This window comes from Pseudomonas sp. NMI542_15, from assembly GCF_021283425.1.
In the GTDB taxonomy this organism is placed as follows: Bacteria; Pseudomonadota; Gammaproteobacteria; order Pseudomonadales; family Pseudomonadaceae; genus Aquipseudomonas; species Aquipseudomonas fortuita.
The window spans coordinates 224,766-282,436 of record NZ_JAJSRO010000002.1; the positions used below are offsets into that span (position 1 = coordinate 224,766).

Sequence of the window (57,671 nt, forward strand, 5' to 3'; positions counted from 1 at the left end):
CTGCTGTTGGTCGGCCGCGTGCTGTTGGGTGTCAGTATCGGTGGCTTCTGGGCGACCGCCATCGCCCTCAGCGGCCGCCTGGCCCCCGACGGCATGGGCGTAGCCAAGGCCAACTCCATCATCATGGCCGGCGTAACCCTGGCGACCGTAGTGGGCGTGCCCGTGGGCACCTGGCTGAGCGGCCTGATGGGCTGGCGCATGACGTTCCTGGTCACCGCACTGGTGGGCATACCTGTGCTGCTGGCGCAGGTATTCCTGCTGCCGCGGCTGCTGCCGGAAAAGGCCATTCGCATCAGCGACCTGCCGGCCTTGTTCATCAACCCACAAGCGCGGGTCGGGCTGATTGCCGTGCTGCTGATCGGCCTGGCGCACTTTGCCGCGTACACCTATGTTGCCCCGTTCTTCAAACAGAATGCCGGCTTTGACGGGCCTACGATTGGATCGCTGTTGCTGCTGTATGGCGTCGCCGGGTTCATGGGTAACATTTTCGCGGGCTACGCTGCCAACCGCAGCGTGCGGCATACCCTGATGCTGGTTGCGCTGATGATTGCTGTCAGCACCGCCCTGTTCCCGCACTTCGCCACCGGCATGACGGGCGCTGCCATGCTGATCGCGCTGTGGGGCTTCGCTTTCGGTGCGTTCCCGGCCTGCGCCAACATCTGGATGTTCGTGGTGGCACCTAAGGATGTTGAACGTGGCATGCCGCTGTTCGTAGCCATGTTCCAGGTGATCATTGCGCTGGGCTCTTTCTTCGGCGGGCAGGTGGTCGACCATATGGGCACGGCGGTGCTGTTGAGCCTGGCTACCGCGTTGGTGGGCTGTGGTTTTGTCACCGTGCTGGTGCTGGGGCGCAACGTGAGCAATAACCTTGCTGCGCAGCCGGGCTGAGCAGCTCGGCACCGAGGCGCCGCAAGTACAGCGCCGGCTTCGGCCCACGCTGTACTTGTACCAGCGACTGTCTCGCAAAAAACGTGAAACCTAGCGCGGTCATTGTGGGCGCAACTGTCTTGCTCAACTTCTAAAAGCTGGCGCGATCCCTGTGGGAGCGGGCTTGCCCCGCGAACACGGGCGAAGCCCGTGCCATCCACGGCGGTGTCTTCTTCGCGGGTGAACCCGCTCCCACAGGACTGGTGGCAGGCAGGCTTATCCCACGCCAGGTTCATCCCGCTCGGGCCGCCGTGGTTGCCTGCCGCAAATCACCGGAACCTCCGCGCCGCGAGCCCTGGCCAGCAGTTCCTCTGTGTCATCGCCCCCGGGCAGGGCAAGCAACAGATCAGGGCGACTGTCGTTAAGCATGAACAGGTTGCGCAGGCGTTCGGCCTGCTTGCCGTGCAACTGCCAGTTCGGCGGGTAGCGCACCAGATCGGCACCGTGCTCACGTGCCCAGCTTTCGATCTCGCCGCCCAGGAACTGGCTGCCACCGTGGATCAACACCCGGATCGGCCGCTGGCGCTGAACGTCATCCAGGGCCTGGCGGCAGCGCCGGGTGTCGGCATAGTTGCGTCCCGCACAGATCAGTACTCGCATGCTCTGCTCTCCTCGCCTGGCTCAGAACCACTGCCCGAAGCGGCGGATGTAAAGGGTCTTCATCCCTTGCGCGACCACGCAGTAGCCCAGCAGGGTAGCAACCAGCCAAGGGAAGTATGCCCATGGCAGCGGCACCAGGCCCACCATCGCGCCCACCGGCGAGAACGGGATGTAGATACCCAATGCCATCACCAGCCCCGTTGCCAGCACCACCGGCAGCGCAGCGGTGCTTTGGAAGAACGGCACCTTGCGGGTGCGCAGCATGTGCACCACCAAGGTCTGTGACAGCAACCCTTCGATGAACCAGCCAGACTGGAACAGCGCCTGCATCTCGACGCTATTGGCGGCGAACACAAACCACATCAGGGCAAAGGTGGTGATGTCGAAGATCGACGAAGTAGGGCCGATCCACAGCATGAAGCGGCCGATGTTGCGGGCGTCCCATTTGCGGGGCTTGCTGAGAAACTCCTTGTCCATGCGGTCCCACGGCAGCGACAGCTGGGAGAAGTCATACATCAGGTTCTGCAGCAGCAGGTGGATCGCCAGCATCGGCAGGAACGGAATGAACGCACTGGCCACCAGGACCGAGAACACGTTGCCAAAGTTGGAACTGGCAGTCATGCACAGGTACTTCATGATGTTGCCGAAGGTTTCGCGGCCTTTGAGCACCCCCTCCTCCAGTACCATCAGGCTTTTTTCCAGCAAGATGATATCGGCCGACTCCTTGGCGATGTCGGTGCCGCTGTCCACCGAGATACCGACGTCGGCATCGCGCAGGGCGGCGGCGTCGTTGATACCGTCGCCGAGGAAGCCGACCGTGTGACCATTGGCCTGCAGGGCCTTGAGCACACGTGATTTCTGCAGCGGGGTGAGCTTGGCGAAGACAGTGCGTTCCTCGACCTGAAGCTTCAGGGTGGTGTCGTCCATGCGCTCGATGTCCTGGCCGAGCAGTGGCAGGCCTGGCTCCAGGCCCACCTCTCGGCAGACCTTACAGGTAACCACCGGGTTGTCGCCGGTCAGCACCTTCACCCGCACCCCCATGTCACGCAGGGCGGCAATGGCCGGGCCGGCAGTTTCCTTGGGTGGATCGAGGAAGGTCAGGAAGCCCTGGATCACCAAGTCGCGCTCATCGTTGGTGTGGTACTGCGCCTTGCCTTCGGCCGACGGGATCTCGCGGGTGGCGACCACCAGCACGCGGAAGCCGTCCTGGTTGTAGGCATCGGCGCTGGCCAGAAGCTGCTGGCGGCGGAGCGGGTCCAGGGTAACGACACGGTCGCCCTCCTGCACATGGGTGGCGATGGCGAGCATTTCCTCGACCGCCCCCTTGCTTACCAGCAGGTGATCGCCAAGTGCATTTTTCACTACCACGGACAGGCGACGGCGGATGAAGTCGAACGGTAGTTCGTCTACCTTTGCGTAAGCGTAAGGCACCTGGAACTGGCGGTCCTGGCCAGCAAAATGCAGCACGGCCTGGTCCATCAGGTTGCGGATGCCGCTTTGGTGGTGGCTGTTGAGCCAGGCGAGTTCAAGGATATGCCGATCGCGCTGGCCATCGAAGCGCACGTGGTGTTCGAGGATGATCCGGTCCTGGGTGAGCGTGCCGGTCTTGTCTGTGCACAGTACGTCCATGGAGCCCAGGTTCTGGATGGCGTTCAGGCGCTTGACCACCACTTTGCGCCGGGCCATGGCCACGGCGCCCTTGGCCAGGTTGGCGCTGACGATCATTGGCAGCATTTCAGGGGTCAGGCCCACTGCCACGGCAAGCGCGAAGAGGAAGGCATCCCCCCAGTCGCCCTTGACCACACCGTTGATCATGAACACCACCGGTACCATCACCAGCATGAAGCGGATCAGCAGGCTGCTGACGCTGTTCACGCCGCGAACGAAGGCGGTCTGGCTGCGGGAACCGGCGATGGCCTTGGCCAGCGAGCCGAAATAGGTACGTCGGCCGGTGGCGACCACCACAGCGCGCGCGCGGCCGCTGACGACGTTGGTGCCCATGAAGCAGATGTTTGGCAGCTCGAGCAGGTTGTCCGGGTTGGCGCCATGCCCGGTGGCGGACTTCTGGGCGACATTGCCCAAGGTGTCGTACTTCTCGACCGGCAGCGCTTCGCCAGTGAGCACCGCCTGGCTGATGAACAGGTCGCGCGATTCAAGCAGGCGGATATCGGCCGGGATCATGTCGCCTGCAGATAGCTGCACGATGTCGCCGGCCACCAGTTTGTCCATGGGCACTTCGCGCAGGCGCGGGGCCTGCCCGACCTGCTCGCGGCGTAGCACGGTTGCGGTAGTGCGCACCATTGCCTTGAGCGCGTCGGCGGCCTTGTTCGAGCGGTATTCCTGCCAGAAGCGCAGCAGGCTGCTAAGGCTGACCATGGTCATGATGATGATGACCTTGGTCAGGTCGGCGTCGTCCGTTTCGCCTGCGCTGACCGGCAGCCAGTAGTCGGTGACGAAGCTGATCCCGGCCAGAATCAGCAGTACATAGATGAACGGGTTATGCAGGGCCTTGAGCAATTGCACCAGAGCGTGGGGTTGCGGGTCGTGGGCAACCTGGTTGGCCCCATCGCGCTCCAGGCGCTTGGCAGCTTCGTGCTCGGTCAGGCCCTGCTCGCTGGCATCGAGGTTGGCGAGGGTAACGGCCAGGCCATTGCGCGCTTCACGGGCGGCGCGGGTAGACAGGCGAGTTTCGCGTTCGGCCTTGGCCGATGAGGTGTTGCGGTGTTTGACAGTCATGTTGCTGTGCTCCTGCCGCTGCGGCGGCACGACACACAGACGTTTCACTCAGCCAGTGAACGAAGGCATGTCGGGTCGCAGAAAAATGCTGGGTTTTTCCGACAGTTGTCTGTCCGCTGCCGAGGGTCGGAAGTTGTGTCGGCAGCGAACTTTCTACTCGCGCAGTCCATGGATTGATTCCTTTTCATAAACACGGGGCAATAGTTACCCGGCAAACTTTCAACTTAGTAAGTTCGGGAGGGAAGATACCGCTGAATATCTTTTATTCAGTGAGAAGTCTGGGGGCTCAAGCGGGCATGAAGAAGCGCCAGCGGCCCGCATCTACTTGGGGGCTCCTGGCTGTCGTCAGGGTACCCGTGCAGGCGGCACGGCCGGGCACGGGCCAGCTGCGGCGCAAGGCCGGCGAACAGGCGGTGTGAAGCGAATGAAGTGAGGTTCATGAGCTTGCCTCCAACCGGCAGACACCGGTGGCGGCAAGTCACGACGGAGCATCAGGCTCTGGCGCGGCTTGCCCGACCAGGGTGTCGGGACCGGTGTTCCGGTTCAAGTGCCTGACCAGGCCATACGGCAGGGGTCAGGCAGCGACTAGATACTGTGTCCATTGAATTCTTCAGTGAATGGAAAAAAGGCCCTTTCTCGGGGCGATCGAACTTTATTCAAGGGTAGTATCGAAGTCAACCCGCAAGGGGAACTTTAAATAAGTTTCACCCACTTTTAATGTAACAACGATCAGGTGCGAGTTTTACGCCCGTCGCCCGGCTACCCTTACACCCTGAACCGCCCCACCAATGCCGTCATCTCCCCCACCAGCCCCGACAGCGCCTTGCTCGCCTCGCTGGTCTGCTGCGCTCCTGTCGCCGAGTTGATCGACAGCTCGCGAATGTTCAGCAGGTTGCGGTCCACTTCCCGCGCCACCTGAGCTTGCTCTTCGGCCGCACTGGCGATGACCAGGTTGCGCTCGTTGATTTCGCCAATCGCACTGTAGATACCTTCCAGCACCTGCCCCGAGGCCAAGGTCACGTCCAGTGTCGACTGGGCGCGGTTGGTGCTGGCCTGCATCGACGCCACCGCCGCCTCGGTGCCCGCCTGCACGCGGCCGATCATCTGTTCGATTTCCTGGGTCGATTGTTGGGTGCGGTAGGCCAGCGTGCGTACCTCATCTGCCACCACCGCAAAGCCGCGCCCGGCCTCACCGGCGCGGGCCGCCTCGATGGCAGCATTGAGTGCCAGCAGGTTGGTTTGCTCGGACACCGAGCGGATCACTTCCAGTACTTTGCCGATATCCCGGACCTGCCCCACCAATTGCTCCAGGTGCGCACTGCTGGTCTGGATCTCGCGGGTCATAGCCTCGGTGCCATCGATGTTGTCGCTGACTTGCTGGCGGCTTTGTGCGGCCAGCTGGTTGGACTCGCTGGTGGTTTGCGATGTAGTGATAGCGTTGCGCGCAACTTCCTCCACGGCCGTGGTCATTTCGGTCACAGCAGTAGCTGCCTGCTCCAGCTCCTGCCCCTGCTGACGCAGGTTGCTGGCGCTTTCCTCGGTAACCGCGTTCAACGCAGTGGCGGCTGCGTCCAGCTGCCGGGCACAGTGGTTGATCTGCCCCAGGGTGTCGCGCTGGCTCTGCTGCATGCGCTGCAGTTCATGGAACAGCTGGCCGATCTCGTTGTTGCCCTGCCCTTGCACCGGCACGCTCAGGTCACCACCGGCAATGCGCTGGAAGTGCCGACCGGCTTCACGCAGCGGATGCAGCACTCGCTGGGCAATGAAGGCCCAGCACAGTGCAGCCAGCAGCAAGGTCACCCCTAGCAGCCCCAGGCTCAGCATTTGTGCACGCGCCAGACGACGGTCTGACTCCAGCATGATCTGCTGGCCACGTTCGCTCAGTACGCCAACCAGCTGCTGGCGTAGCGCTTGCAGTCGGCCCATGGCATTGCCGGCATCGATGTTGACCTTGAAGTACTGCTCCAGCGAACGCTGGCGGGTCGCTTCGCGCTGCCCGGCTACCGCCTTGGCGTATTCGGCAAAGGTAGCCTGCAGCTCGGTTGCCAGCGTGCGAAGGGCTGGCTCGCGGACATTTTCAACGAACTCGTCGACCAGCTTCTGGCTCTTGTCGTTCAGCTCGACTGACAGCGCCATGCGCTTGCCTGCACTCTCGTCATGGCCGCCCAACTGCTCGATGAAGCCCGAGGACACATTGGCACTGGAACGGATTGCCATCAACAACGCATTGTTCAACCGGTCCGACTGGTGTGCGGTCTGGTCCAGTTCAGTGATCTGCTGACCGCTGCCCACTGCTGCCCGCCAGGCACTGACGGTGGAAAACAGCAGGGTCAGGCTGAACAACGACAGCACCCAGAACATTCCGGTACGTATCTTGAGGTTGGCAAGCATGCGGGCAGTACTCCTTATTGGCACCACTTCTGGTCGAAATTCGACGGTGGGTGTGCTGCTATCGGAGGTACCGGCGCAGGCTTGAGGCGCAGGAAGCAGGTTATGGGCGATAACCGAACAGATGTTGCCGGGCGCAGGCTGCGCCGCGGCCAACCTCAGCGATCGAGGAAATTGACTACCGTCTGCGCGAAGGCCTGCGGTTGGTCCAGCATGACGAAGTGGAAGCTGCCATCGATACGTTTGAAGCTGATGTTTCGCGTCCCGGCATAGGCGTTTGCGAAGGTTGCATCGACGCTGGTAGCGGGTATGCCATACAAGGGGTCATAGGCATAGACGACCTGCACCGGCGCCTGGATATCGCCAAGCTCCGGGCGCAGGTCGGTGGTCATCAGTTCATAGGTAGCGTCGGCTACCGCCTTGCGGTCCGAGCGCAGCGCGGCCTCTACCAATGCGGGCCTGGCCGCAGCGGTCTTGGCCAGCCGGTCAATGGCCGCACGCTGCATGGCTTCGGCCTGCGCTGCCGAGGCCAGCAGCATCCCATCACGGAATGTGGCAGCCTGGGGTGCAGCCGTTTCGGCAGTGGCCGTGGGGTCCATCAATAACGTGTAAAACGGCAGCGCATCGACAACCATCAGCCGCCCGACCTGCTCCGGGTGGCGTGCGCCAAGCATCAGCGCCACCTCACCGCCCAGCGAATGGCCAATGATGGCCGGCGCCTCAAGGCGCTGGCTACGGATATAGTCAGCAACCGCCTCGGCCACAGGAGCGGCCACGCGCCCGTCCACAGCGGGCACGGCAGGCGAACCGGCAAAGCCTGCAACCTGCACAAGGTGCAGGCGATGCTGCTGGCGCAGTGTGCTGGCGAGCCCCGCCCAAACCTCACGGGAAGAGGCCAGCCCGGGGATCAGGATGACGTCCGGCCCGGTGCCCTCGATCTTTACCGAAATACGTTCGCCCGCTACAGGCACTGGCTGGCTTGGCGCAGCCAATGCCGAGCCCAGCGACAAGCTGGTCCCGATTGCTGCAAGCAGGGTGCGTATGCGCATGGTCGCCATTCCTTTGACTTCAACGGAGAAAAGCCCGCCACTATAAAGCGCACGGCAACCCATGGGAAAACTATCATTTGCAACCCGCTGCGCTGCACCGTTAAAGTCGGGGCCTGGGCGCCGGCTGCGCCTGCGGTCCGCGCAAAGGGGTTGCCCGAGCCATGCTTCACTCCATTTCCATACCAGCTCCCGGCTTGTCGGCGGACCGAGCCCCAAAGGAGTTGGCATGCCCGCCATCAATGCTTCCCGCCACCACGGCTTGCTCGACCTGCCCGCCTTGCGCAAACGCGCCAAGCGCTTGCTGACCGAACTGAAAACCCACCAAGCCGACGACACCCGCGAGCAATTGCGCACGCTTGGCCTGCCCGGCCCCGACTACCGGCTTGCCGATACCCAATGGCTGGTGGCCCGCGAGGCCGGTTTTGCCAGCTGGCCCAAGCTCAAGGCCCATGCCGATGCCGTGGCTTTTGCAGCACGCCACCCCGGTTTTTCTGCCGATGACGAGGCTAACGTGCAGCACTGGCGCTGCGGCAACGACATCGTCCACAGCTTGCGCACCGCCGGGTTTGCCGGCGCTTTCCAGATGTTCGACGACCCCATGGTGATGGGGCCTGTACCGGCACTGCCTGATGAGCAGTACTGGCAGGTTCGCAGCGCCTACGTTCAACAAGCGTTCCGGCTGAGCCCCCAAGACCTTGAACAGCGCCAGGCAGCACAACGTAGCGCATTGGCAGGGCTTAACCGCGACAGCGAAATTGTGCTGTGGTGCGAGGCCGACGCTTACGACCAGCTGTTCCTGATTCGCGTACTCGCCAGCCTGCCTGGCCTGCCGCGTCGGCTGGAGCTGATCGAAATTGACCAGGTGCCCGGCATCGAGCGCTTTATCGGCATTGGGCAACTGGCCCCCGACCTGCTGGCTTGGTTGTGGCCGCAACGTCGCGCGCTGGGTGAGGATGCACTCGCCCTGGCCCGCGAGGCATGGGCGGCCTACACCGCACCCAATCCAAAAGGCTGGGCGAGCCTCGCTGGCCACGCACACCCGGCCTTGCCGTTGCTGGGCGGGGCATTGGCGCGCCAGCTGCAGGAGCTACCGGGGGCACATGACGGTTTGAGCCTTACCGAACGCCTGCTGCTGCGCGTGCTGGCTTCACGCGGCGCGCTACCGGCCGGCCGCGTGTTTGGCCAGTTGATGATGCAGGATGACCCGCTGCCTTACCTCGGTGACCAGATGTTCCATGTGCTGCTGCAGCCGTTGATCCACGCGCCACACCCGCTGCTGGTTGAAGGCCCGGGAGAAGCTTGGGCGCAGCGACTGCTGCGGCTGACGCCGCTTGCCGAGCAAGTGCTTGCAGGCAAGGCCCACTGGCTGGATCACAACCCTGCGCAGCGCTGGGTTGGCGGGGTGCTGGTGGATGCGGCTGACAGGCCTTGGGTAGTGACCGAACAAGGCGAGGTGTGGCAACGCCGATAACCTGCTCAACCGCAGGGCCGCTGTGCGGCCCATCGCCGGCAAGCCAGCTCCCACCTGGACCGCATTGACCTCAAGTCTTGCAGGAATGCTGTGGGGGCTGGCTTGCCGGCGATGAGGCCAGTCCAGGCGGCACCAGACAATTGAATCCCCGTGGTCGTGACATCACCTTTCTGCTGCCTGCGCCAGGCGCTGGGTGGCCTGCCGGAGCTCATCGACATCCAGCGAAGCAAAACCCAGGCGCAAGGCATTCTCGGCATGACCAAACGGCGAGAACTGGCGACCGCTGCGCACCACCAGGTCCAGCTCCAGTGCCTTGTCGACCAACTGATCCACATTGATCGTGTCGGCAAACCGCACCCACAGCGCCAGCCCACCTTCCGGCTCCTGCACGGTAATCTGCTCGCCAAACGCATCGTGCAGGCAAGCCAACAGGGTCTGCCGACGCCGACGGTACTCGCGGTTGACCCGGCGCAAGTGCTTCTTCAGCTCGCCATCATTGATCAAGTCCGCCAGCATCCGCTGCATCACCGCATCGCCCTGCCCCAGGGTCAGCGTTGCCCTGCGCTCCAGCACTGCCGTTACCTCCACCGGTGCGACGATATAACTGCAACGGAACGTGCTGCCCAAGGGCTTGGACAGTGTGCCGATGTAAATCACATGCCGCTGCTGCCGGTCGCTGGCCAAAGGCAGATAGGGCCGCCCGGAAAAGTGGTACTCGTAATCGTAGTCTTCCTCGACCACGCAGAAATCGTGCAGCCGCGCCAGCTCCAGCAACTGCTGCCGGCGCCCGGCTGGCAAGCTGACCGTGGTCGGAAACTGGTGATGGGGCGTCAAATACATCATCCGCACCTTGTGCTGCCGGCACAGGGCATCGATCTGGTCCACCCGGCAACCCTCATGGTCCAGGTCCACGGTCACCAGTCGGGCCCCCAGCTGGCGGAAAATCTCCCACGCCGGCGGATAACTCAGGCGCTCGACCAGCACCGCATCCCCCGGCTTGAGCAACACGCTGGCCAACAGTGATAGTGACATCTGCACACCCTGGGTCAGGCAGATATGCTCGGCGCCAACGTTCAGGCTGCGGTTGTGCCTGAGCATGTCGGCCAAGGCGGCGCGCAGGTAGAGGCTGCTGCAATCACTGCCGTGGCGCACGCTGTTGCTGGCAAAGCTGTTGCGCAGGGCATTGCGGTAATAGCGATGCAGAACAGCCTGGGGCAGCAGGCGATGGTCACAGGCACCGTTGTCGAAGAACAAGGCCTCTGGCCGCCCCTGCTGCGCTGCCGCCCGTTCGTTTGCCTCGAAATAGGCAACGGCGGGCTCCTCTGGCAGCGCCAAGGCGAAGGAGCGCGAGGCGGCGGGCGCCGTGATTGTGCCAGTCGCCAGCTGCTGGCTGACGAAGGTACCCCGGCGCTGCACGCTCTGCAGCCAGCCTTTGGTTTCGGCTTCCTCATAGGCAAGGATCACCGTTTTGCGGTTGACGTTCAGCAGTTGCGCCATCTCCCGCGTGCCCGGCAACGGCGTGCCAGGGCGCAGGCGGCCCTCGCTGATCGCGGCCACCAGGCCTTCGACGATCTGCCGGTATGAAGCCTGCGCGCCATCGAGCCTGAGCAGTGGCTGCCATTTGCGAAGCTGGACCATGTGAATTATCCAAAACTGGAGGTTCTGCTGGTCCTGGACTATAGCAACAATCGAACCTTCAATTGCCCCGAGGTGTTCATGCAAAACCGCCACGTCATCGAATTGTCGCCCTCGGGCAAAACCTTCGAAACCCGCCAGGAACTGCTGCTCGACGCCATGCTCGCCAGCGGCCTGCCGGTACCGTTCTCCTGCCGCCGCGGCGCCTGCGGGTCCTGCAAGGTCAAAGTCGTGTCGGGGCGGTATCAGGCCAAGCAGCGAGATGCGGACACCCCCGCGCCCTCCTACCCCCTGGCCGCCGATGAGATGCTGCTGTGCCAGAGCCACGCCTGCAGCGACATGCGCCTGGAGATCCCCGGCTGGTCGCTGGACGCCCCGTCGCTGGCGTTTCACGCACAGGTTCACAGCAAGCGCAAACTCAGTGCAGATATCGTCGAACTGGTGCTGCAACCGGCTCAACCACTGGAAGTGCGGGCCGGCCAATACGTGAGATTTCGGCTCGACAACGGTGACAGCCGCTGCTTCTCCATCGCCAACCTGCCCGCTCAGGATCAGGGGCAACTGGTGTTTCACATCCGTAAGGTCAGCGGCGGCGTGTTCACCGAAGGCCTGCTGCCCACCCTGCAAGCAGGCGCTGTACTGAAGCTTGAGGGGCCGGTGGGCGCCTGTACCTGGCAGCATGAAGACCAACGCCCGCTGGTGCTGTTCGCCACCGGCACAGGTTACGCCGGCATCAAGCCATTACTGCTGACGGCCATGGCCCACGCTGCCGAGGTCACGCTGTACTGGGGTGGTTCATCGACGGCGGACTTCTATGACCGCGCGTTTCTCGAACAGGCCAGCCTTGAATACCCCCACTTTCGCTGGCACCCGGTGCTCTCGGCTGAGGCACGCGTGCAGCAGGTGGCGCTGGGCCAGGCGCATCGGTGGGCCGACACCCAGGTCTACGCGTGCGGTAATGCCACGATGATCAGCCAGGCCCGCGAGCAATGCCTCGCCGCAGGCGTGCCACCCCACCGTTTTGTCGCGGAGGCCTTTGTCGCCAGCGGCGCACTGGCGCCCCAGCTTTCAACCGCCAACACACTGCACCCAGAGCTGGAAAAGGTCGGCCCGCGTTACTCACTGGATGGCATGCTCGCTGCCCGCGAGCAGTCAGTACGGGCCGTGGCCGCGATCGCCAGCCAATTGCACGTCGGCATGACCACCGCCCAGGCACTGGAGATGGCGGCGCAAACACTGCAGGCAATGGGCGCGTCCCACACCTGGCACCCCACCTACATCCGCTTTGGCGACGACACCGTACGTACACCGCGCCAAGGCATCGACCCGGATCGTGTATTACGTACTACGGACATTGTCGTGGTCGATGTCGGCCCGGTTTGGGATGGCTACGAAGGCGACTATGGCGACACCTTCGTGTTTGGCCAGCACGAGCTGCACCACGCCTGCGTCAAGGCACTGCACGCGGTGTTCGACGAAACCCGCCTGGCGTGGGGCCGTGGGTTGACCGGACGCGAGCTCTATGACTTCGCCGAACGCAGTGCCCAGGCCAAGGGCTGGCAGCTGGAACGCAACCTGGCCGGGCATCGCGTCGCCGACTTCCCGCACGTGCTGTATGGCCAGGACAAGCTGGCCGAGGTGGAAATCGTCCCGAGCGAAGTGGTGTGGGTACTGGAAATACAGTTGTGCCACCCCACCGAACCGATCGGGGCGTTTTTCGAAGACATCCTGATTACGTTTACAGACATGGACGAGCAATATGCAAATACGCAACCTCACCCCCGATGACCTCCCCCACGTCAGCGCCTTGTGCCTGGACGCCTTCACGCAGGCGGTCGCACCCTCGCTGTCTGCGCAGGGTGTCGAAACCTTCACCAGGGTGGCAGCGCCACAAGCCTTTGCCGAGCGCATGCAAGGTGACAACCTGATGCTCGCCTGTGTCGCGCAGGGCGCTATCGCGGGGCTGATCGAGCTCAAGGAAGGCCGCCACGTTGCGATGCTGTTCATTGCTCCGGGCTGGCAACGCCAGGGCATCGGCACGCGCCTGATGAATGCAGCGCTGGAACATGCCCGGGTTGACGTGGTGACGGTCAAGGCGTCGTTGTCTTCGGTGCCGGCCTACCAACGCTACGGTTTCACCCTGGCAGGCGAAGTGGGCGAATTTGCGGGACTGGTCTACCAGCCAATGGAAAAGCGCCTGCCGACAGTGTAGGCGCGCCCGTGTGGCGCAGGGATGCCTGGCTTTCAGCTGATGCGGGCATTGCTGCCCCTGCCGGATGGGCAGGCATGAAAGCACCGCGCGCCATGGCAAAAGGGTGCAGGGATTGCGGGGATTCAGCATAGGCGCAGCGCCGTGGCGGGTCTGTTCGCTAACGTACAGACGCTGCCAGGGCAACCGCCGCAGACTGAGTGCTGAAAGGCCAGATCGGCAACCCGGCACACCATGGACAATCCTTGGCTACGCGCACGCAGCTACCTTCGACGCCTGTACGCCCACGCGGGGCGCTGGCGTTCACCCCGGCATACCTTCACCTATGAAAGCCTGCTGCGCTCGGAGCTGTACAACGCCGACCAGATGGCCGAGCACGGCCTGCGGCTGGCCCAGCAGCACCACTTGAGCCTGCGGCCGGCCAAAGACGCCCTGCTGGACCGCCTGGCCGACAACGAACGCATGCTCTCTGCCAGTTGCACTGCCCTCGCAGGCGCCCTGCCCAGCTCCCGGCCAGCGTTACCGGCCGCGCAGTGGTTGCTCGACAACTTTTACCTGGTCGAAACCCATATCCGCATTGCCAAGCACGACCTGCCGGCCAACTACAGCCTGCAGCTGCCGCAACTGGACAACGGCCCTTCGACCGGCCTGCCGCGTGTCTACGACATTGCCCTGGAAACCATTTCCCACGGTGACGGGCGCATCGACGCGGAAAGCTTCAGTCGTTTCGTCGAGGCTTATCAGCAGGCCTGCACCCTGACCCTGGGTGAGCTCTGGGCCATCCCGATCATGCTGCGCCTGGCCCTGATAGAAAACCTGCGCCGTGTAGCAGCCCGGGTCATGGCCAACTGGGCTGACCGCGACCTGGCCAATGTCTGGGCCGACCGGCTTGGCGAAACCGCCGAGCGCGACGCCAAGAGCGTGGTACTGGTGGTTGCCGACATGGCCCGCTCGCAACCGCCGATGACCGCTGCCTTCGTCGCCGAACTGGCCAGGCGGCTACAGGGCCACAGTGCCTCTCTGACCCAGCCGCTGCTGTGGGTGGAACAGATGCTCAGTGAGTCGGCGCGCAGCATCGAAGGCCATGTGCAGCTCGATGCCCAGCAGCAGGCCATCGACCAGGTGTCCATCAGCAACAGCATCGGCAGCCTGCGCCTGCTGTCGACCATCGACTGGAAGCTGTTCGTCGAGCAACTGAGCCATGTCGAACAAGCGCTGAACCGCGACCCTACGGGCATTTACCCCGCCATGGACTTCACCAGCCGTGACCACTACCGGCACAGCGTCGAGCGCCTGGCGCGCCATAGCGCATTCAGCGAGGTCGCGGTGGCGCGCACGGCTATCGAACTGGCCCAGGCAGCAGGCACCGCGCCGGGCGAACCGGCTGAGCATGTGGGTTTCTACCTGGTGGGGGGCGGCCTGCCGTTGCTGGAACAGCGCCTGGCCGTACGGGTGCCGCTGGCCGAGCGCTGGCAACGCCTGCTGCACCGGGCGCCGCTGGCGTTCTACCTTGTGCCTGTAACACTGCTGTCCTGCCTGCTGGCGTGGGGCTTCATGCGCGCCATTGACCAGGAGGGCTGGCCTTTGGCAGTGCTGGCCGCCATGGCCCTGCCGGTTCTGCTGAGCACCAGCCGTCTGGCCATCGGCCTGGTGAACTGGCTGGTGACACTGACCGTCAAACCCTCCTTCCTGCCAAGGCTGGACTACACCACCGGTATTCCCGCAGACGCCCTCACGCTGGTGGTGGTGCCCACCCTGCTGGCCAATGCCGGCGATGTCGAAGAGCTGGTCGAAGGGCTGGAAGTACGCTTTCTGGCCAACCGTGACGAGCACCTGCACTTTGCCCTGCTCAGCGATTTCATGGATGCCCGTGAACAAAGCCGGCCCGAGGATGAGGCGCTGCTCGAGCAGGCCAGTGAAGGTATCCGGGCCCTCAACCGCAAGTACCCAAGCCCGGGCGGCGCGCGCTTTTATCTGTTTCACCGGCCACGCGTATGGAACGCCGCCGAGCGCTGCTGGATGGGCCGCGAGCGCAAGCGCGGCAAGCTCGCCGAGTTGAACGCGGTGCTGCGCGGGCACGGCCACGCGTGCTTCATGCGTATTGTCGGCGACCTGCAAGCACTCGGCCATGTGCGCTATGTGATCACCCTGGACACCGACACCCAATTGCCTCGCGGTGCCGCACAGCAATTCGTTGGTGCCATGCAGCACCCTCTGAACCGCCCACGGTTCGACGCGCACACGGGGCGGGTCCAGGCAGGCTACGCCATCCTGCAACCGCGGGTAGGCATCAGCCTGCCCAGCGTGTCGCGCTCGCGCTATGCGCGCCTGTTTGGCAGTGACGCCGGTGTCGACCCCTACACACGGGCCGTTTCGGATGTTTATCAGGACCTGTTTCTCAGCGGCTCCTTCATTGGCAAAGGCATCTATGCGGTGGACGCCTTCGAGCAGTCGCTGGAGGGCCGTTTTCCCGACAACCGTGTACTTAGCCACGACCTGATCGAAGGGTGTTACGCGCATTCGGGCCTGCTCAGCGATGTGCAACTGTTCGAAACCTATCCGGCCCGATACAGTGCCGACAGCAAGCGCCGACACCGCTGGATACGCGGCGACTGGCAACTGCTGCCGTGGCTGGTGCCGTGGCTGCACACGGGCAGCCACAGCGTGGCGCAAAGCCCGCTCAGCGCCTTGTCGCGCTGGAAGATTTTCGACAACCTGCGCCGCAGCCTTGAGCCGGCGGCGCTGCTGGCCCTGCTGCTGTGGGGTTGGCTGGCCAGTGCTACGCCGCTCGCCTGGACGCTGGCCCTGCTGGCCTTGTTGCTGACGCGGCCAGTGCTGGATTCGCTGCTCGAAGTGCTGGGCAAGGCCACCGATGTACCTCTGTCAGAGCACCTGCTGGCCGCTTTGCGCACCTCGGGTACCTACTTCGTGCGCGCCGGCCTGTCGCTGGCCTGGTTACCCTTCGAGACCTGGTACAGCCTGGATGCCATCCTTCGCACCTTGTGGCGGCTGGCGGTCAGCAAACGAAGCCTGCTGCAATGGAACCCCTCGCGCGAGGACGAACGCAGCAGTGCAGATACCTTGCAGGCAGTGTATCGCGAGCAATGGGGGCAACCGGCCCTGGTGGCGGTGCTGACCGGTGCCTTGGCGATGCAGCCGATGGTACTGCTGATGGCCTCGCCGATCCTTGCGCTGTGGTTGCTCGGCCCGGCGCTGGCCTGGTGGCTCAGCCGCCCGAGTGCCCTGACCGCCCTCATGCCCGGCGCCGAAGACATGGTCTTCCTGCATCGCCTCGCCCGCGCCAACTGGGCCTTCTTCGACCGCTACGTCTGCCCTGCCGACAACTGGCTGCCCCCCGACAACATCCAGGCACCGCCCTTCGCCAGCATCGCTCACCGCACCTCCCCAACCAACATGGGCATGGCCCTGCTCTCGCACCTGGCGGCACATGACTTCGGCTACCTCAGTACGGGCCGCCTGTTCGAGCGCCTGGCCTGCATGCTTGACAGCATGGCCCGCCTGGAACGCTTCAAAGGGCACTTCTACAACTGGTACGACACCCAGACCCTCAAACCATTGCCACCGCTGTATGTCTCCAGCGTGGACAGCGGCAACCTGGCCGCCCTGCTGCTGACGCTCAGGCCCGGCCTGCTGGAAATGGCCGACACATCCCTGCTCGACCGGCGACTGACCCAGGGGTTGCTCGACACCTTCGACACTCTGCTGGCCGCCTATGCCCGCACAAGCGCGGACACCCAACCGATCACGGCCCTGCGCGAGCAGGTGCGGCTCGCTCATGGACAAGTGGGCGACGTATACGCCACGCTGTTGCCGATGCTGGTCGAACAGTTGCAGCCGCTGATCACGCAACGGGCTGCCTTGGCGCCTGGCACAGAAGCGGCCGACGATTGTACGTTCTGGCTGAATGCCCTGAATGAGCAATGCCTGGACCTGAACCGCGAACTGCAGCAGCTGCAATTGCCCCCCGGTAACGATCAGGCCCCCCACGCTCCGCTGACCTGGCGCCAGCTGGCACAGCTTGACGCAGACCAGTGGCCGCCCCCCGAGCGCCTGGCGGTGGCCAACGTCCGGGCAGTTGCCCGCCAGCGCATCGCCCAGGCACACGCCTTGGCCAACCGCATTGACGCGTTGGCCAGCATGGACTTCACCTTCCTGTACGACAGCCACCGCGACCTGTTCGCCATCGGCTACAACGCCGACGAACACCGCCTGGACACCGCGTTCTATGACCTGCTGGCATCGGAGATGCGCCTGACCAACTTCGTCGTCATCGCCCAGGGCCAGGTGCCCCAGGACAGCTGGTTCGCCCTCGGCAGGCTGCTCACCAGCAATGCCGGCGTGCCTGTGTTGTTGTCCTGGTCCGGCTCGATGTTCGAGTACCTGATGCCGCTGCTGGTGATGCCGAACTATGAGGGCACACTCCTCGACCAAACCTGTCATGCCGCCGTCAAACGGCAGATCGAACACGGCAAACTGTCGGGCCTGCCCTGGGGTGTCTCGGAATCGGCCTACAACGCGCTGGACGCGCAGTTCAACTACCAGTACCGGGCATTCGGCGTACCAGGGCTTGGCCTCAAGCGTGGACTGGGAGAAGAGCGCGTGGTGGCGCCCTATGCCAGCGCACTGGCCTTGATGGTGACGCCCGCTGCCGCCTGCCATAACCTGCAGCGGCTGGCCACACTTGGTTTGGCTGGCCGGTTCGGGCTCTACGAGGCCGTGGACTACAGCGAGGCACGCCTGCCCCCCGGGCAAGACGCCGTCGTGATCCGCTCCTTCATGGCCCACCATCAGGGCATGGGTTTTTTGGCCCTGACCGCGTTGCTGCTGAACAAGCCCATGCAACGGCGCTTCGCCTCCGACCCGCGGTTCCAGGCCAGTATGCTGCTGTTGCAGGAGCGCGTGCCGAAAACCGCTGCGCCGTACCTGCATACCCTCCAGGCCCCGGCCGAGGACGCCGCCGAACGCGACCCCGAGGCACGGCTGCGGGTGTTCAAAGAGCCAAACCGGGCCCAACCGGCTGTGCAACTGCTGTCCAACGGCCGTTATCACGTCATGGTCAACCACGTGGGCAGTGGCTACAGCCAGCGCAACACACTGGCGGTGACCCGCTGGCGCGAAGACGCCAGCCGCGACGACCTGGGCAGCTTCTGCTACCTGCGCGATGTCGCCAGCGGCGCCTACTGGTCCACCTCCTACCAGCCAACACGGCACCGCACCAAACTCCAGGAAGCGATCTTCAGCGACGGCCGCGCGGAGTTTCGCGTGCGCGAACACGACTTCGACTGCCATACCGAAATTGCCGTGTCGCCCGAAGACGACATCGAACTGCGACGCCTGCACCTGACCAACCATGGCGACCAGCCCCGCACCCTGGAGCTGACCAGCTACGCCGAAGTGGTATTGGCACCGGCCTTGAGCGATGCCCTGCACCCGGCGTTCAGCAAGCTGTTCATCCAGACCGAACTGATCCGCCCGCTGCAAGCCATTCTGTGCACGCGGCGGCCGCGCTCGCAGCTGGACGCCGTGCCGTGGATGTGCCACGTGCTGGCGGTGCACGGGGCCGACATCGAGGCGTTGTCCTACGAAACCGATCGGGCCCGCTTCATCGGCCGCGGGCGCACCCTGGCGCGGCCGGCGGCCATGGATCAAGACAGCGAGACGCTGTCCGATAGCGCGGGGGCGGTGCTGGACCCGATCGTGGCCATCCGCTGCCGCATTACCCTGATGCCCGGCCATGCGACCACGGTCGACCTGGTCACAGGCATCGCCGACAGCCGCGACGCCTGCCTGCAGCAAGTGGCCAAGTACCGCGACCGGCACTTGGCCGACCGGGTGTTCGACCTCGCCTGGCCGCACAGCCAGGTTTTGTTGCACCAGCTCAACGGCTCGCTGGCCGACGCCAGGCTGTTCGAACAGATGGCCGCCTCGGTGCTGTACCCCAACGCCAGCCTGCGGCCCAACGCAGCGCTGCTGGCCAGCAACCGGCGCAACCAGTCCGGCCTGTGGGGCCAGGGGGTATCGGGCGACTTGCCGATCGTGCTGGTGCAGATCGGCGACCCGGCCAACATTCATCTGGTCAAGCAAATGGTGCTGGCCCATGCCTACTGGCGCCAGAAAGGGCTCGCACTCGACCTGCTGATCTGGAACGAAGACCAGGCCGGTTACCGCCAGCAACTGCAAGACCTGATCATGGGGATCGTCACCTCCGGCAGTGAAGCGGCCCTGCTCGACCGCCCCGGCGGCATTTATGTAAGGCCTGCGCAGCAACTGTCTGCCGAGGACCGGCTGCTGACCTTGTCCGTCGCCCGGCTGGTGCTTGACGACACGCTCGGCACGCTGGAAGAGCAACTGCAGCTGCGCCGTCAGCCAAAGGTCCCGGCGGCTGTTCAAGCCAACCCTGCCAGCCGCCGACCGGCACCTGCCAACCCCTCACCGACCGAACAAACCACGGTGATGCTGGGCAATCGCTATGGCGGGTTCAGCGCCGACGGCCGCGAGTACGTCATTGCGCTGCTACCCGGCTCACCGCCACCCGCGCCATGGGTCAACATCCTGGCCAACCCGCAGTTCGGCAGCGTGCTCTCCGAGGCCGGCAGCGCTTACACCTGGTACGAAAACGCCCACGAGTACCGCTTGACGCCCTGGCACAACGACCCCGTTACCGACGCCAGTGGCGAAACCTTCTACCTGCGCGACGAGGATACCGGCGAGTATTGGTCACCGACGCCGCAGCCCTGCCCAGGCCCTGGCCGTTACTGCACCCGCCACGGCTTTGGCTACAGCGTGTTCGAATATGTCGAACAAGACCTGCGCAGCGAGCTCTGGGTGCATGTGGCGCAGGATGCGCCGGTCAAGTTCAGCCGGCTCAACGTGCACAACACGTCAGCACGGGTACGCCGCTTGTCGGTGACCTGCTTCGTCGAGTGGGTGCTGGGCGACCTGCCTGGCAAAACCGCCATGCACGTGGTCAGTGAGACCGACCCTTTCAGCGGCGCGCTGTTCGCCCGCAACAGCTACTCGGTGGAATTCTCCACGCACGTGGCGTTTCTCGATTGCGACCTGCCGATACAGGGCCTGACCTGTGATCGCGGCGAATTCCTGGGGCGCAACGGCGATTGCCAGGCGCCTTTGGGCATGCGCCAGTCACGGCTGTCGGGGCGGACCGGCGGCGGTCTGGACCCCTGCGCGGCATTGCAAGTGGCGCTGCAGCTGGAGCCTGGCGAAAGCCGGGAGGTGGTGTTCCGCCTGGGCGCTGCCCGGGACACCCGCGCCGCCACCCGCTGCGTCCAGCAATACCGGGGGTTGCAGGCCGCCATGGACGAGTTCGACAAGGTCAGCGCCTACTGGCGACGCACACTGGACACCGTGCAGATCGAGACCCCGGAACCTGCACTGGATGTGCTGGCCAACGGCTGGTTGATGTACCAGGTGATCGCCTGCCGGTTCTGGGCGCGCAGTGGCTTCTACCAGTCCGGCGGTGCCATCGGTTTTCGCGACCAGCTGCAGGACAGCATGGCCATGGTCCATGCCGCGCCGGCGGCGGCGCGCCAGCACCTGCTGGCCTGCGCTGCGCGTCAGTATGTCGAAGGCGACGTGCAGCACTGGTGGCACCCACCGTTGCAGCGCGGGGTGCGTACCCGCTGCTCCGATGACCTGCTGTGGCTGCCGCTTGCCGCCAGCCGCTACGTAGAGGCCACCGGGGACTATGCTGTGCTTGACGAGCCGGTCGGTTATCTGGAAGGTCGCGCACTAAACGCCGGGGAAGAATCCTACTATGACCTGCCTGGCCACTCGGCCCTGGTCGAGGGCCTGTACCAGCATTGTCAGCGTGCCCTCGGCCACGCCTTGCAGTGCGGGGCACACGGCCTGCCGTTGATGGGCAGTGGCGACTGGAACGACGGCATGAACAGGGTCGGCGAACAAGGGCAAGGCGAAAGCGTGTGGCTTGGCTTCTTTGGCCACGAGGTGCTGCGGGCATTCGGCTGCGTCGCCTTGCGCCAGGGCGACAGCGCCTTTGCGCTGCGCTGCACCACCCAGGCCGCCGCACTCGCCGAAAAACTGGAAGCGCACGCCTGGGACGGCGGCTGGTATCGCCGCGCCTGGTTCGACGATGGCCAGGTACTGGGCTCGGCGAGCAACCAGGAATGCCGCATCGACTCGCTGTCGCAGAGCTGGGCAGTGCTGTCGGGTGTTGCTTCGCCCGAACGAGCCCGCCTGGCCATGGCGGCGCTGGACAGCCACCTGGTACGCCGTGACATCGGCATCGTCAAACTGCTCGACCCACCCTTCGACCAGGGCCACCTGGACCCTGGCTACATCAAGGGCTACCTGCCAGGGGTGCGTGAAAACGGCGGGCAGTACACCCATGCGGCCATCTGGGCGAGCATGGCCTACGCGCAGCTGGGCGACGCTGACAAGGCCTGGGAACTGCTGCGCCTGATCAACCCGGTGCGCCAGGGCAGCGACGCGTTGATCGATACCTACAAGGTCGAGCCCTATGTGATGGCCGCCGACGTCTATGCGGTTGCGCCCCACGCCGGGCGGGGTGGCTGGAGCTGGTACACCGGCTCTGCCGGCTGGATGTACCGCTTGATCGTCGAAAGCCTGCTGGGCCTGCAACGCAGTGGCGACACCCTGCGCCTGCAACCGCTGCTGCCGGCAGGCTGGCCGGGTTATGTCCTGCATTACCGGTTTGGTAGCACCCGCTACCGCATCGAGGTACGCAACGGCAACGGTAGCGAACTGAGCCTGAGCCTGGACGGCGAACGGCTTGTCGAACCCAAGCTGCGGCTGAAGGATGACGGATGCGAGCACCACGTCATTGCCGAGTGCCGGGGCTGCTCCTTGCCTGCCATCTGAACCGTTGGGCGCGTCACGGCCGCACTTGCGCAAGCCTTGGCCCAGCTAGGCTAATCTTGTTGCCACAGCCGCTGCCATCGATGGTCCCACGCATGCAACACACGGTAAAACCCCAACACAACCACTTGCTGGCTGCCCTGTCGCCAGAGGCGTTAAGCCGTTTGGCGCCGGACCTGGAGCACGTCAACCTGCCCCTGGGCAAGGCACTGTACGAGTCCGGCGATAGCCTGCGCCATGTCCACTTCCCGGTCGATGCCATCGTTTCGCTGCTGTACGTGATGGAAAACGGCGCCTCAGCCGAAATTTCCGTGGTTGGTAATGAAGGGGTGGTTGGCATCGCCGTGTTCATGGGCGGCGAAAGCACGCCCAGCCGGGCCATCGTGCAAAGCGCCGGGCATGCCTACCGTCTGCCCGTGCAAAAGATCAAGGACGAGTTCAACCGCCATGGCGAATTGATGACCTTGATGCTGCGTTACACCCAGGCACTGATCACCCAGATGGCACAAACAGCGGTGTGTAATCGACATCACTCCATCGACCAGCAATTGTGCCGCTGGCTATTGTTGTCGCTCGACCGCCTGCCAGGTGACCGCCTGTGCATGACCCAGGAACTGATCGCCAACATGCTGGGCGTGCGCCGCGAAGGTGTGACCGACGCCGCCGGCAAGTTGCAGCGCCTGGGGGTGATCGAGTACAACCGCGGGCAGATCAGGGTACTGGACCGGGCACGCCTGGAACTGCTGAGCTGCGAATGCTACGCGGTGGTGAAGAAAGAAACCGAGCGACTGCTGCCCTACCTGCCGGGCCTCCAGGGTTGAAGCATGGGTGGGTCAGTCAACCCGATAACCCGAGCACCAGCCAATGCTGCTCATGAAGATCGCGTCGTTAATTTTTCTCAGCCACTGGGTGTTCAGCGCCCTGCGCGAGCGACCTGCAGGGCATGTCCTCACGAACACGACGCATCCTGGCTCCAATTGCTCGATGGCCTGCGTACAGTAATTCAGCGGTTTCACTCGCTCTCCCGTTTGCATGAACTACTCCTCAAATCGCTTATAGGCCGGCCTGCGTGATTGGCGTCAGCTTGGGCGACTGTTCCAACAACCCACGCGGTAATTTGAAGCCTTTGAAAGGCTCTTGCGTGATGGGGTTGAAGGCCTTCTCGGCATTCAGTCGATAGCGCATTACACCATCGCCGGTGCGGAAGCTCAGGTCCACGCTGGTAGCCGTGCGCCCGTTGAGCGCGCCACGGCTGAGCAAACGGAACATCGACCACGGCCCTCGGTACTCCAGGCTACTGCTATTGCCGTTCTGTCTGAGCAAGGTCAGGTTGCTACGCACGTGCTGGCCCAAGGTATTGGGCCAAACGATACCGGTGATCTGGCGCGGACCATGGGTATAGGAAATCAGCTGACCATCGAGGTCCAGCAGGCTGGTGCGCTGGTTAGCGCTGAGCCCCAATGGCTCAATGCTGAACTGCACGCTTAGGTTGCCGCGCTGATCGAAGAAGGTTTCGCGAATGCGATCTGCCCGCTCCAGCTGCTCGATCACGTCGCTGCGAATCAACGAGCGCCCTTGCTGACCGGCCTGCAGGGCTTCAAGGTTGTCCTTCAGGAAGACCTTCAGGTACTGATCGTTGAACTGCTGCAGCCGCCCCTTAGGCCCGAAAAACGCCTCAAAATCGTCCAGGGAGGCGTCAGGTGCTCTCACTATGAAGGGATAGCGCCCTGCCAGGCGCTGCTGGAAGAAGCTGTACACCTCGGCATCCCAGCGCCGCTCCAGCTCGCGCAGGGCCTCGACGTTGAGTACTTGTGCCGTTTGATCGGCGAGCTTCCTGACCTGGTAGTTGATCGGCTCTGGCAAGCCGGTAGAGACGCGTTGCAGGGTACCGATTGGATCCTGCCCCGTCATCGAGAAACGTTGATGCACAGCCTGGAGTGCAGCTTTGCCTCTGTCGGGGCTGTCCAGCACCGCCTTGGCGTAATCATGAACGGCGGTAATGGCTCCAACGGTTTCATCGTAGTAGCTGGGCTTCTCACCGGTTGCTCGCAGCATGGCACTCAGCCCGGCAAACGCGCGCTGGATGGCCCAGGCCTGTTGCTGCTCAGGCTTGCTGGATGGCGGTGCCAACGCTTCAGCAGCTTCAGGTGTCTCAACGCCCACGGCTGGTGACAGCGAAGTGTTGTCCTTGACGGTATCCAACAACCGATGCAGGGGTGCCGCTGGCCCGGTGAACTGCTGCAGAATTGCCACCCCATGGTCCAGATCGCGGAAGTCAGTCACCAAAATTGCGTTCAAGGCGCGCCGCCAACTGTCGATGAAATCCGCGCTGTACAGATTACGCAGCCGCTCGCTCAACGCCTCACGATCAGCGTCAGAGTACTCAAGCTGGCCGCGCTCACCCAGCGCCCACTGGTCGATCATCGCCATGTCAGCAAACTTCTGGCTACGCGGTTCGAAGTACTCCTTGAAACCTTTAGCGGTGAGCATCGGTGCCAGCACGACATCATCGCCTTTCCTGGAGCGGCCAGCTGACTGATAGACCACATCAAAGGCCGGCCCCACCTGATTACGCAGGTCCAGGCCGGTGTGCAACTGCTCCTCAGCCTGCTGCTTGAGGCTCGCATAGACCCGCTCGGCGAGCGGGACCCTGCGCAACGTCTGCTGCACCTCGGCGATGCGCTGACGATACTGGGGCAGATCGGCATCGGCATAGGCCAGCGCATACTTCAAATGCCGCATCAGGTCGCGTTGCAACTGCCCTTGGCCTGGGAACTTTTGCTGCCACTGGCGAGCCATCCAGTCCTCGACCCACTCGGGTCGTCGGTTCTGGCGGTCCTCCAGCATCCGGTAAACCCTGAGGGCAGCCATTTGTTTCTCACTGCCAGGCTGTGCCGCGGCCATGGCCTCGATTACCCCACTGGCCAAGGCTGGCAGGAAACGCTTGGAGAGCAGGCTAAGGTAGGCCTCATCCACACGTGGACCGATGGCACGTCCTTGATAAAGACCAAAATCAGCTACACCCGGCCACGCTGCACGATAGTCGCCAAACACGGTCACCGCGTCGCGGATCTGGTCCAGTGGCTCCAAAAGGTTGCGCCCGGTCGGGTCCAGTCGCTGGTCGATTTCGTGATGACTGTATTCCCTGCTCTTGGCGAGTACGTTGGCGGCCTTGGCGCCATTGATATCGAAGTAGCGTTGCCAACTGGCGATGCCAACCCACAAAGCCAGGACGCCTACACCAGAGCCCACCCAGAGCAGCTGGCGCTTGTTGCGCGCCACTTTGATGTTGTCCCCAGCGAGTCCAGATTCCGGATAGATGACGCGCCTGAACGCGTGCTGGATGAAATAGGCCACAGCCTTGCCCGGCGCCTTGCCTTCAAGCAGTGGAAGCTTCGTCTTGTAGGGCTGCGCCGCCTCCCGAACAAAGGCGTTAAGCATGTCGCCCTGCTGCACCACCGAAGACCAATACACGCCACGCACCAAAGCAGGCGTTGTGTAACGGTCGCTGGCAAGTGTTTCTTTGAGGAAGCCCAATAGTATCGGGCGCAAACCGATCAACTGAGCATGCAATGAGAACAAGCGGGCTCGCAGCAGCGCACCGTCCAGTGCATCCAGTCGTTCTACCATCTGTTCGAACAACTCGCTGATCATTTGACCGTACTGTTCGCCATATTCTTCTAGCCAAGCGTCAAACGTACCGATCGCATCCAGTTTGAACGTGAAGCCCAGCATCTTTTCCCGCGAAGCGGCGGGAAGTCCGGCGTAAAGCTGGTCAAAACCATCCACCAGATCGAACTTGCTCATAACCACATACAGCGGCAATCGCGAGCCCAACTGACTACTCACCTCGTACAGCCGGGTGCGCAACACATGCGCCAATGCAACGCGTTGTTCGGACGTGCCGTGCAATAACGCAGGCAGGTCGATAACCAATACCACGCCATTAAGGGCTCGCTGACTGCGGTTGCGCACCAGCCAACCCAGTAAGTGCTGCCACAACCTGGCCGGCGTAGCGGGTGGTACATCCAGTGTGTCAGCTTCCTCGGCTGGCGAAATTGAGCGCGAATCTTGGCGGATGAAGGCGCCTGGTGGATCGATGATTACCGCGTCGTTGCTGACCCACCAACCAATCGGGTAGGCCAGCGCTTGCGCCTGTCGGCCGCGCTTCTGTGCCTTGTCGATGCGAGTCAGCGAGAAATTTTGTTCGGTACGGTCAATGAAGCTGGTCTTGCCCGCGCGCTGGTCACCCACCACCAGATACCACGGCAATCGGTACAAGGCGCGTCGGCCGCCAGCATTGTGCAAAAATCGCGAAAGCCCCTGGTCCAGCGCCTGCTCTTGCGCTTGAACATACGGTAACACCCGGTCCAGCTCGACGGCTGCGGTCTGATTGCGTTCTGCCTGCAGACGGCGATTGCGCTTGCGCAACACGACGAGCCAACACAGTAGCGGCACCAGCACGAGCACCAGACTGGCCAGCCCTCGATGGGCCATGCTGGCCAACGGCTGCTGTTCACGCCACGTCCATTGCGGGCCGAGCCACCAGATGGCGACCAGTATCAATGCAGCACCCAGCCCGAGCAGCAGCGGCATGGCCAGACCAATACGAGCCACCAGGGGCAAGCCCCAACGTTTGAGGTGCTTCCATAGTAGATTCATCGTGACTCCCGTTTCTTGTTCCAATCAGCTTCTATCTGCGGTACCGCATACTGCTGAAGACGTTGAAACACCTCTGGTTCCCAGGCACTGGCGGTGGTTTCCTGCATCGTCCTGGCTACACCTGCGCACAAGTCCCGGGCCAGCCACGACACGCCCCTTGCTGCCAGCAGGTCAGCGGCGATGACGGTGGTATGGCAACGCTCACGGGGGGCGTGAAGTTCTGCCTGCATCCCCTGCAGCCTGAGCAAGACGGGTTCCACGCCGCCTGTTTCCAGCTGGCAGACCAATTCTTCGCGCAGGCTGGCAAACTCATAAGCGGTCGCTTGTTGACCGGATGCGCCCTCTGCCCCCTTGAGCCACGCCAGGCATTGATCATCGACAAACACCTTGCCGTCGCTGAAACACAGTTCCTGCAATGCCGGCATGCGCTGCACGAACCGCGCGGTTGCGGCGCGAATGGCCTCGCCTACCTCGCCCATGGCCAGCCGGCTGGCGGCGGTTGCCGCCAGGAAGCTGCCGCGTATCCAATAGGGGCAAGCAGTCACGCTCTTTTCGATCCGTAGGAGCAATGCCGCGTCAACCCCGGTGCCTGCAATGGCCTCTTCATAATCGCCGGCGATATCCTGTGGCACGGCCATCAGCTCTGTGCGGTTGCCTTGCTTGGTTTGAGGTGCTGCCTGGATATGGGCCCACAAGCCGAATCGTCGTAGCTGGTAGCCCGTCGGGTCGTAAGGGTCCTGCTGATTGATCAGCTCGGCAATGGTCAGAATGGCCCGGCGTGATTCACGCTCGTTGCCCAGCGATACGCGGGGCATTGGTGTAGCGATGACCTCAGCCAGCGGCACAGGCTTGCTCGCCGTAGAGGGCGTGGCTAAGGATGAGGTTGTAGTCGGTTCGCCCACACCGTTGGCAAGCCCTGTGTATTTACCAAGCAGGCGCTCAAGTTCACCCAAAAGCGCTTCATCCAACTGCGCTGCAGCGTGCTGCCGTTGCAACCGTTGCAACGCGTCCTGTGCCGCCGCCGCATGAGCGGGGGTGTACGTGAAGCGGTCCAGCCGTGGTAGCGCTTCGGTCAAACGATTGAGTATCAGGGCAACCAACTTGCGTTTACCCAGGAAGCCTTTAGGGCCAGGTTTCGGGTATGAGCTTTCCCAATATTGCTCGATCAGGCCAGCGAGCATCGCCAAGGAAAAAACCCAGCGCTCCCAGCACCGGCTGCGCAGCCAGGCGGCACTCAGATGCGCGGCGACGCGCCAATGCTTGCACTGCACGCCCAGATACTGCTGGGACGCTTCCTCGATGTACGCCCAGTCGATTGAGGACTCCTGTAGCCCGCCCAGCTTGACCATTTCCTGATCAATGGCCTGGTAGGTTTCGTCCTCCACATCGAACAAGCCGGCAGGACTCTGAGCGTCGATGGGAGCAAGCAACCGGGCAATTTCCTGCGGGTTGACTTCTGTTACCAGCGACATGCTTTGCGCGCCTCATCGATGAGTGGATCCAACCCCTGAGCGTCAAAGACCAGGCCGTGAACGGCCGGGTTGTCACTCTCGACGTGAATACGATGGGCCTTTATCAGTTTTTTGATCTGCTCGATGCCCGGCAAGCCCCTGCCGGCGTCAAGCACCTGACCGTTCTCCATCACCTGCCAAGGGGTAGGAGCAGTTGAGCCACGCTCCCCCTTCAATTGCACGATCACGCGGCCGGTATTGATGGGTTGTGCGGCAACCAATTGCAACCTGGAAATGTTTTGCAGACAGCTGATCACCAGATAGGAATGCTGTGCAGCCGAAGCAATCGCAGGCGCCGATATCATCAGCCCATCATCTTCAGCCCTAAGGCGAAACATCAGGTCCTCTGGCGACCGCCCCACCTCATTGGTCAGCACACGACGCAACGTGGTCGAGTCCTGCTCCGGTGCGGACCATTGCACAGGCACAAGATGAGCAGGAGTTCCGGCTGATCTATCAAAGCAAGCCAAACGCTCCAGATTAGAAACGATGTGCCGACAATCCTGATAGGCATACGCGGGCATCGATAGAAAGTTCAATACCAGCACAAGACTTATTCCATAAGCTTTTTTACCAGTCATCGCAAGAAAATTCTCTCTCAATAACACACACGCCCCATTTAGCCGACGAGAGCAAGAACTCCGACTACTTTGAGCGCCCAAAACTGACAAGAGCCTAGCCCATAAAAAACAGGTGATACAAACAAATATTTTTTAACATTTTCGTGCTCGACCAACCCCCACCAGCGAGCGCATGTTTTTAAAGAACCCATCAAGTCCGACCCACTTTGTTTATAAAAACCCGTCAGACCTGTTTAAACGAAACATCAATATCAGGGAAATTTCCTACACGTCACTTAAGACACACTTAGAGAACTTCCACAGGAAACCCCTACATGCCAAGGAGATATTCTGCGATGTCGAAAACCCTGGGATCGGTTGCACCTAAAGAACGTATCAACATCAAGTACGTACCCGCCACGGGCGATGAACAGGCCGAAGTAGAGCTGCCGCATAAGATGCTGGTGCTTGGTGATTTCGGGCTGGAAGACACCCGTGCCTTGGAAGACCGTTCGGTCATGCGCATCGATAAACACACCTTCAACAATGTGTTGAACGATGCCGATGTCAGCCTGGGTATGTCCGTACCTTCTGCGCTCAACACAGCCCCGGACGCGGAGCTGGCGGTCAACCTGCAGTTCAAGTCCATCAACGACTTCGGGCCAGACAGCATCGCCCGCCAAGTACCGGAGCTGAGCAAGCTGCTGGAGCTTCGCGAAGCATTGGTCGCCCTTAAAGGCCCCTTGGGCAACGTGCCCACGTTCCGCAAGCAACTGCAGCATCTGCTGAATGACGAGCAAGCGCGCAAACAACTGGCCCAAGAACTGAACCTGGTGCTCGAAGCGCCGAAAGAAGACTGAGACAACGGAGCGTCCCATGCCAAAGCAAAACAACACGACCGTCACGGTTGAATCGACAACGGAGACACTGAGCAACGCTACCCTGCTCGATCAGATCATGGCAGAAACCAGGTTGGTGCCCACTCAAGAGGGCTATCAAGTCGCTCGCCAGGGTGTATCTGCCTTTATTGCCGAAATCCTGAAGAGCCATGACCCAGATCAACTCATTAACAAACATCGCGTCGATCAGATGATTGCTGAGCTGGATCGGGTCCTCAGCAAACAGATGGATGCCATTCTGCATCAGCCTGAGTTCCAGCAACTTGAGTCAGCCTGGCGCAGCCTCAAACTTCTGGTCGACCGCACGGACTTCCGAGAGAACATCAAGCTTGAAGTGCTGCATGTCAGCAAGGAAGACGTACTTGATGACTTCGAGAACGCGGCCGATATCACATGCAGCGGAATATATAAACACGTTTACACCGCAGGCTACGGCCAGTTTGGTGGCGAGCCCGTTGCGGCCATGCTCGGCAATTACAGCTTCGGCCCCTCTTCCCCCGATATCAAACTATTGAGCTACATGGCCTCCGTCGGGGCCATGTCGCATGCCCCATTCCTCGCAGCCCCCTCCCCTGAATTCTTCAACCTCAGCAGCTTTGAAGAGCTGCCCAACCTGAAGGAGATCAAGGACATTTTCGCCGGCCCGCGGCATGCCAAGTGGCGCGCATTTCGTGAAAGTGAGGATGCCCGCCATGTTGGGCTGGCAGGACCGCGCTTCATGCTCCGCTCTGCCTATCATCCGCAAGACAATCCGGCCAAGAGCTATCACTACCGCGAGGACATCGACGGGCGGCACGATAATTACCTGTGGGGCAGCTCAGCCTTCCTGCTGGCCAGCTGCATCAACGACAGCTTTGCGCGCTACCGTTGGTGCCCCAACATCATCGGTCCCCAATCGGGTGGTGCCGTCGAAGGCCTGCCGGTGCATCTGTACGAATCGCTGGGTCAGCTTCAGGCCAAGATTCCTACCGAAGTACTGATCTCCGACCGCAAGGAATTCGAGCTGGCCGAAGAGGGCTTTATCGCCCTGACCATGCGCAAGGACAGCGACAACGCCGCGTTCTTCTCAGCCAACTCGGTGCAGAAGCCGAAAAATTTCCCCAAGACACCCGAAGGCCTGCAAGCACAGACCAACTACAGGCTCGGCACCCAACTGCCCTACCTGTTCATCGTCAATCGCCTGGCCCACTACATCAAGGTGTTGCAGCGCGAGCAGATCGGGAGCTGGAAGGAGCGACGGGACCTTGAATCCGAGCTCAACAAATGGATCAAGCAATACGTCGCCGACCAGGAGAACCCGTCTGCCGATGTACGCAGCCGTCGCCCGTTGCGTGCTGCAAAGGTCGAGGTTTCTGACGTCGCCGGTGATCCGGGCTGGTACCAGGTGTCCCTCGCCGTGCGCCCGCACTTCAAGTACATGGGAGCGAATTTCGAAATCTCCCTGGTTGGTCGGCTTGATACCCAATGAGTGGCTTTTTCGATGACTTGGTGACGAATCAGTTCGCAAGCCAGGTGCCGTCCAGGCAAGAGAACGCTACGCAGAAGTTCGCCGCCATCAAGCGCCACCTCGAAACGCTGCTCAACGCTCGCCAGGGTTGCTCACAGAGCAGCCCTGAGCTGGGCCTGCGCGACTTCAACGGGCACGACGTAAGCAGGGGCGACCTCCTGAAGCAAGTGAGCGCAGACATCCGCCGCACCATTCAGCGCTTTGAGCCACGTGTGCACGTGCGAACGCTCAAGGCAGTGCCTGATGGTCATGCCCCGTTGGAGCTGCATTTCAGGCTGGACTGCCACGTGCAGGTCAACAACCACACGGAGCAGCTGCAACTGGAGCTGCTGGTCAACGGCCATAACCGCCACACCCGCGTGAGGTGACCCATGTCACTAAAGGATCGATTCAGCGAAGAGTTGCGTTATCTCCATGAGCTGGGGAACGACTTCGCTCAGGACAACCCACAACTTGCCCGTCTGCTCGGCAAGGGTGGTAGCGACCCGGATGTCCAACGCCTGATGGAGGCTTTTGCCTTCCTGACGGCCAAGCTGCGGTTGAAGCTGGAGGACGACCTGCCGGAGCTGACGCACCCGATGCTGCAGCTGCTGTGGCCCAATTACCTGCGGCCTCTGCCGAGCACCACGATCATTCAGTTCACCCCGCGCAAGCAAGCGCTCAGCCAGTCGCAGCGTATCCCCAAGGGCTCGCGGTTGTTTTCCAAACCTGTGGATGGTGTGCCCTGCGAGTTTCGAACCTGCACGGCGGTGGACATCCATCCGTTCGAGATCGACGCAGTGAGTGCTACCCAGACACTCGACAGTTCGGTGGTTCGGCTTAACTTGAGAACCTTGGTCGAGCGGCCATTGAACACCTTGGGCTGCGCCAGCCTCGATTTTCATTTGAGCGGTGATACTCAAACTGCCCGCACCCTGTATCTGTGGATTGCTCAATACCTCAAACATGTCGAAGTGACGGTCAATGGCGAGATCCGTCGGCTGACGGCCAGCAGCATCGTCCTCCCAGGTTTCAGCCCGGTTGAAGCCTTGCTGCCTTACCCACAGAATGTCTTCGACGGCTACCGGATTCTGCAGGAGTACTTCATATTCCCCGAGCGTTTCCACTTCTTCAGCGTAGCCGGGCTGAACAAAGTCTGGCCCGATCAGACGACTCAGAAGGTCAGCCTCGAATTTCACTTCACCCGACAGTTACCTGATTCGCTGCGTGTCGGCAGCGCAGACTTCAGCCTGTTCTGCACCCCTGCAGTAAACCTGTTCAGCCACAGCGCCGAGCCTATCGACCTGTCCAACCAGTCCGCCCAGGCTGAGCTCACACCCCGAGGTGCGGCGCGACACGCCTATGAAATCTTCAGTGTCGATCAAGTCTTCAGCACCCGCACGACAACAGACGGCAGTACCGGTGAACACCTGCGAACCTTCCGGCCCTTCGAGTCGTTCGCCCATGAGATCGAGCATATGCAGGGGCGCACAGCGCTGTACTACCGCTACACGCTTGAAGAATCCCTGCGCGAGGATAGCGTTACTCACCGCATCGCATTTGTCCGCGCAGACGCCAACGCCTACATCGGCGAGCTGGAAACAGCCTCCATCGACCTGACCTGCACCAACCGCGACCTGCCGCGGGCGTTGGCTATCAATGACATCAATGTGATTTCCGAGGTCACGCCGCCCCTCGCCACCTACACCAATATCTGTGCCCCAACCCGCCCCTATCGACCGGTGCTGGACGGCCAGTTGCAGTGGGCCCTGATCTCCAACATGTCGCTGAACTACCTGTCGCTGCTCTCTGCCGAGCCGCTTAAAGCGGTCATCAATGCCTATGACTTCGCCGCCCTGCATGACATCCAGCAAACCCGTACCACCCGCAAGCGCCTCGACGGCATCCGGGACGTTCAAACAGAACCCCTGGATTGGCTGATCAAGGGGCAGCCCATTCGCGGCCTGCGCACGCGGCTGAAGCTGGACCAAAGCGCATTCCTCTGCGAAGGCGACCTGTATCTGTTCGGTTGCGTGCTCGCCCACTTCTTTGCCCTGTACGCCAGCATCAATTCCTTCCACCAACTGGAAGTGATCAACACCACCAACAACGAGCACTACACATGGCCAATCCAGACCGGCAAACAACCGCTGATCTAGCCGACAAGCTGCTCGCCGAGGCGCACCAGTACAACTTCTATCAATTGCTGGAGCGCCTGCACGGCTTGCACGGGGATGACCTGGAACCGCGCTGGCCCGACCCCGCCATCCGACGGCGCGTCCGGCTTGCCAGCGATCCGCGGCTGACCTTTCCTGTGTCCGACGTGTACAAGGCCGAACGCATGCGTGAAGCGGACGACCGCTATCGCGTGTGCACCACCTTCATGGGCCTGCACGGCACTGACTCGCCCTTGCCTACCTATTACCTGGAAGAAGTGTCGTACGAGCATGCCCACGGCATTGGGATACGACCGGCGTTCTTCGACTTCTTCAACCACTACTTGCTGAGCCTTTTGCATCGCATCTGGCGCAAGTACCGCTATTACATCCGCTTCCAGCCGGGCGCGACCGATGGCTTCTCGCAGTACATTTTCGCCCTGCTCGGATTGAATGACAAACAACTGCGCGGCGACACGCCGCTCCCTTGGAGCCGGCTGCTCAGTTTCGCCGGTGTCATCGCCAGCCGCAGCCGTGCACCGGGCACTGTCGCCGGCATCATCGCCCATTGTTTCGACTTGAAGCAGGTTCACATCCGCGAGTTCGAAACCCGCTCGGTTCCCACCACGACCAAGCAGCTGGTAAGCCTTGGCCGCAGCAATGGCGAGCTTGGCAGCTCGTTCATGGTCGGCAGCCGCACGCGAACCCGCAGCAGCAAGTTCACCATCGTGATCAGCGAGCTCGATCAGGAACAGTTACGTGACTTGTTGCCCAGCGGCCTCAATTTCAATCGCTTGCGTGCACTGATCGATTTCCTGTTGCGAGACGGACTGGCCTATGACCTGGAGCTGCGTCTAAAGCAGAACGCGCTATCACCCTTCTGCCTGCACCGCAGCCAGGGCGCCTACCTGGGCTGGACCAGCTTTGTCGATGACCGCCACGGCCAGATCAGCCCAGTCGTCCGGTTCCGGGGGCGCTCATGAGCACATTGATCTTGAGCATCATCAACCTTGATCAGTTGCAACACAACGTCACTGCCCGACATCGATTCGATCGCACAGGCGGCACCCTCGGCAGCGCCGGGGCCACCTGGCGGATCAACGATCGTGAGCAGACCGTTGCGCCGATTCACTGCGAGATTCGCTGGACGGAGGGCAGCTTCTGCGTCATTGACCGCTGTCAGCGTACCTACCTGAACGACAGCCACGACAGCGTGGGATCGCTCGCCCCCAGGCGACTGCTGGACGGCGACCAACTGCGCATTGGCGCCTATCGACTGCAGGTTCAACTTTCGCAGGCCGATGCACGTTCTCTGGGGGACCTGTTCAGTCATGAACAGCGAACCCTTGATCACTGGCTACTGGAAGCGCCAGCCACCGCTTGGCGCCCCCTTTCAGGCGCCAAGCACGTTGCCGCAGACATCTGCTCGGCCTTCGCGCCCGGTATCGGCAACGACCCCTTGGCGGCACTGGACAAAGTAACAGGGGCAGCCCAAGAGAACCCGCTGGAACATCTGATTGCAGGAGAACGTCCATGACGCGTCATTCATTCGTGGCCGGTCTGATGATTGCACTGCTCGGCATTTCGGGTTGCAACTCCCTGAGCAAAATCGGCCAAGTGATCATGGATCCCTCGATACCCCTCGGAGCGCCCAAGGATCACCCTACCCAAGTGGCGTTCAGCATCAATGCCAGCCCCACACTCAATGGCAATCCGAACAGCGTTGTGATGGCGCCCGAGTTGGAGACCGTCATCGAGCCCAACCCCTATGCCGTTAGCCTGAGCGCAGGTGATCCCTATGTGCTGACTGAAAAAGTCGGGGCCTTGTTCGAATACCTTCAGGAACACTTTCCAGCGATCTCGCCCGTCGATATGCCAGTGGACGATGGCGAGGAGCCTGCGCGCTCCCCCCTGGAGGAAAATGCCCCCGGCAGCTACGACGATCCGACCGTCGCCCTGACCTTGCCGCGCACCACCACCCTGGCTGCGGAGCCCGTCGCTACGCCCATGGCCATCAAGATTCTGCAACTGCGCGACGATTCACTGCTGCGCAACAGCGTTTATGAGCTGCTGGACAAGGACCCTGCCAAGGCGCTGCGAAGCACCTACATCCGCGATGACGACTACTTGCTGCGCCCCGGCCAGTTCAAGTTCATCCCTTTTGCGCCCATCGAACCCGAAACGCGCTTCGTCGCGGTAATCGCCGACTACCGCAACCAGGAAAACGCCACCTGGAGCCAGGTGCTGAGCATTCCGCCTCGCGGCCACCAGATCATTCTATCGGTGTTGCTCAACGACACGCAGGTTCTGCTCAAGGGGGAGGACTGATGGCGCCTTTAACCCTGCCCTTCTCGCTTACTCACGCTGACATGGAGCGCTCATGAGTTCACGTAATCCCGTCTTGTGGCCTGAGGGCCTATTCGTCAAACCGCAGCATTTTCAGCAGGCTGCCCGTGCCGCCGAAGCAGCGTTGCATCAGCGCCTTGGCAGCCTGAACGCAGCCTTCTATGGCTTCAGCGAACTGCAGTTGAACGAGGAGTACTTGAGCCTGGGCAAGATCGCCATCACCCGCGCGCGCGGCATCATGCCGGACGGCACGGTGTTCGATATCCCTGCTGACCTGCCGCCACCTCCACCGTTGGAAATCGAGGACGACGGCGCCAAGGACAGCGAGATCTTTCTGTGCCTGCCGCTGCGTACCGAGGGTGGCCGCGAGGTGAGCTGGCCCGACAATGCCGCCAACTTCCGTTACCGCGCACAGGCAGAGGAAATCAAGGACACGCACAGCGCCGACGGCGACCTGGTGCAGGTTGACCTGGCAGTGCCAAACCTGCAGCTCAAACGCAAGGCTGACGATAGCAGCGCTTACACACGGCTGGCCCTGGCCCGCATATTGGAACGCCGCCCGGACGGGAGTCTGCAACTGGACGAAGGCTTCTATCCCACCAGCGTTTCAGTGCGTGCCGTACCCGCGCTGCAACGCTTCCTGGAAGAAATCACCAACTCCCTGCGCGAGCGGGCACGCAACCTCGCGGCCCGTATTGGTGCCTCAGGGCAGTCCGGCATCGCGGACATCCGCGACTTCAACCTGCTGCAGGCCATGAACCGCTGGTGGCCATGCTTCCAGCATCTGGCCAGGCAAGGCCAGACCCATCCTGAGCAGCTGTACCTGTGCATGAGCCAGGCCTGTGGCGAGTTCGTCACCTTCACCGACGAGACCCGCCTGCCGCAGGAATATCCCGCCTATCACCACACCGCGCTGCGCACGTCGTTCAAGCCCTTGGAAGACACCCTTCGCCGGGCGCTTAGCACGGTACTGCAACCTAGGGCGGTATCGCTGCCATTGGAGACGCTGGAGTTTGGGGTGATGACCACCACACTGGAAGACCGTCGCCTGATCGACCAAGCCGATTTCATCCTGGCCGTGCGCGCCAATTTGCCACCGCCAACGTTGCGCCAGATGTTTGTGCAAAAGGCCAAAGTCGTTTCATTGGAATCGTTGAACGAAGTCGTGCCGCTGCAACTGCCCGGTATTCCATTGGTGCCGCTGCCCGTGGCGCCGCGGGATCTGCCTTTCCATGCAGGCTTCACCTACTTCGAACTGGACCGCCGCGACCCGACCTGGGCGGCCATGAACACCTCCAATGGCTTCGGTATTCATGTCGCAGGCGAGTTCCCTGGACTTGAACTGCAGTTCTGGGCGATCAGGAGTGAATGACATGGTAGATAACAAGACTTTCCCCACTGATGCTGCACAGATTGAAAGCAAAAAACTGCAGACGATGATTGAGGAGTCCTTGTCCGGCGACTCACCCGCACCCGCTGAAGCTGAAGATTCCGATCAGAAAACCAAGTCAGAGCCTGTTTATGCAGGCTACGCAGCTGACCCGGACTTCCAGCTGCGCGGTGGTTACGAAAACCTGATGCTGGATGCCGCTGCCCCGTTGTTCGGCCTGGTGATACGCCTGCGCACCCTGGACGCGTTGCCCAATATCAAGGACGTGCACCAGCAAGTACGCAACCAGATCGACAATATTCGTGAGGAGATACGCCAGCACGGCTACGAACCCACTCAGCTGCTGGCGTACTCCTACGGCCTGTGCCTCTTCATCGATGAAGCAGTCATGGAAAGGCCCTGGGGCAAGGCCAGCTGTTGGAGTCAGGAACCCCTGCTCAGCATCTTCCACGACGAAACCTGGGGTGGGGAGAAAATCTTCACTGTGCTCTCGCGCCTGATGCAGGAGCCCGAGCGCTATCAGGACGTGCTTGAGTTCATGTACTTCGCCCTGTGCCTGGGCCTGAAGGGCAAGTACGCCATCGCGCCGAAAGGCGAAGAGTCACTGAACGGGCTTATTCACCAGCTTCACGGGATCATCCGCGAACTGCGCGGCCCCGTGCCGGAGTCGGTCGGCGATCCCTACACCAACGTGGCCCCGCGCAATTTCCGCATGAACCGGCAATGGCCGTGGTGGAGCCCGTTAGTGATTTCCGCCATTGCCATGGCGGTGGCCTATGGCATTTACAGCTACCGCCTGCACCTGATCACCACCGAGGTACTGGAGTCGCTCAACGGCATCTTGCAACAGTAAACAGCCGCCCACAGACGCCACTGAATTCAACGAATTGACGAGGCAATTGCTTCGTTGACAAGCCCATCGTTTCCGATGGCCACGCCACCCTGAGTGCGCGTGTTTATCCACATGGATGCAGGAGAAACTGCCATGCCAACACCCGCTTACATCAAGATCACTGGACAGAACCAAGGCCTGATCACTGCTGGTGCATTCACTGCCGACTCGGTCGGTAACGTTTACCAGCAAGGTCATGAAGATCAAATCCTGGTTCAGGAAATCAAGCATGAAGTGACCACACCCACTGATCCACAGAATGGTCAGCCGAGCGGCCAGCGCGTACACAAGCCGTTCATGTTCACCAGTTCACTCAACAAGGCGACGCCGCTGATGTATCAAGCGTTGGTCACAGGCGAAATGCTGTCGACAGTCGAAGTCAATTGGTACCGCACCTCGACGGAAGGCAAACAAGAGCACTTCTTCTCAACCACGCTTGAAGACGCAACTATTGTCAGCATCAACACCGTCCTCCCCCACGCTCAAGACAAGGTGAACGAGAACTACACGCAGTTGGTCGAGGTTGCGATGACCTATCGAAAGATCGTCTGGGAGCACACCGTAGCGGGCACCGGTGGCTCTGATGATTGGCGCGCACCAGTCGCCTGATATTCATGAATGCGCCGGGCGGGTTTACCTGCCCGGACTTTGTGTCACCTCAGACGGCGGACAAGGATTGCTTATGCCTAGCCAATCTGATTTGCGTTACAGCTTCCAGCCGCTGGTTGGCAAAGCTGAATTCGAAGTGGTGTCGTTCGAACTCCGAGAAGGGATCAGCACACCTTTCGAACTGGAACTGAAGTTGATCAGCTACGAAAACGATATCGATTTCGGCCACCTGCTCGACAAACCCGTGCTCTTCACCATCTGGCAAGCGGAACGCCCGGTGCGTTACGTGCACGGACTGGTCAGTCGTTTCAGCCAGGCGGAAAGTGGCTTCTACCGCACCTACTATGACGCGCTGATCGAGCCACAGCTGGCCCGCGCCAACCTGCGTTCGAACTGGCGCATCTTCCAGCACAAGACCGTGCCGCAAATTCTTGAGCTGATGCTCCAGCGCCAAGGTATCAACCAGTACGAACTGCGCGCCAGCATGGACCATCAGGTCCGCGAGTTCTGCGTTGAGGCCGGTGAGACGGACCTGGCGTTCATCGCCCGCCTGGCGGCTGAAGAAGGCTTCGTCTACCGCTTCGCGCACAGTGAAAAGCTGCACAAGCTGATCATCACCGATCGGCTGCAGTCCTTCGGCCTGATCAGCCATGGTGCCATCAAGACCGACGATGAAGACGAAGGCTTCTGCGATGATGACGAGCCTTCAGAGCCTGACAGCGTGCTGTACCACGCCAACAGCGGCGGCGATCAAGCCACGCCTTGCCTTCGCCGCTTGCGCTACAGCGAGCAAGTGCGTACTGCCCGCCAGGTGCAGCGCGACTATACCTTTACCAACCCTGCCTACCGCCAGGAGCACAGAGCCGCCGGGCCCTTTCTGGAGCATCAGTCCAAAGAGTACGAATACTTCGATTACCCAGGCCGCTATAAGCGCGATGCCGTGGGCAAACCGTTCACTGAAAACCGCATCACAGCGCTGCGCCATGATGTACGTATTGCCGAGGTCCAGGGTAATGACGTGCGCCTGCAGCCGGGTCTTAGCTTCACCCTGACCGGCCACCCGCGTATAGACCTCAATGCGCACTGGCGGGTGAACACGGTCATCCATAAAGGCACTCAGTTCACCAGCCTGCAGGAAGAAGCCGCCGACGTCGATGCAAGCACGCGCTACGAGCAGACCGCCGTGCTGGTCCCCGGTCGGACCGAATGGCGCCCTGCGCCATTGGAAAAGCCGCGAATCGACGGGCCGCACATGGCGACCGTCGTCGGCCCACCGGGCGAAGAGATCTATTGCGATGAATGGGGCCGGGTAAAAGTCAGTTTCCCCTGGGACCGCGAAAGCCAGAACAACGAGTTCAGTTCCTGCTGGCTGCGGGTGTCTCAAAGCTGGGCCGGTGGCAGCTGGGGCGCGATGGCCATCCCGCGCATCGGCCAGGACGTGATCATCCAGTACGTCAATGGTGACCCCGACCAGCCGATGATAACCGGGCGTACCTACTGCGGTGACCAACTGCCGCCCTACGACCTGCCCGATCACAAAACGCGCATGACCATCAAGAGCCAGACCCACAAGGGCGATGGCTTTAACGAGCTGCGTTTCGAGGATGAGTTAGGCCGGCAGGAAGTATTCATCCATGCCGAAAGAGATCAGAACAACATCGTCAAAAATAACGAAACCACCTTCGTTGGCAACAACCGCAGCGAACGCGTAGACCACAACGAAACCATTTCCATTGGTGACCACCGCACCGAAGACGTTGGCAAGAACGAAACCATCAGCATCGGCGCCAACCGCAGCGTGACCATCGGTGCGAACAAGACCGAAACCATCGCGCTGGCCAAGGCGGAGACGATCGGACTGGCGAAGGCGTTGAGCATTGGGGCGAGGTATCAGGTCAGTGTCGGCGCGGCCATGAACACGACGGTTGGGCTTAGCCAAAGCGAACAGGTCGGCATCCACAAGTCCGTGATCGTCGGCAACCGCTTCAACATTACCGCAGGCGACGAGCTGAGTATCACGGTGGGCAAATCCACGTTGGTCATGAAGTCCGATGGGACCGTGTTGATCAACGGCAGCAACTTTGACTTCAGTGCCACAGGGCCTGTGCAAATCAACGGCAAGGACGTCGATATCAACTGAAGGGGTAACCCAACATGGAATTTCGCAACCTGACGCCGTTTGACGTCATGTGCTTCAGTGCGCTCGCGCCTGACGGACAGGAACATCCGGTTATCGCGATGAAGGTCGGCTACCGCCTTGAACCGATTGAAAATCAGCCAGGACACTGTCGCGCTATCGTCATTGATGAAGACCCGCTGCGACTATGTACGGCCGATACCTACCATGGTGAACCCGGCTTCAGCTCCGTACTTGAAGAAAGCGACCTGGCGCCCTTCAAACCCCGCTGCGATGTCATCGTAGTCGGCCACACACATGCACCTGCAGGACGTCCGGCACACACTTGGGAGGCTGGATTACGCATCACATCCACCCGCCCCAGAGTCGAACTCCCTGATCCAGCGCCGCCAAAGCGTGCACCGGGTGTTTGCCTCACCGCCGCCGAACTGCAAGAGCATCAGGCTAATATCCTGGAAGTGCGGCGACGTAATAGGGAACAGCGCACGCCGCAGTTGTTATTGGACAAAACACTTCGCTTTACTGGCCCGCGTGAGTTTCGCCATGGCCTACTCGGTTGGCATTTTTCCGAACCAGAACTCGCTACCCGCGTTCCGCTGCGCTGGGAGCAGGCTTTTGGGGGATCGAGCCAAATCGCCAACCCACAATTTGGGCGCGCACCCGATGCTCCCGAGTTTCTACTCAACGAAGTCTGCTTTAGTAACCCATTAGGCTGTGGATGGCTAGAGCACCGCCATGGAAAGTTGCATTACGAGCTGACGGGCGACTCCCTTGAGCGCTTGCGGGGCCCCCAAATAGAACATTTGGACGATCCCATTGAACGTCTCGTTCGCACACGGCACCCTGCGGGCCCGTTGGATGCATCAGCCATGGCCGATGTGGCCAATGGGTATGGCTACACGCCCGCAGGCTTTGGCGTCGTCGGCCGGGCGTGGTCCCCACGTCTGGCACTCGCCGGCACCTATGATCAAACCTGGCAAGACAATCACTGGCCAGGCCTGCCGCAAGACTTCGACTTCACGTACTGGAACGGCGCCCCCTCCGATCAACAGATCACTCACCCGGCGCCCAACGCGCGCATCACGCTGTTCAATCTGACCGACCCATCGTTGAGCGCTGACGGGCGCTGTGACTTCCAGTTACCTGGGCACAGACCTTTCGTACTCATGCGTATGACCAACGGTGTGATGCTCCCGCTGCCCATGCTCACCGACACGCTACGTATCGATACCGATGCCATGACGCTGTCAATGACCCACCGCATCAGCCTGCCTGGGTCGCTCGATATCCGTGTCCTCGAAGCGCGGTTTGAGACCAATCCTGACGCTCCCATCATCCGGCGCGCAAAACGCCTCAATAGGGAGCAGCTGTGACATGGCCGACAACGTAATGGCCCGCCAACAGGGCAAATGGACGGTCGTCAGCATCGCCCCCGATGTTTGCAAAACGCCCATGGGCAGCAGCATTCCACCCGTGCCCTATCCCGTTACCGCAGAGCTCGATACCAGCACCGGGGTTGCCAAGAGCGTACGCGCCAATGGTCACCCGGTTGTGGTCTACAAACGTAGCTTCACACCCAAAACCATCGGCGACGCAGCTGGCAAGGCCAAAGGCATCAAGAGCGGCACTGTCGAGGGCAAGTGTCACCCACTGGAGCACAGCAGTTCCGTACGTGCCGAGGGGCGTCACCTGGTTCGTCATGGCGACCTGTTCTGGATGAATGGGAGCTGATGCCATGAGTGAACAGCCCCTTCAACTGGACACACTGCATGTCCAGGTAAAGGAAGTGCCTCTACGCAAGTTCTCAGGAGGCCCGGACCGAATGTTCGTGCAGACTGACGGCACCGGCAAGGTGCTGGTTGATTTCGCCGATGGGGTCAACGAGTGGGGCAAAGCCCTGGAACTCGACGAAGCACAATATGAAGCATTGCGTCAGGAGGCATTTCAGAGAGAACTTGCTGACCTGCAGGACATACCCACCTACACTGAACTCTACCCACCCGCAGATCACGGTGGCGCTATCACCTCGCCCAATGGCAACACCCTGGGGCGCGTGAACGGTGAAACGCCCCCAATGGGTAAGACTGCCGACGGCTCTAATGCTGACGTGGACAGCGAGACACCGGCAGAAGGGGTAACGGGCGAACAGGTGCTGGACGGTATCCAGTTAGGGCTGGATATTGTTGGCCTGATTCCAGTGGTGGGCGAGATTGCCGATGTCGCTAACGCCGGCATCAGCCTATCCCGGGGTGACTATGCAGGTGCGGCGTTGTCCCTGCTTTCGGCTATTCCCTTCGTAGGTTACCTGGGCACAGCAGGCAAAGTCGGACGATATGGCACAAAAGCGGCTGCGGAAGCTTCGGCCAAGGCCGCCAATCAGATGGCGAAACGAGCAAATGATAAGACAGCCAACGAAATAGTTGAGAACATTTCCAGCAAAGCCACCAATAAAAAAAATAAGAACCGTAAAAAGAGAGTACCTCCAGGCGGAAAGAGCAAGGGAAGAAAAAAACTAAAGTGCGGCGAGTACGGTAAATGTGGTGATCTGAAAAGGAAAAATGGTAAGGGCAAATACGATCGCGACCATATTCCCTCCAAAGCAGCACTGAAAGCACGCGCAGAAGCTTTGAAAGGTGAAAAACTAACCAAAGCTGAAGCGCAGGCTATAGAGCGTTGGGGAAACTCTATAGCAGTTCCGCGACAAGCACATATAGACATCAGCCCAACCTACGGGCAAACTTCTGCCAATGCTGCAAGAGATGCGAAAGATCTTGCCGGTTCTGCGCGCAGAGACGTCGAAGCGATGCTAGAACGCATTGATGAGTATGACACCGATGGAGGATGCAAAAAAGCCTACATACAGGCTGCCAAGAGAGTGCTCAAAGACAATGATTGGTTTGACAAAAGACTTAATGACCTCATCAACCGTGGACTACGAGAGCTGCAATGAAACACTTTGAATACCTAGGATATTACTACGGCGAAACTAAGCTTGACACCCTGCTGGCAGCGCTAGACATTAATGACCCTCCCATTCTTCCACGGGGAGATACAGACACCTACCTTTCAAACGAGATGACTGGAATCGAATTAACATTCTCGGATTCAGAATCACTCAGCACCCCTCAACGCGACTACCCGGACGGAGCGCTCGTACTGGTAAACATTCGATACTATGGAAGGAAAATAGAAGCATTTTCCGTCTATCAAGGCACGTTACCTTACGGGCTGACATTTGGCCTAAAAAAATCTGAACTCATTTCATTACTTGGCGACCCAGAATGGAGAAATCCAGAAGAAATTCGCTTGCGTTGGAAACGCGGAAACCACCGGATTCACGTGACTCTCAGTAAGAATGAAGGAGCAATCATCGTCTCTGTAGGGCTTCCGCTTTAGGAACGAAGCCATTACCGAGAGCATAGAAATCGAGCATAGAGAGGCATAAGAAATGAACGCGACAGATTTCACATCCCTTTTTGGCGCCGCCAGTGATGATGAGCGAGTGATAAACCTGTTTCGCAAATTAAACACACTGCGTCGCCCGCAACGACCAAACGCATCACACTTCGAATTTTATGATTGGATCTTAGTTCGCAAGCTCGGACTGGAGCTTGGTTTCGTAGATGAAGAGTATCAGGCTGCCACCGAACGCTTTCGTTGGGGACATGGAAAGCTGATCCTCGCACAAGCCTATTTTTATTCCGAAAATCATAAAATTAAGCAATTTCCGGGAAATTTACCAGAAGGATTAAACTTTTCAGATAGCCGCAAGCAAGCCAATGAAAAGCTTGCTAAATTCGAAACCACCCGACATTCATACGTTAATGACACATGGGATTTGAACGGCTACAGACTCACTTTAAACTACAAAAATAATGACCGCACAATTGATAAAGTCGCATGTAGAATGCTGCCAAATCCAATAAGCAGCACCACACAGCTCGACTTCCCTAACCTAGAAACAATATACAATGCTTTGGGATGTGCTGTTCATAGTCGAGAATTTAGAGAGCTCTGGCCGGATTCATTAAACGATAAAAACCATCAAGCTTCCGAGAACGATACCGAGCTCGACCTCAGAGAATCATTAGGCCTATCACTACAATTTGTAACTTCAAGTACTGGAGCACTATTTCACTCAATCACTTTCCATAGAAATCGTGATCAAGACTCTGCGGGCTGGGGTGGTCGTCTGCCCAACGATCTTGATTTCGAGGATTGCCCAAGAGCCCTTTTTTTGAAAATATCCACTCCCCCTTCAAAGCAAGGAAATAGCGACTTAACTGGATACGCCGTCTGGCACTTTGCACAATACACTCTCCACGTACTGTTCAGCAACATAGAAAATCGCTTAATAAGAGTTAAGCTCACCACCCCTGGCACGTGGAAGTGTGTAGAGGACTACGACGATTAAACTGCTCAAGCTCAGGACGGCTAAATGTTAACGTCTAGTCATCCCGACAAACTCACTATTCTTTAGCCACGTAGATTATCGAGAGCATTGGTCGTTTCATTTATGGGGTGATACAAACCACACCGGCAAGAGCCACTCGGGACGCAACCGTTACGGCTACGACCTCAACGAGCAACTGCAAACCGTCCAACAGTCACGCCCCCACTGGCAAGCCACGCAGGTCGAGGATTTCAAGTATGACAAGGCCGGTAACCTGTTCGACGGGCCCAAGCTCAATGGCCTGATCAAGCACAACCGGGTGTTGGTGTATCAAGACAAGCGCTACCGCTATGACCGCTTTGGGCGGTTGTGCGAGAAGCGGATCGGCAGCAACTGGGTGCAGTATTTCGAGTATGACGCCGAGCAGCGGCTGGTTTGCGTGGAGCAGTACCGCAGTGGCGAGCGTGAGCGGGTGGTGTTTGCCTATGACCCGTTGGGGAGGCGGATTAGCAAGGAGGTTTACCAGAGCGACTATCCAGAGCCGCGTCGGCGGGTGCTGTTTCACTGGCAAGGGTTGCGCTTGCTTCAAGAAGTGCAGAGTGGGTTGGCTAGCTTGTATGTGTATGCCACTCCGGACAGCTATGAACCGCTGGCACGGATCGACGGGTCGATGGGTCGGGAGGTGGTACAGTACTTTCATACCAACCTAGCCGGGCTGCCCGAGCAACTGACTGATGCGAAAGGCAAGGCGACTTGGCGTAGTGATTATGAGGGCTGGGGGCAGACGCGGGATGAGTGGCACAGTCCACGTCAGGCCAGAGAACAGAACCTGCGATATCAAGGTCAGTATCTTGACAGAGAAATAAACCTACATTACAACACCTTCAGGTTCTACGACTTTACCACTGGTCACTTTATTCAACCGGACCCTATTAAACTGGAGGGTGGATTAAACTTATATGCGTATGGACCGAACCCTCTGGCATGGATTGACCCTCTTGGATTGTTTTGTGGTGTTGCCAAGAACTCAAAATGGAACAGAGCACGTCAAAACATTAGTGGGCCCAGCCTCAGAGAACATTTCGAAAAACATGGCTCTCAAGTTGGAGCAAACTCCGTAAAAGAATACGACTTCAGTGCAAGAACCACAATACAGAATGGCAGAAAATTCACCTACAAAGACCGGTACACCAATAAACCAAGAGTCGGCTATTATGATCCTGACAGTGGGTTATTTACCGCAACCAGTCAGACAGGAAAGGCACCTATTATTTTAACCCACTTTCCTGAATCATGGCCAAACTTAAGGCGCTTACCGTGATTCAGCACTGCAAATTAGAGGCTACACGTTATGTCCCCTGAGCAAAAGATGATGACCAGCATTACAAAAGGATACCGAAGACCTCATGACATTGAAATACTGGCCAGCGAAATTTATACATGGCTTTGCAGCGACAAACTAGCAGACAGGGGACTCGCAACGGAATTTGTTTCAAGCGTTAACAACTCAAAATTCCCTGACGCCATTAAACTAACCTTCGAATATCTAAAGCGCCTGTCCACCCATGACGGGGAGCTATTATACGAAGAGCGCGAAAAAATAGGGCATTTATTTGATTCCATAAACATTATGACAATGCTCGGCCTCCACCATGAAGACAACATAATCAAGGAATCTGACGAGTTAATAATTAAGTCTTTGAAAAACAAACGAATAACCAATCTACCCGGCCAAATAAATACCGACAAACCATGGTGGAGTAGAGTATCAGCCAAGTATCTCAAAGATCATACCCCCAACAAAAAACTCTGACCCAAATTATTATATTCCGGCGCTCGCATTGGCGCATTTACCCCATCAGGAGCTACCGAGATCTCCGACTTTAATTTGTGCAGGCGATGAAGCCCTGAAGGCCCGCAGCTCTGCTACGACCGCAACGGCCGCTTGGTCGAACGCAGGACGCCATGGGTTACAGCGTCAAGTTCCGCTACGACGCCTATGGTCGGTTACTGCAACTCACCAACGAGAATGGCGAGTCATACCGCTTCGGTTGGGATGAACTGGACCGGCTGGTCGCGCAACAGGACCTGGATGGCAGTAGCCACCTCTATGCCTACAACGTGCTGGATGAGGTCACTGGCCTTACCCATGTGCCCTCGCCTGACGAACAGCCGCCACTGTCCGACAACGCTCCGCCGACACGCACGACCGCCATCCGCCATGACTTCGAGCGCGACGCAATCGGCCGTCTTCTCAGCAAGCGCACTGAAGATGGCACCACCGACTACGGCTACGGCGCTGCCGACAACCTGCTGTCCATCACCTTTACGGACAACAAAGGAGAACAACAGCGACTCGACTACACCTACGACGCCAACGGGCAATTGCTCAGCGAAACCAACAGCGCTGGCCTGCTGCAGACCGCTATGACGAGGTGGGCAACCTGCAATTACGGACGTCAACTCAGATCCAGACGTCATTCACAGCCGTTCGCTCCCCGCCTTCATGACCGGTATTCAACACGCCTCGCGGCTCGATCATCATGAGCTTCGTCTCCGTCTCTGCCGCTGTTCTGTGCTCTACCCCACGCGGCACCACATACAACTCGCCCGGCTTCACATGCACGCAGCCCTCTGGGAGATCGATGCGCAAGAGGCCTTCGAGTACCAGAAACGCTTCATCGGTCTCGGGGTGCGAGTGCCAAATGAATTCACCTTCGATGCGAACCACCTTGAATTGGTAGTCGTTCATTTCCGCGACCACCCGTGGACTCCACTGTTGCTCGATAAGCGAAGCTTTTTGAGTCAGGTTCACAGGCTGCGGTACGCATTGCTGATGTATGCCGGACATGGCCGATCCTCTCTAGTTGGAGCGACCAGCCTATCGAATGGGAAACACGGCTTTCTTGTACGATCCTGCAACTCAGCGAACAGCACGCAAGCGTTCCAACCAACGCAATGGCGGTACGCCGTAGGTGCGAGTGAAGTGCCGGGTCATGTGGCTCTGATCGTGAAAGCCTGCGGCGAGGGCGGCATCGACCAGGGTGAAGCCGTCCAGGATCAGCCTGCGAAAACAGTCCAGGCGCCGTAGCGTGACAAACCGGTAAGGGCTGGTGCCGTAGAGGGCGCGAAAGTCCCGCGACAAGCTCCATTGCTCACGCCCGCTGGCCTGTTCGAGCATCTCCAGCGTGATGCCTACGTGCAGATGCTCCATGATGAACGCTCTGGCGCGCTCGGCGCTGCGGTAGTCCAGGCGTTTGCGGCCACGTGGCTTACCACCGACGGCACGCAGCGCCATGGCCAGGTCATACACGGCGTCCTGCTCCTCCAGTGTTTCCAGAGGATGGTCCAAGGCTTGTACGAACGCCTCGCTGGCGCGGTACAAACGCGGGTCGCAGGAGAGCCCGCCGGCGATGAAAGGCAACGGTTCGCCCCCGAGCACGTTCTGGATCAACGACGGGTCGATGTAGGCCATACGGTATCGAAAGCCCACCTCCGTGCCAGCCATGCCGTCATGTACTTCATCCGGGTGCAGCACAAGGGTATTGCCTGGCACGCCGTGGCACAGCGCCCCCTTGTAGTGAAAGCTCTGAACACCGGCAAGGGTACGGCCTATCGAGTATGTGTCATGACGATGCGGGTCGTAGCCATGGCCACCAAACCAGGCTTCGATGCGCTCCACGCTGCCAGGCGTAGTGCTGCGTATGACCCAGTCAGGGGTGGATGACGGGTTTGCTTTTCGATCCATGAGTATGCTTGCTGCTAGTGAGGCATCTGGGATGGGTGGTTGACCCCTTGTGCTTCAGGATTCCCACCCGCGGCGGCGTTTCTCAATCTTGCGCCTCAGGCGCACGGAAGGCCTTGCTGTAGTAACCAGACGGGTCGAAACAGCAAACGTGCTTCTTGCCGGAGGCAAGCATATCGCATGCATTGGCGATTCGTTTTGCGCGCGTCTGGGCCTGCTTGGCTGACGTGATCCAGTGTATCCAGTCTACTCGTGCGAGGGTCGTCGTATTGGTCCAGACCAGACGAGCCTCAGGCGTGGCTGCCAGTGCCTCCTGAAAATCGGGAGGGATGCCAGGTTCGGGCTCCTTCGGCACAGGGCTCACCTCCAGTGTAACGATGTCGCCAATGGCAGCATTTGCAGCGTCGAGTAACGTAGAGCTGATCTGCAGCCAATGGCTCAGTTGACCATCCGGTTCAAGGGTTGCCTGGAAAGGGTATCCATTCAATGTGCCTTCAACTGTCGTCCTTCCGCGCCTGGGAAGCTGTGCACTCGCCTCTTTTGGCAGTACCACGAATGCCCATGACGAATCATCCCCAGGGTTTACCGGACGAAGAAGCGTTGCTTCGAAGCGGGCTTTCACAACGGTCTTTGTCATTGCAACGCCTCCAGTCACGATGCCAGCTTCAGTCGCAGTAAAGACACTTTAACCCGGCAGGGCCGCCAGCACCGCACCCACCCTACTGTTGAACGCAGCGGGGGAGTCCACGACGCGCGCAGGGGCTTTTACCTCGCCGTCGGCACGCGTGGCGCGCCGGGCCTGAAGGCCTTGTTCGGCTTCAAGGCCTCCTCGCAGCAAAAAGGCTACTCCTACAGGGCTCCGGGTAGCGCCAGCACCGCCAGCAATTTGTCTCTGGTTGGTTGAGTGCAAGGCTGCATCGGTTCGCGCAGCTCGTCGGTCATCAAGCCCTGTAACTGCAATGCCGCCTTGACCACAGCCGGGTTGGGCTCGGCAAAGGCCATCCTGATCCAGGGCAGCAGCTGGTAGAACGTGCCACGCGCAGCCGCCCAGTCACTGCTATCGACCTGCCGCAGCATGCGCACGTAAAGGTGCGTATGCACATGGGCCGAGGCCGAAATGGCCCCTGCACCGCCCAGGCACAGGTTGTTGAATATCTGCAGGTCTTCACCGGCCAGCACCTGGGCATGGCCGTCCTGGATCAAGGCCATCGTGGTTTCGCTGTCGCCGCTGCAGTCCTTGACTGCCGCGATGCGCGGATGGCGCACAATCCGGCGCAAGGTTTCGCGCTCGATGCGCACGCCGGTGCGGTAAGGGATGTCGTACACGATAAGCGGCACGCTGGCGGCATCGGCTACCGTGTTGAAGAAGGCTTCGATACCGGCCTGCGAAGGGCGGATGTAGCAAGGCGCCGGTACCAGAAGCCCAGCAATGTTGCGCCGCTGGATCTCGGCCTGGAAGGCCAGCAATTCACGCAAGTTGTAACCCGACAGGCCCATGACCACCTTGTCTGGCGCCACCCAGGCCAGCACGGCGTCCAGCACAGCCAGTTGCTCGGCCTTGGACAGTGCCGCCGCCTCCCCCGTGGTACCGCACACCACAAAACCGGCCACGCCTTCTTCGAGCAGCTTCTTCACCAGCTTTTCAAGGGCGGCGAAGTCAACTTCATTGGCGCGCAGGGGTGTGACAAGGGCGATCCAGATACCACGAAAATTCGACATGCATAAACTCCTGATGTTGACCGAAAGTCAGCGTCAGCGGGTGAAGAGTCGAAGTGGTCTGGCAGGGATACCTGGCGCCTTCTGTCTCGTCAGCCCACCTGACGAGACAGCGCGCCTCGGTCAGATGAGCGGCTGTTTCTTGGATTTCTTGGCAACGGCAACGCACGCACCTGCCTGAGCAATGAAGCCCGAAGCGGAAATGGCGTGGTTGGACATGGACATGCTGGCAAACCCGTTGCGTAGGTATGGCTGGATAATGCTCGGGCGGCGGACAAGCTGTCAACCTGCTGTAGCGCAGGTCGAACATGCCGATGTGCGGTATGGTTACCTGTCAGGCAGATGCTGATTTACCGGAGACACGCATGCTTCGCATTTTTGAACGCTGGCTAGACCCCTTCCCCCCCGACGAGGTACCGCCGCCGCCAGTTGGCCTGCTGCGCTTCATGTGGGCCTGCACCCGGGGCGCCCGCGGCTACATTCTTGCCCTGGCACTGCTCAGTGCCGGGGTGTCGATTTACGAAGCCTGGCTGTTTGCCTTTCTCGGCCAAGTGGTCGACCTGCTCTCGGCCTGGCAGGCCGGTGGCGCGGCAAGCACACAGGAAAGCCACGTACTGTGGGGGATTGGCATCGTTCTGGTGACCAGCATCGGGCTGGTGGCCCTGCGCACCCTGGTGCAGCACCAGGTGCTGGCAATCAATCTGCCGTTGCGTCTGCGCTGGGACTTCCATCGCCTGATGCTGCGCCAGAGCCTGTCGTTCTTCTCCGACGAGTTCTCTGGCCGGGTTACCACCAAGGTGATGCAAACGGCGCTGGCGGTGCGCGAGGTCTTGTTCACGCTCATCGAAATCCTGCCCGGCATCGGTGTGTACTTCATTGCAATCATCGCCCTGGCCGGTGGCTTTGCCTTGAAGCTGATGCTGCCGTTCATTGCCTGGCTCGTGCTGTTCGGGCTGGCCATGCTGTATTTCGTGCCCCGCCTGGGCAAGGTCGGGCAAGAACAGGCCAACGCACGGTCATCGATGACCGGGCGAATTTCCGACGCCTACACCAACATCACCACGGTAAAGCTGTTCTCGCACTCCAAACGCGAAGCGCACTTTGCCCGCGCGGCCATGGAGGACTTCAAGCAGACCGGCTTTCGCCAGATGCGCCTGGTCAGCCAGTTCGAGATCGTCAACCAGGCACTGGTGGTGGGCTTGATCTTTGGTGCCGGCGGCTACGCGCTGTGGCTGTGGCACCAGGGCCAGGTCGGCACTGGGGCAGTCGCGGCCATTACCGCCATGGCCCTGCGTATCAATGGCATGTCGCACTGGATCATGTGGCAGATGACCTCGCTGTTCGAGAACATCGGCACCGTGCAGGACGGCATGGCCACCCTCACCCGCGGTCCCAAGGTACAGGATGCGCCAGGTGCCACCGAGCTGGTAACCCGCGGCGGCGCGGTGAGCTTTGACAAGGTCAGTTTCAACTACAACGGCGAGCGCCAGGTGCTCAACGACTTGAGCCTGCACATTCACCCAGGCGAAAAGGTCGGGCTGGTCGGCCGCTCTGGCGCCGGCAAGTCCACCTTGATCAACCTGCTGCTGCGCTTCTACGACGTGGACAGTGGCGAAATCCGCATCGATGGGCAGAACGTCGCCAACGTCACGCAAGACAGCCTGCGCAGCGCCATCGGCATGGTCACCCAGGACACCTCGCTGTTGCACCGCTCGATTCGGGATAACATCGCCTATGGGCGCCCGGACGCAACCGACGCCCAAATCCGCGCCGCTGCAGCCAATGCACAAGCGGATGGTTTTATCAGCCAGCTCAGCGACCGCCAGGGCCACAACGGTTACGACACCTTGGTGGGCGAGCGCGGTATCAAGCTGTCCGGCGGCCAGCGCCAGCGCATCGCCATTGCCCGGGTAATGCTGAAGAACGCGCCGATCCTGCTGCTGGACGAAGCCACCAGTGCGCTGGACTCGGAAGTGGAAGTGGCCATTCAGGAAAGCCTGGACGAAATGATGCAAGGCAAGACCGTCATCGCCATCGCCCACCGGCTGTCGACAATTGCCGCCATGGACCGGCTGATCGTGATGGATGAAGGGCGCATCATCGAGCAAGGTACACACGCCGAACTGCTGGCGAAGAATGGCACCTATGCCCGGCTGTGGCAGCACCAGAGTGGTGGGTTCCTGGGTGAAGACCAGGGCGTGGCCGAGGTGGTTGAATAGGCTCAGCTGAAGCTGACGCGGACAGTGTGGGAGCAGGCGACGCGAAGGATGGCACCGGCTGCGCCGGTGTTCGCGGGCATGCCCGCTCCCACAGTGGTCGCGCGTGCGCCAGGCCAGCTATCGCAGCTCGGATCGCAGCGGGCTACCTGCGGTATGAACGCCTCAATCCAGCACCGGCCGCAACAGCGCCTGCGCCTCATAAAGCGGTGGCAGATAGCGCAAACGGATTTCATCAACACTCAACCGCGAAGCGTGGGTTGTGATGGTCAGCGTCGCTTTCAACTGACCGGCCCGGTCCAGCAACGGTACACCCAGCACCCGCATGCCGATTTCAAATTCCTGATCAACGATACAGAAACCCTGCCCCTTCACCCGCTGCAACTCCGCGTCCAGCTGCGCCCGGTCTGTCAGCGTATAAGGCGTCAACGGCCGCAGGGGGTTGCGTGCAAAGTACGCCTCCCGTTCCCCCTCACCCAGCCAGGCCAGCCAGATCCGCCCCCCGGCCGTGCAATACATCGGCACCCGCGAGCCGGGCCTGATCGACAACGAAGCCACATGGCTATAACGGCTGCGCACCAGGTGGATGATTTCGTCCCCATCGCGGGTACCCACCGACACATGTTCCTGGGTCTGGCGCGCCACCTGCTCGATGATCGGCCGCAGCATGCGCGGCAGTTGCGCCGAGTCCACATACGCCTGGCCAATACGCAAAGCCTTGGGTGTCAGCCAGTATTCGCGGCTGTCGGTTTCGGCAAATCCCTCGTGCACCAAGGTCAGCAAAAACCGCCGTGTGGCGCTGGGGGTAAGGCCAGACAACCTGGCCGCCTGCGGCACGCTGAGGCGTGGCTGCTCGGCGCTGAACAATTGCATGAGGGCCAGGCCTTTCTGCAACCCGGCGATCAGGTCCCGGGAGTGGATGACGGACGTGTTCATTGTTTTGGCTCATAACGGGTTGCAAAACTGCCGTTCACTGCGATAACCGGCTCATGATTGCGATTATCGCACTAAAAGCCCGATCAGCGCATTGTTGACGCCCCCGCCCGTGCAGCACGCTTGCCTCCACAACAAAACAATAAGGAGGTCAGCATGATTCGTGGTTCCACTGAACTCGTCGCAATCGTCGGTTCGCCCATCGCCCAGGTGAAGTCCCCCGAGAACTTCAACACCTGGTTCGCCAACAACAACTGCAACATCGCCATGCTGCCCATCGACCTGCACGAAGCAGCGCTGGGCAGCTTTGCAGACAGCCTGCGCGGCTGGCAGAACCTGCGTGGTTGCGTGGTCACTGTGCCCTACAAACAAGCCCTGGCCAACTGCCTGGACGGCCTGAGCGCGCGCGCGGCCGCCCTGGGGTCGGTCAATGTGATTCGCCGCGAGCCTGGCGGGCGCTTGCTGGGCGACAACGTGGACGGCGCCGGCTTCCTGGGGGCTGCGCGCAAGCATGGCTTCGAGCCGGCGGGCAAGCGGGCCTTGGTGGTTGGTTGCGGCGGAGTCGGCAGTGCCATCAGCTATGCACTGGGTGAGGCCGGTATTGCCAGCATCACCCTCCATGACCCCAGTGCTGCACGCTTGGGCGCGCTATGCGAACTGCTTGGCAGGGCCTTCCCCGGGCTCGGCATCAGCACGCAGGTCAGCGGGCTTGAAGACTTCGACCTTGTGGCCAATGCCTCCCCCGTCGGTATGGGTACAAGCGCAGAGCTGCCATTGTCTGCCGCGCTGCTGGCAACCCTGCAGCCCGACACCCTGGTCGCCGACGTGGTCACCTCGCCCGAGATCACCCCGCTGTTGCACCGGGCTCGGCAGGTTGGCTGTGCGATCCAGACTGGCCCGGAAATGGCCTTCGCCCAACTGGGCCACCTCGGCGCCTTCATGGGCGTGACGCCACTGGAGATCTGAGGCCATGGCCACTATCGAAAACACACAGCAGCGCTTTGACCTCATTGTGCTGGGCAGCGGCGCCGGAGGTTTTGCCGCTGCAGCCACGGCAGCGCGGCGCGGGCTGAAGGTGCTGGTGGTGGAAAAGGCCGAGCACTTCGGCGGCACGTCGGCGATTTCCGGCGGGGCGGTGTGGCTGTATGGCACCGACCAGGCCCGCGCCGCTGGCGCCAAGGACTCCCCCGAGGCCATGCGCACCTACCTCAGGCACGTTATCGGCGATGGCTACGAGCCTGCATTGGCAGACGCCTTCATCGAGCAGGGCCACCAGGCGCTGCGCTGGCTGGAACAGCACACCGAGCTGCGCTACGCCCTGCGCCCGCACTCACCGGATTATTACCCCGATGCGCCCGGCGCCACCCAGTTTGGTCGGGCGCTGGAAATGGTCGAATACGACGGCAAGCACCTCGGCCCGCGCTTCAAGGACCTGCAGATGCCACCGCCCGGGATGCTGCTGTTCGGCGGCATGATGGTCAACCGCGTGGATATCCAGCATTTTCTCAGCATACGCCGCTCACCCAGGTCGCTGTGGCACTGCCTGAAACTGATGGCGCGTTACGCTCGGGACCGCCTGCAGCACCCACGTGGCACCCGACTGACTACCGGCAACGCCCTGATCGCACGCCTGGCCACCAGTGCCTTCGCCCATGGCACCCAACTGTGGTTGCGCAGCGAGGCCCTGGAGCTGATCGTTGAACAGGGCGTGGTCACGGGCGTGGTGGTACAACACGAGGGGCGCCGTGTGCGGGTACTGGCGCGTGGCGGTGTGGTGTGCGCCATGGGTGGGTTCGCGGCGGGCGCGCTCGCCGCTGGCTACCGGCCCGCCCAGCCAACACCGCACCTGACCATGTCGCCCGCTGCCAACGACGGCGCTGCCCTGCGCCTTGGCCAGGCTGTGTCGGCAGCCCAGGGCGAGGGCCTGGCGGCCAACTTCTTCTGGGCGCCGGTTTCCGAACTGCGCCATGCCAGTGGCGAGCGTGAACGCTTCCCGCACCTGGTCACCGACCGCGCCAAGCCTGGCGTGATCGCGGTAGACCCGACCGGGCGGCGCTTCGTCAACGAGTCGGACTCTTACCACCACTTCGTGCAGACCATGTTCGCCAACGGCATTGCCAGCTGCTGGCTGGTCTGCGATGCCGAGGCCATGAACCGCTACGGCCTGGGCCTGGCGCGGCCTAAACCGGTAAACAACCAGGCGCTGATCGACGCCGGCTACCTGTACCAGGCCGCAACACCAGAGGCCCTGGCCCAGGCCATCGGCGTTGACCCACAGGTGCTTGCGCAAACCCTCGAGCAGTTCAACGCAGATGCCCGCAATGGCATCGACCGCGCGTTCGGCAAAGGCGGCAACAGCTACAACCGCTACATGGGCGACCCGCAACACACCCCTAACCCGTGCCTGGCGCCACTGGCAAGCGGGCCGTTCTACGCCATTCGCATTCACACCGGCGACCTTGGGTCGGCCTGCGGCCTGGTGACCAACGCCGATGCCAATGTACTGAACCGCAGCGGCCAGCCGATTGCCGGGCTGTACGCGGTCGGCAATGACATGAACTCACTGATGAAAGGCACTTACCCCGGCCCCGGCATCACCCTGGGCCCTGCGCTCACCTTCGGCTGGCTCGCTGCCAACCACATCACCGCGCGCCTGCAGGCGCCGGCCACCCAAACGGAGACCTCTGCATGTACTACGAATTGAGAACCTACACCCTCGACCCACTGAAAATGGCCGACTGGCTGGCCCTGTACCAAAGCCATGCGCTGGAAGTGCAAAGCGAACATCTGGGTAACCTGGTGGGCTTTTTTACCAGCGAGTTTGGCGACGTGAACCAGGTGGTGCACATCTGGAGCTATACCAGCCTCGATGAGCGCATCGCGCGCCGCGCCGCGATGGCAGCAGACCCGCGCTGGGCAGAATTCTCGCGGCGCAACCGCGAACTGGGTGCGGTAGTACGCCTGCAATCGCGACTGATGCGGCCCACCGGCTTTTCGCCGCTGAAGTAAACCGTAAGCGACCTTCTATCAACCCCTGAGCGGAACCCCTGCATGCAACCCCTCGAATGTGACGTACTCGTCATCGGCTCCGGTGCTTCTGGCCTGGCAGCCGCCGTTACCGCTGCGCATCACGGCCTGCGCGTGATCGTTGCGGAAAAAGCCAGCCAGCTGGGCGGCACCAGCGCCTGGTCGGGGGGCTGGCTATGGGTACCGCGCAACCCGCTGGCCATTGCCGAAGGCATCGTCGAAACCGACGATGCCCCAGAACGCTACCTGCGTGCGCAAACCCACACCCACGAGCTGGACCCACGTCAGCGGGCATTCCTGCGCTACGGCCCTGAGATGGTGGCGTTTTTCCAGCAGCACACTGCTGTGCAGTTTCAGTCCGGCAGCCGCATGCCCGACATGCGCGAAGGTGACGGCAGCGTACACGGCGGCCGTTCACTGTGCGCACTGCCCTACGACGGCCGCCTGCTAGGGCCTTGGCTGCACAGGCTGCGCCCACCGCTGGACATCGTCAGCCTGGCCGGCATGGGCATTGCCGGCGGCACCGACATGGCCGCCTTTTTCAATGCCACGCGCTCGTTCAAGGCAGCGTTGCATGTAGGTAAGCGCCTGCTGCGCCACGGGCGCGACCTGCTGCTACACCGACGCGGCCAGCAACTGGTCAATGGCAACGCACTCGTGGCACGCCTGCTGCGCAGCGCCCTGGACCTGGGTGTGACGCTGCTGACCGACAAGCCGGCCAGCCGCCTGTTGGGAGAAGGCCGGGTCAGCGGCGCGCTGTTTGCCGATGGCCAGGCGATTCACGCACGCCGGGGTGTGGTGCTGGCCTGTGGCGGCTTCCCGCACGACCGCCAGCGCATCGCTCAATTGATGGCGCATGCGCCGGATGGCACCCGGCATTACTCTGCCGCGCCCAAAGAAAACAGCGGCGACGGCCTGCGCCTGGGCGAACAGGCCGGTGGCCTGGTAAGCACCGAGCTGGCCCAAGCCGGCGCTTGGGCACCGGTTTCGCGGGTACCACGCAAAGATGGAACCTTCGGCCATTTCCCGCACCTGATCGACCGCGCCAAACCCGGCTTCATTGCCGTGCGCCGCGATGGCCGACGCTTCGTCAACGAAGCC

At 61.0% G+C, this 57,671-nt stretch carries 43 protein-coding genes (2 of these 43 cut by a window edge); 30 read left to right on the forward strand and 13 right to left on the reverse strand.

The genetic code is table 11. The annotated features are described in order from the left end of the window. Window positions 1–888, forward strand: partial view of an MFS transporter gene (locus tag LU684_RS04370; RefSeq protein ID WP_024717803.1) — the 3' portion only. Its footprint begins 339 nt before the window's first position; the window shows 888 of its 1,227 coding nt (coding positions 340–1,227); its start codon lies beyond the left edge, outside the window; its stop codon occupies window positions 886–888. 255 nt (window positions 889–1,143) lie between these two features. On the opposite strand, the gene LU684_RS04375 is transcribed toward LU684_RS04370, so the two are convergent. The 4 genes from LU684_RS04375 to LU684_RS04390 form a co-directional block, all read right to left on the reverse strand. Continuing rightward, entirely contained in the window at window positions 1,144–1,527 is a 384-nt protein-coding gene (locus LU684_RS04375) for a DUF2493 domain-containing protein (protein ID WP_016486148.1), read from the reverse strand. Between the two features lie 21 nt (window positions 1,528–1,548). Beyond that, window positions 1,549–4,263 carry a magnesium-translocating P-type ATPase gene (gene mgtA / locus LU684_RS04380; RefSeq protein WP_232894173.1) on the reverse strand — a complete coding sequence of 905 codons (2,715 nt, stop codon included), beginning with the start codon at window positions 4,261–4,263 and terminating at the stop codon, window positions 1,549–1,551. Window positions 4,264–5,028: 765 nt separating this feature from the next. Next, complete coding sequence (locus tag LU684_RS04385; protein ID WP_016486146.1) at window positions 5,029–6,654, reverse strand: methyl-accepting chemotaxis protein; 1,626 nt, start codon at window positions 6,652–6,654, stop codon at window positions 5,029–5,031. A 155-nt stretch (window positions 6,655–6,809) separates the two neighbouring features. Further along, window positions 6,810–7,700 (reverse strand): alpha/beta fold hydrolase, encoded by an 891-nt coding sequence (locus LU684_RS04390; protein WP_232894174.1) that lies wholly within the window; start codon window positions 7,698–7,700, stop codon window positions 6,810–6,812. A gap of 226 nt (window positions 7,701–7,926) precedes the next feature. Here LU684_RS04390 and LU684_RS04395 point away from each other — a divergent pair, with 226 nt between their 5' ends. Continuing rightward, window positions 7,927–9,171 carry a DUF1835 domain-containing protein gene (locus LU684_RS04395; RefSeq protein WP_232894175.1) on the forward strand — a complete coding sequence of 415 codons (1,245 nt, stop codon included), beginning with the start codon at window positions 7,927–7,929 and terminating at the stop codon, window positions 9,169–9,171. A gap of 162 nt (window positions 9,172–9,333) precedes the next feature. Here LU684_RS04395 and pdxR read toward each other — a convergent pair whose 3' ends face one another. Next, complete coding sequence (gene pdxR / locus LU684_RS04400) at window positions 9,334–10,809, reverse strand: MocR-like pyridoxine biosynthesis transcription factor PdxR (protein WP_016486143.1); 1,476 nt, start codon at window positions 10,807–10,809, stop codon at window positions 9,334–9,336. Here pdxR and LU684_RS04405 point away from each other — a divergent pair, their 5' ends adjacent. From LU684_RS04405 to LU684_RS04420, 4 genes are all read left to right on the forward strand, one after another. Beyond that, window positions 10,810–12,594, forward strand: coding sequence for an NAD(P)H dependent flavin oxidoreductase family protein (locus LU684_RS04405; protein ID WP_232894176.1), 1,785 nt, complete (start codon window positions 10,810–10,812; stop codon window positions 12,592–12,594). Further along, on the forward strand, window positions 12,566–13,018 hold the full coding sequence (locus LU684_RS04410; protein WP_016486141.1) for a GNAT family N-acetyltransferase: 453 nt from the start codon (window positions 12,566–12,568) through the stop codon (window positions 13,016–13,018). The genes LU684_RS04405 and LU684_RS04410 overlap by 29 nt, the downstream gene beginning before the upstream one ends. Before the next feature lie 231 nt (window positions 13,019–13,249). After that, complete coding sequence (locus tag LU684_RS04415; RefSeq protein ID WP_232894177.1) at window positions 13,250–21,895, forward strand: GH36-type glycosyl hydrolase domain-containing protein; 8,646 nt, start codon at window positions 13,250–13,252, stop codon at window positions 21,893–21,895. A gap of 92 nt (window positions 21,896–21,987) precedes the next feature. Then, window positions 21,988–22,713 (forward strand): Crp/Fnr family transcriptional regulator, encoded by a 726-nt coding sequence (locus tag LU684_RS04420; protein ID WP_232894178.1) that lies wholly within the window; start codon window positions 21,988–21,990, stop codon window positions 22,711–22,713. 232 nt (window positions 22,714–22,945) lie between these two features. Here the strand turns inward: LU684_RS04420 and tssM are convergent, their stop codons facing one another. The 3 genes from tssM to vasI are packed head-to-tail and all read right to left on the reverse strand — an operon-like array spanning window position 22,946 to window position 28,646. Continuing rightward, window positions 22,946–26,554, reverse strand: coding sequence for a type VI secretion system membrane subunit TssM (tssM, locus tag LU684_RS04425; RefSeq protein ID WP_060518587.1), 3,609 nt, complete (start codon window positions 26,552–26,554; stop codon window positions 22,946–22,948). Beyond that, window positions 26,551–28,026, reverse strand: coding sequence for a type VI secretion system protein TssA (gene tssA / locus LU684_RS04430; protein WP_232894179.1), 1,476 nt, complete (start codon window positions 28,024–28,026; stop codon window positions 26,551–26,553). The genes tssM and tssA overlap by 4 nt, the downstream gene beginning before the upstream one ends. Further along, window positions 28,014–28,646, reverse strand: coding sequence for a type VI secretion system-associated protein VasI (gene vasI, locus LU684_RS04435; protein ID WP_232894180.1), 633 nt, complete (start codon window positions 28,644–28,646; stop codon window positions 28,014–28,016). Before vasI ends, tssA begins: the two co-directional genes overlap by 13 nt. A 335-nt stretch (window positions 28,647–28,981) precedes the next feature. Here vasI and tssB point away from each other — a divergent pair, with 335 nt between their 5' ends. The 19 genes from tssB to LU684_RS04530 all read left to right on the forward strand — a co-directional run bounded on the left by tssB (window position 28,982) and on the right by LU684_RS04530 (window position 47,480). Further along, window positions 28,982–29,485, forward strand: a complete 504-nt coding sequence (tssB, locus tag LU684_RS04440; protein ID WP_232894181.1) for a type VI secretion system contractile sheath small subunit — start codon at window positions 28,982–28,984, stop codon at window positions 29,483–29,485. A gap of 16 nt (window positions 29,486–29,501) precedes the next feature. Then, window positions 29,502–30,992, forward strand: a complete 1,491-nt coding sequence (gene tssC / locus LU684_RS04445; RefSeq protein ID WP_232894182.1) for a type VI secretion system contractile sheath large subunit — start codon at window positions 29,502–29,504, stop codon at window positions 30,990–30,992. Next, window positions 30,989–31,399 (forward strand): type VI secretion system baseplate subunit TssE, encoded by a 411-nt coding sequence (tssE, locus tag LU684_RS04450; RefSeq protein ID WP_232894183.1) that lies wholly within the window; start codon window positions 30,989–30,991, stop codon window positions 31,397–31,399. Before tssC ends, tssE begins: the two co-directional genes overlap by 4 nt. Window positions 31,400–31,402: 3 nt before the next feature. Next, on the forward strand, window positions 31,403–33,169 hold the full coding sequence (gene tssF / locus LU684_RS04455) for a type VI secretion system baseplate subunit TssF (protein WP_232894184.1): 1,767 nt from the start codon (window positions 31,403–31,405) through the stop codon (window positions 33,167–33,169). Further along, complete coding sequence (gene tssG, locus LU684_RS04460; protein WP_232894185.1) at window positions 33,133–34,149, forward strand: type VI secretion system baseplate subunit TssG; 1,017 nt, start codon at window positions 33,133–33,135, stop codon at window positions 34,147–34,149. The genes tssF and tssG overlap by 37 nt, the downstream gene beginning before the upstream one ends. Beyond that, complete coding sequence (locus LU684_RS04465; protein ID WP_232894186.1) at window positions 34,146–34,703, forward strand: FHA domain-containing protein; 558 nt, start codon at window positions 34,146–34,148, stop codon at window positions 34,701–34,703. Before tssG ends, LU684_RS04465 begins: the two co-directional genes overlap by 4 nt. Continuing rightward, window positions 34,700–35,494: a type VI secretion system lipoprotein TssJ gene (tssJ, locus tag LU684_RS04470; RefSeq protein ID WP_232894187.1), complete on the forward strand. Its 795-nt coding sequence runs from the start codon at window positions 34,700–34,702 to the stop codon at window positions 35,492–35,494. The genes LU684_RS04465 and tssJ overlap by 4 nt, the downstream gene beginning before the upstream one ends. A gap of 52 nt (window positions 35,495–35,546) precedes the next feature. After that, window positions 35,547–36,884: a type VI secretion system baseplate subunit TssK gene (gene tssK, locus LU684_RS04475; RefSeq protein WP_232894188.1), complete on the forward strand. Its 1,338-nt coding sequence runs from the start codon at window positions 35,547–35,549 to the stop codon at window positions 36,882–36,884. Window positions 36,885–36,948: 64 nt separating this feature from the next. Further along, entirely contained in the window at window positions 36,949–37,755 is an 807-nt protein-coding gene (gene icmH / locus LU684_RS04480) for a type IVB secretion system protein IcmH/DotU (protein ID WP_442964197.1), read from the forward strand. 132 nt (window positions 37,756–37,887) lie between these two features. Further along, window positions 37,888–38,403, forward strand: a complete 516-nt coding sequence (locus LU684_RS04485; RefSeq protein ID WP_232894190.1) for an Hcp family type VI secretion system effector — start codon at window positions 37,888–37,890, stop codon at window positions 38,401–38,403. A gap of 73 nt (window positions 38,404–38,476) precedes the next feature. Beyond that, entirely contained in the window at window positions 38,477–40,543 is a 2,067-nt protein-coding gene (locus LU684_RS04490) for a type VI secretion system Vgr family protein (RefSeq protein WP_232894191.1), read from the forward strand. Between the two features lie 14 nt (window positions 40,544–40,557). Further along, window positions 40,558–41,913 (forward strand): DUF2169 family type VI secretion system accessory protein, encoded by a 1,356-nt coding sequence (locus LU684_RS04495; protein ID WP_232894192.1) that lies wholly within the window; start codon window positions 40,558–40,560, stop codon window positions 41,911–41,913. 1 nt (window position 41,914) lies between these two features. After that, on the forward strand, window positions 41,915–42,271 hold the full coding sequence (locus tag LU684_RS04500; RefSeq protein WP_232894193.1) for a DUF4150 domain-containing protein: 357 nt from the start codon (window positions 41,915–41,917) through the stop codon (window positions 42,269–42,271). A 4-nt stretch (window positions 42,272–42,275) separates the two neighbouring features. Continuing rightward, window positions 42,276–43,490 (forward strand): hypothetical protein, encoded by a 1,215-nt coding sequence (locus LU684_RS04505; protein ID WP_232894194.1) that lies wholly within the window; start codon window positions 42,276–42,278, stop codon window positions 43,488–43,490. Then, on the forward strand, window positions 43,487–43,936 hold the full coding sequence (locus tag LU684_RS04510) for a hypothetical protein (protein ID WP_232894195.1): 450 nt from the start codon (window positions 43,487–43,489) through the stop codon (window positions 43,934–43,936). Before LU684_RS04505 ends, LU684_RS04510 begins: the two co-directional genes overlap by 4 nt. Before the next feature lie 52 nt (window positions 43,937–43,988). After that, window positions 43,989–44,954, forward strand: coding sequence for a hypothetical protein (locus LU684_RS04515; RefSeq protein WP_232894196.1), 966 nt, complete (start codon window positions 43,989–43,991; stop codon window positions 44,952–44,954). Between the two features lie 298 nt (window positions 44,955–45,252). Beyond that, window positions 45,253–46,254 carry an RHS repeat domain-containing protein gene (locus tag LU684_RS04520; RefSeq protein WP_232894197.1) on the forward strand — a complete coding sequence of 334 codons (1,002 nt, stop codon included), beginning with the start codon at window positions 45,253–45,255 and terminating at the stop codon, window positions 46,252–46,254. 48 nt (window positions 46,255–46,302) lie between these two features. Next, window positions 46,303–46,746 (forward strand): hypothetical protein, encoded by a 444-nt coding sequence (locus LU684_RS04525; RefSeq protein ID WP_232894198.1) that lies wholly within the window; start codon window positions 46,303–46,305, stop codon window positions 46,744–46,746. Between the two features lie 152 nt (window positions 46,747–46,898). Further along, complete coding sequence (locus LU684_RS04530) at window positions 46,899–47,480, forward strand: RHS repeat domain-containing protein (RefSeq protein ID WP_232894199.1); 582 nt, start codon at window positions 46,899–46,901, stop codon at window positions 47,478–47,480. Here LU684_RS04530 and LU684_RS04535 read toward each other — a convergent pair. The 4 genes from LU684_RS04535 to dapA all read right to left on the reverse strand — a co-directional run bounded on the left by LU684_RS04535 (window position 47,398) and on the right by dapA (window position 50,397). Next, window positions 47,398–47,784: a cupin domain-containing protein gene (locus LU684_RS04535; protein WP_016486135.1), complete on the reverse strand. Its 387-nt coding sequence runs from the start codon at window positions 47,782–47,784 to the stop codon at window positions 47,398–47,400. The genes LU684_RS04530 and LU684_RS04535 overlap by 83 nt on opposite strands. Window positions 47,785–47,856: 72 nt before the next feature. Further along, window positions 47,857–48,681 carry an AraC family transcriptional regulator gene (locus LU684_RS04540; RefSeq protein ID WP_023049340.1) on the reverse strand — a complete coding sequence of 275 codons (825 nt, stop codon included), beginning with the start codon at window positions 48,679–48,681 and terminating at the stop codon, window positions 47,857–47,859. A gap of 82 nt (window positions 48,682–48,763) precedes the next feature. Next, window positions 48,764–49,315 carry a YdeI/OmpD-associated family protein gene (locus tag LU684_RS04545; protein WP_102689617.1) on the reverse strand — a complete coding sequence of 184 codons (552 nt, stop codon included), beginning with the start codon at window positions 49,313–49,315 and terminating at the stop codon, window positions 48,764–48,766. A gap of 212 nt (window positions 49,316–49,527) precedes the next feature. Further along, a complete protein-coding gene (gene dapA, locus LU684_RS04550) occupies window positions 49,528–50,397 on the reverse strand; it encodes a 4-hydroxy-tetrahydrodipicolinate synthase (protein WP_016486131.1) in 870 nt (289 codons plus the stop codon). Between the two features lie 362 nt (window positions 50,398–50,759). Here dapA and LU684_RS04555 point away from each other — a divergent pair, with 362 nt between their 5' ends. Further along, window positions 50,760–52,613, forward strand: a complete 1,854-nt coding sequence (locus LU684_RS04555) for an ABC transporter ATP-binding protein (RefSeq protein WP_232894200.1) — start codon at window positions 50,760–50,762, stop codon at window positions 52,611–52,613. A 162-nt stretch (window positions 52,614–52,775) separates the two neighbouring features. On the opposite strand, the gene LU684_RS04560 is transcribed toward LU684_RS04555, so the two are convergent. Beyond that, a complete protein-coding gene (locus LU684_RS04560; protein ID WP_016486129.1) occupies window positions 52,776–53,546 on the reverse strand; it encodes an IclR family transcriptional regulator in 771 nt (256 codons plus the stop codon). A gap of 153 nt (window positions 53,547–53,699) precedes the next feature. Between LU684_RS04560 and LU684_RS04565 the strand changes: the two genes are divergently transcribed. The 4 genes in view from LU684_RS04565 to LU684_RS04580 are tightly spaced (at most 42 nt apart) and all read left to right on the forward strand, a layout consistent with a single transcriptional unit that may run on beyond the window. Further along, on the forward strand, window positions 53,700–54,509 hold the full coding sequence (locus LU684_RS04565; RefSeq protein WP_096425936.1) for a shikimate dehydrogenase family protein: 810 nt from the start codon (window positions 53,700–53,702) through the stop codon (window positions 54,507–54,509). Between the two features lie 4 nt (window positions 54,510–54,513). After that, window positions 54,514–56,247 (forward strand): FAD-dependent oxidoreductase, encoded by a 1,734-nt coding sequence (locus LU684_RS04570; protein WP_016486127.1) that lies wholly within the window; start codon window positions 54,514–54,516, stop codon window positions 56,245–56,247. Further along, window positions 56,232–56,552 carry an NIPSNAP family protein gene (locus LU684_RS04575; RefSeq protein WP_232894201.1) on the forward strand — a complete coding sequence of 107 codons (321 nt, stop codon included), beginning with the start codon at window positions 56,232–56,234 and terminating at the stop codon, window positions 56,550–56,552. Before LU684_RS04570 ends, LU684_RS04575 begins: the two co-directional genes overlap by 16 nt. A gap of 42 nt (window positions 56,553–56,594) precedes the next feature. Continuing rightward, window positions 56,595–57,671, forward strand: the 5' portion of a protein-coding gene (locus LU684_RS04580; protein ID WP_232894202.1) for an FAD-dependent oxidoreductase. It continues 597 nt past the right edge of the window; 1,077 of the gene's 1,674 nt are visible here — the first part of the coding sequence; it begins with the start codon at window positions 56,595–56,597; the stop codon falls past the right edge of the window.

Coding starts and splice junctions, on each gene's coding strand:
- LU684_RS04575 (WP_232894201.1), top strand. CDS start 56,232: ATGTACTACGAATTGAGAACCTACACCCTCGACCCACTGAAAATGGCC.
- LU684_RS04385 (WP_016486146.1), bottom strand. CDS start 6,654: ATGCTTGCCAACCTCAAGATACGTACCGGAATGTTCTGGGTGCTGTCG.
- LU684_RS04560 (WP_016486129.1), bottom strand. CDS start 53,546: ATGAACACGTCCGTCATCCACTCCCGGGACCTGATCGCCGGGTTGCAG.
- LU684_RS04395 (WP_232894175.1), top strand. CDS start 7,927: ATGCCCGCCATCAATGCTTCCCGCCACCACGGCTTGCTCGACCTGCCC.
- tssF (WP_232894184.1), top strand. CDS start 31,403: ATGTCACTAAAGGATCGATTCAGCGAAGAGTTGCGTTATCTCCATGAG.
- LU684_RS04490 (WP_232894191.1), top strand. CDS start 38,477: ATGCCTAGCCAATCTGATTTGCGTTACAGCTTCCAGCCGCTGGTTGGC.
- LU684_RS04540 (WP_023049340.1), bottom strand. CDS start 48,681: ATGGATCGAAAAGCAAACCCGTCATCCACCCCTGACTGGGTCATACGC.
- tssC (WP_232894182.1), top strand. CDS start 29,502: ATGCCAAAGCAAAACAACACGACCGTCACGGTTGAATCGACAACGGAG.
- tssG (WP_232894185.1), top strand. CDS start 33,133: ATGGCCAATCCAGACCGGCAAACAACCGCTGATCTAGCCGACAAGCTG.
- LU684_RS04515 (WP_232894196.1), top strand. CDS start 43,989: ATGAACGCGACAGATTTCACATCCCTTTTTGGCGCCGCCAGTGATGAT.
- icmH (WP_442964197.1), top strand. CDS start 36,949: ATGATTGAGGAGTCCTTGTCCGGCGACTCACCCGCACCCGCTGAAGCT.
- tssJ (WP_232894187.1), top strand. CDS start 34,700: ATGACGCGTCATTCATTCGTGGCCGGTCTGATGATTGCACTGCTCGGC.
- pdxR (WP_016486143.1), bottom strand. CDS start 10,809: ATGGTCCAGCTTCGCAAATGGCAGCCACTGCTCAGGCTCGATGGCGCG.
- tssM (WP_060518587.1), bottom strand. CDS start 26,554: ATGAATCTACTATGGAAGCACCTCAAACGTTGGGGCTTGCCCCTGGTG.
- LU684_RS04410 (WP_016486141.1), top strand. CDS start 12,566: ATGCAAATACGCAACCTCACCCCCGATGACCTCCCCCACGTCAGCGCC.
- LU684_RS04510 (WP_232894195.1), top strand. CDS start 43,487: ATGAAACACTTTGAATACCTAGGATATTACTACGGCGAAACTAAGCTT.
- LU684_RS04530 (WP_232894199.1), top strand. CDS start 46,899: ATGGGTTACAGCGTCAAGTTCCGCTACGACGCCTATGGTCGGTTACTG.
- dapA (WP_016486131.1), bottom strand. CDS start 50,397: ATGTCGAATTTTCGTGGTATCTGGATCGCCCTTGTCACACCCCTGCGC.
- LU684_RS04390 (WP_232894174.1), bottom strand. CDS start 7,700: ATGCGCATACGCACCCTGCTTGCAGCAATCGGGACCAGCTTGTCGCTG.
- LU684_RS04545 (WP_102689617.1), bottom strand. CDS start 49,315: ATGACAAAGACCGTTGTGAAAGCCCGCTTCGAAGCAACGCTTCTTCGT.
- LU684_RS04555 (WP_232894200.1), top strand. CDS start 50,760: ATGCTTCGCATTTTTGAACGCTGGCTAGACCCCTTCCCCCCCGACGAG.
- LU684_RS04535 (WP_016486135.1), bottom strand. CDS start 47,784: ATGTCCGGCATACATCAGCAATGCGTACCGCAGCCTGTGAACCTGACT.
- mgtA (WP_232894173.1), bottom strand. CDS start 4,263: ATGACTGTCAAACACCGCAACACCTCATCGGCCAAGGCCGAACGCGAA.
- LU684_RS04500 (WP_232894193.1), top strand. CDS start 41,915: ATGGCCGACAACGTAATGGCCCGCCAACAGGGCAAATGGACGGTCGTC.
- LU684_RS04570 (WP_016486127.1), top strand. CDS start 54,514: ATGGCCACTATCGAAAACACACAGCAGCGCTTTGACCTCATTGTGCTG.
- LU684_RS04525 (WP_232894198.1), top strand. CDS start 46,303: ATGATGACCAGCATTACAAAAGGATACCGAAGACCTCATGACATTGAA.
- LU684_RS04565 (WP_096425936.1), top strand. CDS start 53,700: ATGATTCGTGGTTCCACTGAACTCGTCGCAATCGTCGGTTCGCCCATC.
- LU684_RS04415 (WP_232894177.1), top strand. CDS start 13,250: ATGGACAATCCTTGGCTACGCGCACGCAGCTACCTTCGACGCCTGTAC.
- LU684_RS04495 (WP_232894192.1), top strand. CDS start 40,558: ATGGAATTTCGCAACCTGACGCCGTTTGACGTCATGTGCTTCAGTGCG.
- LU684_RS04465 (WP_232894186.1), top strand. CDS start 34,146: ATGAGCACATTGATCTTGAGCATCATCAACCTTGATCAGTTGCAACAC.
- tssB (WP_232894181.1), top strand. CDS start 28,982: ATGTCGAAAACCCTGGGATCGGTTGCACCTAAAGAACGTATCAACATC.
- tssK (WP_232894188.1), top strand. CDS start 35,547: ATGAGTTCACGTAATCCCGTCTTGTGGCCTGAGGGCCTATTCGTCAAA.
- vasI (WP_232894180.1), bottom strand. CDS start 28,646: ATGACTGGTAAAAAAGCTTATGGAATAAGTCTTGTGCTGGTATTGAAC.
- LU684_RS04375 (WP_016486148.1), bottom strand. CDS start 1,527: ATGCGAGTACTGATCTGTGCGGGACGCAACTATGCCGACACCCGGCGC.
- tssA (WP_232894179.1), bottom strand. CDS start 28,026: ATGTCGCTGGTAACAGAAGTCAACCCGCAGGAAATTGCCCGGTTGCTT.
- LU684_RS04420 (WP_232894178.1), top strand. CDS start 21,988: ATGCAACACACGGTAAAACCCCAACACAACCACTTGCTGGCTGCCCTG.
- LU684_RS04485 (WP_232894190.1), top strand. CDS start 37,888: ATGCCAACACCCGCTTACATCAAGATCACTGGACAGAACCAAGGCCTG.
- tssE (WP_232894183.1), top strand. CDS start 30,989: ATGAGTGGCTTTTTCGATGACTTGGTGACGAATCAGTTCGCAAGCCAG.
- LU684_RS04505 (WP_232894194.1), top strand. CDS start 42,276: ATGAGTGAACAGCCCCTTCAACTGGACACACTGCATGTCCAGGTAAAG.